Origin of the sequence: Acidicapsa ligni, from assembly GCF_025685655.1 — a bacterium.
In the GTDB taxonomy this organism is placed as follows: domain Bacteria; phylum Acidobacteriota; class Terriglobia; order Terriglobales; family Acidobacteriaceae; genus Acidicapsa; species Acidicapsa ligni.
The window spans coordinates 115151-166592 of the sequence record NZ_JAGSYG010000008.1 but is presented as its reverse complement, the minus strand read 5'-3'; the positions used below and the strand labels follow the sequence as shown (position 1 = coordinate 166592).

At 54.7% G+C, this 51442-nt stretch carries 37 protein-coding genes (1 of these 37 only partly in view); 15 read left to right on the top strand and 22 right to left on the bottom strand.

The features are described 5' to 3' along the window. Window positions 1-159: 159 nt before the first annotated feature. Both OHL19_RS21510 and OHL19_RS21505 read right to left on the bottom strand, forming a co-directional pair. Window positions 160-1122: a rhodanese-like domain-containing protein gene (locus OHL19_RS21510; protein ID WP_263359899.1), complete on the bottom strand. Its 963-nt coding sequence runs from the start codon at window positions 1120-1122 to the stop codon at window positions 160-162. Between the two features lie 372 nt (window positions 1123-1494). After that, the gene (locus tag OHL19_RS21505; protein ID WP_263359898.1) at window positions 1495-1800 is read right to left on the bottom strand and encodes a hypothetical protein; all 306 of its coding nucleotides are present in this window, start codon (window positions 1798-1800) and stop codon (window positions 1495-1497) included. Window positions 1801-2569: 769 nt separating this feature from the next. Here OHL19_RS21505 and OHL19_RS21500 point away from each other — a divergent pair. After that, complete coding sequence (locus OHL19_RS21500) at window positions 2570-10072, top strand: FG-GAP-like repeat-containing protein (protein WP_263359897.1); 7503 nt, start codon at window positions 2570-2572, stop codon at window positions 10070-10072. A gap of 138 nt (window positions 10073-10210) precedes the next feature. Here the strand turns inward: OHL19_RS21500 and OHL19_RS21495 are convergent, their stop codons facing one another. Then, window positions 10211-10654, bottom strand: a complete 444-nt coding sequence (locus tag OHL19_RS21495; protein WP_263359896.1) for a CHRD domain-containing protein — start codon at window positions 10652-10654, stop codon at window positions 10211-10213. A gap of 498 nt (window positions 10655-11152) precedes the next feature. On the opposite strand from OHL19_RS21495, the gene OHL19_RS21490 reads away from it, so the two are divergent. Beyond that, window positions 11153-11329 carry a hypothetical protein gene (locus OHL19_RS21490; RefSeq protein ID WP_263359895.1) on the top strand — a complete coding sequence of 59 codons (177 nt, stop codon included), beginning with the start codon at window positions 11153-11155 and terminating at the stop codon, window positions 11327-11329. Next, window positions 11326-11784, top strand: coding sequence for a M67 family metallopeptidase (locus OHL19_RS21485; protein WP_317890603.1), 459 nt, complete (start codon window positions 11326-11328; stop codon window positions 11782-11784). The genes OHL19_RS21490 and OHL19_RS21485 overlap by 4 nt, the downstream gene beginning before the upstream one ends. A gap of 128 nt (window positions 11785-11912) precedes the next feature. On the opposite strand, the gene OHL19_RS21480 is transcribed toward OHL19_RS21485, so the two are convergent. The 3 genes from OHL19_RS21480 to OHL19_RS21470 all read right to left on the bottom strand — a co-directional run bounded on the left by OHL19_RS21480 (window position 11913) and on the right by OHL19_RS21470 (window position 15467). Beyond that, entirely contained in the window at window positions 11913-14081 is a 2169-nt protein-coding gene (locus OHL19_RS21480) for a family 2A encapsulin nanocompartment cargo protein cysteine desulfurase (RefSeq protein WP_263359894.1), read from the bottom strand. After that, entirely contained in the window at window positions 14068-14988 is a 921-nt protein-coding gene (locus OHL19_RS21475; protein ID WP_263359893.1) for a family 2A encapsulin nanocompartment shell protein, read from the bottom strand. The genes OHL19_RS21480 and OHL19_RS21475 overlap by 14 nt, the downstream gene beginning before the upstream one ends. 158 nt (window positions 14989-15146) lie before the next feature. Continuing rightward, window positions 15147-15467 carry a rhodanese-like domain-containing protein gene (locus tag OHL19_RS21470; protein ID WP_263359892.1) on the bottom strand — a complete coding sequence of 107 codons (321 nt, stop codon included), beginning with the start codon at window positions 15465-15467 and terminating at the stop codon, window positions 15147-15149. A gap of 474 nt (window positions 15468-15941) precedes the next feature. On the opposite strand from OHL19_RS21470, the gene OHL19_RS21465 reads away from it, so the two are divergent. Next, complete coding sequence (locus OHL19_RS21465; RefSeq protein WP_263359891.1) at window positions 15942-17564, top strand: Na+/H+ antiporter; 1623 nt, start codon at window positions 15942-15944, stop codon at window positions 17562-17564. A gap of 194 nt (window positions 17565-17758) precedes the next feature. On the opposite strand, the gene OHL19_RS21460 is transcribed toward OHL19_RS21465, so the two are convergent. From OHL19_RS21460 to OHL19_RS21450, 3 genes are read right to left on the bottom strand one after another with little or no spacing between them, the layout of a single operon-like run. After that, on the bottom strand, window positions 17759-18094 hold the full coding sequence (locus OHL19_RS21460) for a hypothetical protein (protein ID WP_263359890.1): 336 nt from the start codon (window positions 18092-18094) through the stop codon (window positions 17759-17761). A gap of 36 nt (window positions 18095-18130) precedes the next feature. Then, window positions 18131-19222 (bottom strand): amino acid permease, encoded by a 1092-nt coding sequence (locus OHL19_RS21455; protein WP_263359903.1) that lies wholly within the window; start codon window positions 19220-19222, stop codon window positions 18131-18133. Window positions 19223-19258: 36 nt separating this feature from the next. Beyond that, on the bottom strand, window positions 19259-19792 hold the full coding sequence (locus tag OHL19_RS21450; RefSeq protein ID WP_263359889.1) for a hypothetical protein: 534 nt from the start codon (window positions 19790-19792) through the stop codon (window positions 19259-19261). A 469-nt stretch (window positions 19793-20261) separates the two neighbouring features. Between OHL19_RS21450 and OHL19_RS21445 the strand changes: the two genes are divergently transcribed. Next, the gene (locus OHL19_RS21445; protein WP_263359888.1) at window positions 20262-20519 is read left to right on the top strand and encodes a Rossmann-fold NAD(P)-binding domain-containing protein; all 258 of its coding nucleotides are present in this window, start codon (window positions 20262-20264) and stop codon (window positions 20517-20519) included. 98 nt (window positions 20520-20617) lie between these two features. Here the strand turns inward: OHL19_RS21445 and OHL19_RS21440 are convergent, their stop codons facing one another. From OHL19_RS21440 to OHL19_RS21430, 3 genes are all read right to left on the bottom strand, one after another. Next, window positions 20618-20929: a putative quinol monooxygenase gene (locus OHL19_RS21440; RefSeq protein WP_263359887.1), complete on the bottom strand. Its 312-nt coding sequence runs from the start codon at window positions 20927-20929 to the stop codon at window positions 20618-20620. 1055 nt (window positions 20930-21984) lie between these two features. Beyond that, window positions 21985-24306, bottom strand: coding sequence for a kelch repeat-containing protein (locus OHL19_RS21435; RefSeq protein WP_263359886.1), 2322 nt, complete (start codon window positions 24304-24306; stop codon window positions 21985-21987). 125 nt (window positions 24307-24431) lie between these two features. Next, window positions 24432-28784, bottom strand: a complete 4353-nt coding sequence (locus OHL19_RS21430) for a protease pro-enzyme activation domain-containing protein (RefSeq protein WP_263359885.1) — start codon at window positions 28782-28784, stop codon at window positions 24432-24434. 413 nt (window positions 28785-29197) lie between these two features. On the opposite strand from OHL19_RS21430, the gene OHL19_RS21425 reads away from it, so the two are divergent. The 3 genes from OHL19_RS21425 to OHL19_RS21415 all read left to right on the top strand — a co-directional run bounded on the left by OHL19_RS21425 (window position 29198) and on the right by OHL19_RS21415 (window position 32234). After that, window positions 29198-31516 (top strand): winged helix-turn-helix domain-containing protein, encoded by a 2319-nt coding sequence (locus OHL19_RS21425; protein ID WP_263359884.1) that lies wholly within the window; start codon window positions 29198-29200, stop codon window positions 31514-31516. 149 nt (window positions 31517-31665) lie between these two features. After that, complete coding sequence (locus OHL19_RS21420; RefSeq protein WP_263359883.1) at window positions 31666-31881, top strand: hypothetical protein; 216 nt, start codon at window positions 31666-31668, stop codon at window positions 31879-31881. A 191-nt stretch (window positions 31882-32072) separates the two neighbouring features. After that, window positions 32073-32234 carry a DUF3309 family protein gene (locus OHL19_RS21415; protein ID WP_263359882.1) on the top strand — a complete coding sequence of 54 codons (162 nt, stop codon included), beginning with the start codon at window positions 32073-32075 and terminating at the stop codon, window positions 32232-32234. Between the two features lie 146 nt (window positions 32235-32380). On the opposite strand, the gene OHL19_RS21410 is transcribed toward OHL19_RS21415, so the two are convergent. From OHL19_RS21410 to OHL19_RS21375, 8 genes are all read right to left on the bottom strand, one after another. After that, window positions 32381-33940 carry a DHA2 family efflux MFS transporter permease subunit gene (locus tag OHL19_RS21410; RefSeq protein WP_263359881.1) on the bottom strand — a complete coding sequence of 520 codons (1560 nt, stop codon included), beginning with the start codon at window positions 33938-33940 and terminating at the stop codon, window positions 32381-32383. Between the two features lie 28 nt (window positions 33941-33968). Further along, entirely contained in the window at window positions 33969-35429 is a 1461-nt protein-coding gene (locus tag OHL19_RS21405; RefSeq protein WP_263359880.1) for an HlyD family secretion protein, read from the bottom strand. Next, window positions 35429-36805 (bottom strand): TolC family protein, encoded by a 1377-nt coding sequence (locus OHL19_RS21400; RefSeq protein ID WP_263359879.1) that lies wholly within the window; start codon window positions 36803-36805, stop codon window positions 35429-35431. Before OHL19_RS21400 ends, OHL19_RS21405 begins: the two co-directional genes overlap by 1 nt. 708 nt (window positions 36806-37513) lie before the next feature. Continuing rightward, window positions 37514-39013, bottom strand: coding sequence for an FAD-dependent oxidoreductase (locus tag OHL19_RS21395; RefSeq protein ID WP_263359878.1), 1500 nt, complete (start codon window positions 39011-39013; stop codon window positions 37514-37516). 38 nt (window positions 39014-39051) lie between these two features. Beyond that, window positions 39052-39210: a hypothetical protein gene (locus OHL19_RS21390; protein ID WP_263359877.1), complete on the bottom strand. Its 159-nt coding sequence runs from the start codon at window positions 39208-39210 to the stop codon at window positions 39052-39054. A gap of 160 nt (window positions 39211-39370) precedes the next feature. Next, a complete protein-coding gene (locus tag OHL19_RS21385) occupies window positions 39371-40423 on the bottom strand; it encodes an inorganic phosphate transporter (protein WP_263359876.1) in 1053 nt (350 codons plus the stop codon). 11 nt (window positions 40424-40434) lie between these two features. Next, complete coding sequence (locus OHL19_RS21380) at window positions 40435-41058, bottom strand: DUF47 domain-containing protein (RefSeq protein ID WP_263359875.1); 624 nt, start codon at window positions 41056-41058, stop codon at window positions 40435-40437. A gap of 145 nt (window positions 41059-41203) precedes the next feature. Continuing rightward, window positions 41204-42403 (bottom strand): acetate/propionate family kinase, encoded by a 1200-nt coding sequence (locus OHL19_RS21375; RefSeq protein WP_263359874.1) that lies wholly within the window; start codon window positions 42401-42403, stop codon window positions 41204-41206. Window positions 42404-42707: 304 nt separating this feature from the next. On the opposite strand from OHL19_RS21375, the gene OHL19_RS21370 reads away from it, so the two are divergent. The 7 genes from OHL19_RS21370 to OHL19_RS21340 all read left to right on the top strand — a co-directional run bounded on the left by OHL19_RS21370 (window position 42708) and on the right by OHL19_RS21340 (window position 49512). Continuing rightward, the gene (locus OHL19_RS21370) at window positions 42708-43586 is read left to right on the top strand and encodes an STAS domain-containing protein (protein WP_263359873.1); all 879 of its coding nucleotides are present in this window, start codon (window positions 42708-42710) and stop codon (window positions 43584-43586) included. Between the two features lie 6 nt (window positions 43587-43592). After that, window positions 43593-43991 (top strand): STAS domain-containing protein, encoded by a 399-nt coding sequence (locus OHL19_RS21365; RefSeq protein WP_263359872.1) that lies wholly within the window; start codon window positions 43593-43595, stop codon window positions 43989-43991. After that, entirely contained in the window at window positions 43969-44376 is a 408-nt protein-coding gene (locus OHL19_RS21360; RefSeq protein ID WP_263359871.1) for an anti-sigma regulatory factor, read from the top strand. The genes OHL19_RS21365 and OHL19_RS21360 overlap by 23 nt, the downstream gene beginning before the upstream one ends. Beyond that, entirely contained in the window at window positions 44367-45431 is a 1065-nt protein-coding gene (locus OHL19_RS21355; protein ID WP_263359870.1) for an ATP-binding SpoIIE family protein phosphatase, read from the top strand. Before OHL19_RS21360 ends, OHL19_RS21355 begins: the two co-directional genes overlap by 10 nt. Before the next feature lie 5 nt (window positions 45432-45436). After that, the gene (locus tag OHL19_RS21350; RefSeq protein ID WP_263359869.1) at window positions 45437-47560 is read left to right on the top strand and encodes an ATP-binding protein; all 2124 of its coding nucleotides are present in this window, start codon (window positions 45437-45439) and stop codon (window positions 47558-47560) included. Next, complete coding sequence (locus OHL19_RS21345) at window positions 47557-48996, top strand: ATP-binding response regulator (protein ID WP_263359868.1); 1440 nt, start codon at window positions 47557-47559, stop codon at window positions 48994-48996. The genes OHL19_RS21350 and OHL19_RS21345 overlap by 4 nt, the downstream gene beginning before the upstream one ends. A 141-nt stretch (window positions 48997-49137) precedes the next feature. Further along, window positions 49138-49512: a response regulator gene (locus OHL19_RS21340; protein WP_263359867.1), complete on the top strand. Its 375-nt coding sequence runs from the start codon at window positions 49138-49140 to the stop codon at window positions 49510-49512. 75 nt (window positions 49513-49587) lie between these two features. On the opposite strand, the gene OHL19_RS21335 is transcribed toward OHL19_RS21340, so the two are convergent. After that, window positions 49588-50358: a LytR/AlgR family response regulator transcription factor gene (locus OHL19_RS21335; RefSeq protein ID WP_263359866.1), complete on the bottom strand. Its 771-nt coding sequence runs from the start codon at window positions 50356-50358 to the stop codon at window positions 49588-49590. Next, window positions 50355-51442 carry the 3' portion of a sensor histidine kinase gene (locus tag OHL19_RS21330; RefSeq protein WP_263359865.1) on the bottom strand. Its footprint extends 76 nt past the window's final position, so the window shows 1088 of its 1164 coding nt (coding positions 77-1164); the start codon falls outside the window, past its right edge; its stop codon occupies window positions 50355-50357. Before OHL19_RS21330 ends, OHL19_RS21335 begins: the two co-directional genes overlap by 4 nt.

Genomic DNA, 51442 nt, shown 5'->3' with positions numbered 1-51442 from the left:
GCAGATCGCCCCTTCAACGGCTAACCAGATTCACCGCCGGAGCTAAAATGCCCGGCCTACCAAACGATGCCACCGTGAGTGTCCAAGTCAGGACTCTTGATCAGGACTCTCACGGTGTACGGTTTCTGCTGATCCATAATCCTTGAGATAAAACTCAGCTTATCGAATACCGTTTGGTGGCCCAATTGGCAGACCCGTTGCGTGCCATGCTTGAAAACCACCAACCACGTCCGTCGCACACCAGAGCCCGAGATCCTGCAAAGATGCGGCTGCAAGGCTTGATGTATAGCCTTCAGAACAGAACACAATCACTTGGAGATCATGATCGGTCGCCACTGGCAGCCGCGCGCTGGATGCCGGATCAAAGCGCCATTCGAGCACATTACGTTCGACAATCAACGCACCCGGAATAGTGCCTTCAATCGCGCGCTGAGCTTCGGGGCGAATATCGACAAGGATTGCCCCTGTTTTAGCCACTGCCTCATGGGCATCCTCCGGAGATAGACGTCGCAGACGGCCGCGCGCAGCTGAAAGCACTTGCTCTATGGTCGAAGCGACTATCCGATTTGCGAACGCCGGTCTTTGCGCTCCCCACTCCCGATCGAGTGTATCCGCTCGCTCAGACGCATGTTCACGCGGAACCAGTTCACTGCCATCCAGTTCATACTCGTTCATCTCGCTGAGCGGAGGCGAATAGGCGTGAATGCTAACGGCCGGGCCGAGGGATTCGTTACGAACATCATGCGCGTAATCGGGACCGAATGAACGCGGCTTGCCCGCAGGGATCACAAGGGTCTGCTCACCTGGACGATGCTCCTCAAGAACACCAGTCGCCACGAAGAAAGCTCCCGACGACTCTCCGTGATCGTGGAAGCCGGTGGATTGCCCGGGCATCCAACTGATCGCCCAAATGTCATAGTCCGCACCGTGATGCAGCCGCTCATACCAGCGATGTTCTTTACGCAGCCGAACCCGATTTAACCATCCATCCGAAGACGCGAACCACGAAACGATGTTTGCGAGTTCTTCAGGAGTTCTCGAGACCACGCCGGACTGGCTGTTCGTTGCTATGAGCGTATTGCTGACGTCACGTGCCAGTACTTCCTCAGTTACAAGCTGCATAGGATCTCTCCAAAACCGTTACGAACAAACACGGGCACAGATACCGGCTCGTTGACGGAAGCTACAAATAAACAATGGAGGATGCGGATGAGCTTTGGAGAAGGCGTTTCAGAAATCTCTGAGAATGTCGCAGCTCACCCAACGAGGAGTTGGGCGCAGCGACAACAAGTAAGAAGAACAAACGTCATATTCTGACGCTAACATGGCCTGAAGAATCAGGTCAATGTTTGAGCATCGGCCAGGCCAGTACGCCTATGGACACATTCTCCACTGAAAGATCGCTGTCCGTCTCTGCTTGCCGGATTCGCACGCCCGCGCTCTCTCAGTGCCCCGAAGCCCGGTTACTCCGAAATTATGTTGCTTCAAAGCTTGTCATTGATTTGCGTTCGTGACCGTTGGAGCGGAAGAAGACTGCAGTTGCTTTTTGAGCCACCACTCCTGCGCCGTCCACGCCTGAACCTGCGTTCTCATGTCCTCATATTGCACGACCAAGCTCAGGGAGGGAGCGCTTGCCGCGATCTTTGCCTGTACATCCTTGGGCGTCATCGGCTCACCCGCCACCTGTTCGATGCGGATTCTGCCCGGACTGAAGTGCGGAAAATATTTCACCAGATCCAGCATGGGCACCCTCTGAAGGAACTCAGGCTCGAGATACTCCGCCCGCTCTTTTTCAGGCACCACGTCACCCGCCGCTTACCTGGTGGCTCCCCCGGCACCAACACCGACATTCGCCCTCATATTGCCTTTGCTGGCCACCACGAAGCCGCCATCGTTTGTTCTTTCAACCACATGAGGATCTAAGACGGGAGTGCCGCGGAGACACATCAATGCTCTCATCGCCGTAACTCAATCGCCTTTATAATTATGTCTGTCAAATTTACTTATCGGCATACTGTTTGAGTTAGAAACTAACTACAGCATAGACAGCATGTACTAGCCTGCTGAAAACGTCTTGTTATCTAACTTTTCATATAAAATATGTAGAGTGTGAAATAAGGGACAAGAAGCGGCGTCCTTCTTTCAGTTCACTCCACCTATAGACATAGCCGTCGTGCAATTCGGCGAAGTAAATCGAACAATCATATTCAGTTGAATTATCAGATCGTGCTCAGTGGCTCGTGATGTTCCCACGCACACCGAGGGACAAGCTTCCGCGCAGCTAGAATCCCGTCACTTGAAAGCCTGTCGAATTCAGACAAATTGAGATCGTGATAATTCCTCAAATTTACCTTTATTTCACTGCGGTTAATAAAACTCGCAAGTTTCCGCGCGTGTTACCCATTCCCGCATCTCGTGCTTGAAATGAAGTGATAGACTTTAGCCACTTCTACACAAAACGGTTCGGTTTCACGAGAGGGAGCGGTCACCTAGGTTGCGCCCTGAATCTTTGTCTCGTACGACGGAACAAGAGCGATTTCTTTCCACATAACTTTGGAGTTCGTCTGCTGTGATTATTGCTGCCCTGCCTGTTCTCTCTGCGATTCCTAATTGGATATTTCAACGCACTCTAGCCTGCATGCCCAGACTGCGTAAATTGGCCGTGGCGTTTCTTGCCGCCGCTGTAACCGTCTGCGGCGCGGCCCAGGTCAAGGCGGCGGCAACAGCTACGACCCTGACTGTCACCTCCACTGGCAGCGCGGTGACGACGATAACCTCGGGCAGCGTGGTAACTCTTACGGCGACGGTGAAGTCCGGAACCGCGGCGCTGACCACCGGGCAGGTGAACTTCTGCGACGCTTCGGCGACATATTGCACCGACGTTCACCTGCTAGGAGCGGCCCAGCTGACCAGTGCGGGAAGCGCGATCGTAAAGTTGCGCCCGGGAATCGGAACGCATAGCTACCGGGCCATGTTTGTGGGAACGAATACCGAATCCGCGAGTTCGTCGGGCGACTCACCGCTCACGGTGACCGGGGCTCACGTTTCCTATCCGTCGACGACAACCATCGCGGAGGCCGGGAGCTGGGGTCACTACACGCTGACTGCCTCGGTAACAGAAATGGGGGGGAAGCCTGCGCCCACTGGAACAGCCAGCTTTCTCGATACCGGCAACGGAAATGCGGTCCTCGCAACCGCGAACTTTGGAGCCGGTACGCCAGGATTAAACTGGCTCAATCTGCTGACGCCAATAGTAGGCTCCGAACCGGAGGCGGTAGCGGTGGGCGACTTCAACGGCGATGGCATTCCCGACTTGGCTACCTGCGATTTCGGCGGCACAACGGTAACCATCCTTCTGGGCAAAGGAGACGGGACATTTTCCGTTACGGCGAACCGACTGACGGTTCCCTCTCCTGGGTATATTGTGGCGGCCGATTTCAATGGGGACGGAAAGCTCGACCTGGCAGTCACAAGTTATTCGAACGCCACGACCCTGTCGATTTTTCTGGGCAACGGAGACAGCACGTTTAAGGCCGTCGCAACCGGTCCAGCAGTGGTACCTTATGCCGCCGCAGTAACCGTGGCCGATTTCAATGGAGATGGAATCCCGGATATGGCTGTGTCGACTCCCCTTTCCGGAATTATCTCGATCTTGCTAGGCAAAGGGGATGGAACCTTTTCCTCCACGCAGATCACCCTTTCAAGTATGGGCTGTTTCCCGGGCATCGCGAGCGGAGACTTCAATGGGGACAACAAAGCGGATCTTGTTCTTACCAATGACTGCGAATACAACAATGGCGATCCGATACGCATTCTTCTGGGCAACGGAGACGGCACCTTCCTGGCGGGGCCGACACCGCAGACCGGGATCGCGGCCAGCTCAGTGGTGGTCGCAGACTTCAATGGAGATGGCAGGCTGGACCTGGCCATTGCGAATTCCGACGGCAACGCGCTCTCCATCTTCCTGAACAACGGGAGCGCCGCTTTTACGGAAACCGACTTTGATCCATCCTTCCCTGAGCAGGTGTCCTCACTTGCCTTCGGGGACTTCAACGGCGATGGCATAGCCGACCTGGCGCTGCCCAATGCGTACAACAACACCGTAACGATCTATCAGGGCAATGGAGACGGCACATTTACTCCATCTGCAGTGACGCCGGCGACCGGCAACATACCAGTGGGAATTACTGTCGAGGACTTCAACGGGGACGGCGAAGCTGACATCGTGGTGGTAAATAGTTTCGACGACACCGTGTCGGTATTATTGTCGCAGCCGACGGAAACCGCGACGGCGACGGCCACGGGCGTTGTGATCGCGACAACAGGCGAGCATTTGGTTGACGCAAGCTATCCCGGCGATGAAAACTACAACCCCAGCGTGTCGGGTACAACGCCTCTCTGGGGAGAGCAACCCGCGACGGCGATCACGCTTGCACTCACCTCCGGTAGCTCTCCGGTCATCACGGTTTCATCCGGAAGCATCGTTACGCTTACCGCGGAAGTGAAGTCGGGCTCGAACCCCGTGACGGCCGGTCAGGTCAACTTCTGCGATGCATCGGCCGGCAATTGCACCGACATTCACCTGCTGGGAAGTGCCCAGCTCACCAGCAACGGATCGGCGGAGTTCAAGTTTGTTCCCGGACCTGGAGCGCATAGTTACAAAGCCGTATTCCTCGAAAACGGCTTCGGGCAGCCCAGCGCATCCGGAGTCTTGGCGCTTACGGTCACTCCTCCCGCTGGTGTAATTTATCCGAGCACCACCACGATTGCGCAGAGTGGCACAATCGGACATTACAGCCTGACCGCAACCGTAATGGAAACGGGAGGAACACCATCGCCTACCGGAACCGTGTCCTTTCTAGACACCAGCTATTCCAACGCGGTGCTGAGTACGGCCACTCTAGGAGTCGCAACACCAGGCTGGTCCTGGCTGAACTCCCAGACACCTGCGACAGGCAGCGGACCGATTATCACAGTTGTGGGAGATTTTAACCTGGACGGTAAGGCCGATCTTGCCGTGTTGAACCAATCCAGCAGCACCGTCACAATTCTTCTTGGCAATGGGGATGGCACGTTCACGCCCTCTGCCAAGAGCCCGGCGGTCGGCTCTGAAGCGCTTGCGATAGCAGTCGGCGACTTCAACGGCGACGGTAAACCTGATCTGGCCGTGGCCAGCGAAGGCGTGACAGGTTCGCTGACCATCCTGCTCGGCAAAGGCGACGGAACCTTTACACCGACGGCAACCAGCCCGGCCGTGGGCCAGTCACCCACAGCGATCGTGGTTGCTGACTTCAACGGCGATGGCATTCTAGATCTGGCCGTTTCGATCTACAACCAAAGCAACCTCACAATTCTGCTGGGCAAAGGCGATGGCACCTTTACCCTGACGACCTCCGGCCCGATTCCAAACGAATTCGCCCAGGCGCTAGCCGCGGCGGATCTAAACGGGGACGGCATTCTGGATCTGGTCGCGCAGCATGGAACCGGAACGATCGAAGTCTTGCTCGGTAATGGAGATGGAACATTCCGAACCGGGGAGATGTTCTCCTCTGTCACCAATACGGCCTCAATCGCAATCGGGGATTTGAATGGCGATGGCAAGCTCGACCTCGTGGTGTCCAACAACTACCAGGAAGCAATAACCGCTTTCCTGGGCAACGGGGATGGGACCTTTGCCCAGACGGGAATTGTCACCACCACGACTCAAGCGGAGCCGCAAAACCTGGTAGTCGCGGATTTCAACGAAGACGGCGTACCTGACGTGGCCGCTTCAACTGGAAACGACGAAGTACTGTTATTGCTTGGCAATGGGGATGGAACCTTCACAGCAGTTACACCGCCTCCCGCAACTGCAGGCATTTACACCGACGCCAACTATGTCGTCGCAGCGGATTTCAACGGGGATGGAAGACCAGATCTGGCCGGTGTGGAAACCGTCAACAACGCGCTAACGATCCTGCTGACTCAACCCACGCAAACGGCGACTGCGACGGCTAACAGTATTTCTCCTACCGGTCCCGCTCCGCATCTGGTGGATGCAAGCTATCCCGGAGACAGTAACTACACTGCGAGCGTCTCGGGCACCACTTCCTTGTTGGTTCAGGCCGCAACGCCGGTGATATCCCCGGGCATGGGAACCTACACTTCCATTCAGTCGGTGACAATCACCGATGCAACACCTGGAACAACGATCTACTACACCACCGACGGCAGTTCGCCGACCCTCACTTCCAACCAGTACACGGGCCCGATCACCGTATCGGCTCAGGTCGAAGTTGTCTCGGCGGTTGCCGTTGCCACCGGCTATGAGTCCAGCACTATTAGCTCGACGCTCTTCATCTTGAGCCTGCCTGCTCCCGCGTCTCCGGTGATTTCGCTGCCTGCAGGTGTATATTCCGGCGCGCAGTCGGTGACGATTTCTACGTCTACGCCGCAAACCTCTATTTACTACACTACCAACGGCGCCTACCCGACGACGAGTTCCACGCTCTATACCGGCCCCATCCAGGTAACCGCATCGGAGACGCTGGTGGCCGTCGCGGCTTACGGATATTCGACGAGCGTGCCGGTGAGCGCGCAGTACATCCTCAACGGATCTTCGGCGGCCTTTATCTACACAGTTGCCGGGGACGGAATCGCCGGTTACAGCGGCGATGGTGGGATGGCGACGGAATCCGATTTAAACTACCCGACGGCAACGGCGCGGGACGTGGCTGGCAATCTCTATATTGCCGACTCGGGCAATAACGTGGTGCGCAAAGTTACGGCATCCACGGGAGCAATCTCAACCCTAGCCGGAAATGGAATTGCTGGCTACAGCGGCGATGGCGGCGCGGCCACCAGCGCACAGCTTTCAGCCCCGCGCAGTGTGGCGATCGATTCCGCCGGCAATGTGTATATCTCGGATTACAGCAACAACGTCATTCGCAAGATTGCGGCGTCTACGGGAAAAATCTCAACCTATGCCGGCAATGGGGTACAGATCTATAGCGGCGACAACGGGCCCGCCACCAGTGCAGGTCTGGGATCTCCGGATGGAATCGCATTGGACGCGCAGGGCAATCTCTACATTGCCGAATACGGTTACCTGCGGGTTCGCAAGGTGACCGCGAGTACTGGAATGATCACTACCGTAGCTGGCTCCGGGCAATACGGGTACGCGGGGGATGGCGGCCCGGCGATCAACGCCTCATTTGTGTCTCCCAGCGGAGTGGCAGTGGATTCATCCGGGAATCTCTATATTGCCGACACTTTCAGCAATGTCGTCCGCCTCGTGAACGCGAGCAGCGGAGTGATTACCACGGTTGCGGGCAAAGCGAGTCTCGAGAACTATACGGGCGGCTATACCGGGGACGGGGGTCCGGCAACCAGCGCCGAACTCAACTCACCAGAAGCAGTCGCGGTGGATAACAGCGGAAACCTCTATATCGCCGACACGAACAATTACGTCATTCGCAAGGTGACGGCCAGTAACGGGGTCATCACGACGGCGGTTGGAGACGGAACCGGCTCGCCCTGCTATTCCTTCGGAGGCGACGGCGGTCCGGCGTCGAGTGTAGCGCTCTGCTCTCCGGAAGGCGTTGCCGTCGACGGCGGAGGCAATCTTTATATCGCAGATAGTAATGAGAGCCGCATCCGCAAAGTCACCGTCGCCAATCTTCCACCCACCGCGCAAACGGCCGCTCCGGTGTTGAGCGTGACGGCAGGCACTTACGCCTCTCCGCAAACGGTAACCATCACGGATGCCACGCCGGGGGCTGAGATTTATTTGACCCTGAACGGGACTGCTCCCAGCACCAGTACCAACGCACCAGCTTACAATGGTCCCATCGATGTCACCGGGAGCGTCAAGATTGGGGCGATTGCGGTTGCTCCAGGCTATCTGGCCAGCGCTCCGGTGACAGCCGCCTATACCATCCTTGCACCAACTGCCGCGACAATCTCCACCTTTGCCGGCAGCGGCGCATACGGATATAGCGGAGCCGGTGGACCGGCTACCAGCGCACAAATCAACGCCCCGGAAGGCATGGCAGTAGATCGATCGGGGAACGTATACTTCGCCGATGCATATAGCTTCGTGATTTGGATGGTTTCGGCGAAGACGGGCGATATCTCTGTATACGCTGGTACCGGCATATACGGATACAGCGGAGACGGTGGCCCTGCCACAGCCGCCACGCTCAGCGATCCAATGGGAATTGCGTTCGATAGCGCTGGCGATCTCTATATCGCCGATTCTTACAATAATGTGGTCCGCAAAGTGGCAGCTGGCACAGGATTGATCAGCACAGTTGCCGGGAACGGGCAACCCGGCTCGGTCTTCAATTCCAATAACGGAAACGGCGGCCTAGCGACCGCCGCAGCACTGAACAACCCCTCCAGCGTTGCGCTGGATGCCGCCGGCAACTTGTACATCGCGGAGACCGGCTCCAATGACGTCCGAATGGTGTCCGGCAGCACGGGCATCATTACCACGGTCGCCGGAAACGGAGAGGTCGGGTTCAGCGGCGATGGCGGTGCAGCTACCAGCGCCACGGTCACCGAACCGAACTGGCTAGCGTTCGACAGCGCTGGAAACCTGTATATTGCAACTTCGGCTGTAGGGCGAATCCGCAAGGTAGCGGCGGGCACCGGAGTGATCACCACAGTCGCAGGTGATGGAGACGTGAACGGCGATAGTGGTGATGGAGGTCCGGCAACCGAGGCCGAGGTTACTGCGACGTCTCTCACGACGGATTCGGCCGGCAACCTGTATCTCTCCAACCCGTCGGCATCGATCCGCAAAATCGCGGCAGGGACAGGCATAATCACCAGGGTAGCCGGTATTGCAAATCCGGGTTTCGCCGGCGACGGCGGACCGGCAACCCTCGCCGAGATTTCGTCCCCGCAAGGCATTACGTTCGATGCCGCCGGCGATCTCTACATTGCCGACGAAGGAAACTTTCGAGTCCGGAAGGTGACATTCGCCTCCTCGACCAGCACAGCAGCCCCCCCCGTATTCAGCGTCCCGGCCGGTACCTATACGAACACGCAAACGGTAAGCATTACCGATGCCACAACTGGCGCCGCCATCTACTACACCACGGATGGCACGACGCCAACCATAAGCTCGACCAAGTATGGCGGTTCCATCACCGTCTCCAGAACCGAAACGCTGGAGGCAATTGCGGTGGCACCGGGATATACGTCGAGCGCAGTGGCTTCGGCCATGTATACGATCCAGGGGGTGGCCGTAGGCACAGCTGCGGCGACGGTGACCGTGACGCCCTCCGCATCCACCATCACGGATCAGCAGGCTGTAAGCATGACTGTTTCCGTAGCGGGCGGAAGTGGACAACCCACGCCCACCGGCACGATAACTCTTGCCGGCGCCTCCTATAATTCGACACAGACGCTAAGCAGTGGAGCGGCGACTTTCAAGATACCCGCAGGGACGCTGGCATCCGGAGCCAATACCATTTCGGCGAGTTACTCCGGAGATGCTACATACGACTTTGCAAGTGGTAGCGCCACTGTCACCGTCTCTCAAATTACAATCACCCTGCCGACCCCGCCGGCTATCTCGCCCGGCGGCAGCACTACCAGCACAGCGACTCTTTCGGCAGGCAGCACCTACTCCGGCACCCTGAATCTGGCCTGTTCCCTGACCGCATCTGCAGCCGGGGCGCAGAATCTGCCGACCTGCAGTCTAGCTCCGGCCAGCGTCACCATTGCTTCCGGCAGCACTGGAAGCTCCGTCCTCACGGTGCAAACGACGGCGGCCAGTAACGCAGCGCTGCTCCAACAGCCCCAGCCTGGACAAAGAATGCGCTGGTCTGGCGGCATCGCAGCGTTAGCGGTGGTCCTCATCTTTGGCGTACCGGCCAGACGTCGACGATGGATTGCAGGATTGGGCCTGGTTTTGATCCTCATCGCCACAGCAGCTACGGGCTGCGGAGGTGGCAGTAACAGCACCCCGCCACCCTCCACTCCGGGCACAACGGCTGGAAACTACACCTTTACAGTGACAGGAACAGATGCTTCCAACACCAAGATCACGGCATCGGCTACTGTTGTGGTTACTGTTCAGTAAGGGGCGAGTTCTGCTTCGTTGAACGGTCTTTTCGTCATGAGCTTTCGAGCGATCGGTACTGAGCTCGTTTGCTGCGGCACTATCGTAATCATCGTCGCGAGGTGAGAGAGCAAGCTCTCTCACCTCGCTTTTATGCAGCTACTCAGCCTTCACAACCTGACCGCGAACTTCTCCGCCTGGATTCGCAGCGGTATGCAGGTTGAAATACCACTTACCGTCGACCAGGTCTTTCGCCTGCTCTGGTGTAAGCTTTGCCTTGCCTTCGATTGGGCTCGCAATCGGACTGCCCTTGATAGGGACCTGCGGCTTTGCATTCACTCCCTCGGCAGCTGGTCCGTGAAAATGCGCTGCGACAACTGGGCCAGTCAGCCCACTGAACTCAACGTGATACTTGAATTCATTGGTCTCCGTATCGAGTGTTCCAGTTAGGGTACCCGTGCCTGCACTGTCCTTGGGCGGAACCTCGGACGACGCCTTCAACTCCGTTTTGAAATGGATCGTTGCAGCCTGAGCACTGATTGAAACAACCGCTAAAGCGGCCGCTGCGACGAGTGCTCGAAAGAGACTTTTTGTGGTTTTCAATTTAGTTCTCCTTGGGTATGCGGTTAACGTAAGTTTGTCGATTAGTTTTGGATAGAGATGTCAATCGGCGTGGTGGAAGGAGGGTCTGATCGTTGAGGTCAAGGATCAGTACCACAACCTCGGTGGCATGCAAAGACAATAAGTGTCGGCAGATTCCTTACTCCCATTCGTCGAAGCGAGAAGCCTGGGCAAAAATGCTGAGACTTCCGCGAAGCTGTCTAAGTGAACGCTATAAAGCGAGCACTACGGAGTATAAGCAAAATGGGGTATCAGTCCGGGCAGAGACAACAGGTAAGTCGCGTTGGATTTTTCATCAACATCGCGTCATCCTGACAATAGCGTAATTCCCTTCACCGCGCAAACGTGCGTCAACATAAATAACAGATCACCAGATGCGATAGACTCCGAGTCAGTGAGCGAAAGCGTGAGTAAAATCAGGAAGAACCATTCATTTTGGAATGATGAAATCTGGAGATTGAAACCGAAGCAGCTTATGCGATGGCCAAGTACCTGGTGCGCGAAGAAGGCTTGTTAGTCGGTATTTCGGCAGCCGCTGTCACCAGCGAACAAATCGCACGGGAAGAAGTACCTGCAGGCCGACATGCAACGATCGTGACCATCATGCCGGATTCAGCCGACAAGTACCTAAGTGAGCGTTTCTGGGAGGATGCGTGAGCATATTGTTCGTAACCCAGGCTGTATATGATTCCATCCGCTCTCATGGAGAGGAGACCTATCCTCACGAGTGCTGCGGAGCGCTCCTCGGCAAGTCCACGCCCGAGGGCATGCGCGTAGTCGCAGAAGTGCGCGCGAACAATACGAGGACCGACTCAGCGCACAATCGCTACAACATTGCGCCACTGGAGTTAGTAAAGATTGAGCGCAAAGCTACACAACAAGGGTTGGAGATTGCAGGCTTCTACCACTCGCATCCCGACCACCCGGCGCAGTGGTCGAAAACGGATTTTGAGGAAGCACATTGGCTCGGTTGCACTTACGTAATTACATCTGTAACGCAGGGTAAGGCAGATATAACCAACGCTTTTCTTCTGAGCGGTTCGAAAGAAGAAGAAAAGCGATTCGACAATCAGACCATTCAGATTTGCGAACTTTTGCAAATCTCCACCTGAATGATGAGGACATGCACTATCTACCAGAGAAGAACAAACAACCATTAAGACCACAGGCACGCTATCAATCATTCCCTCGATAGCTGCAGGCAGCACCAGACCTCTATAAGTTTGAGGCAATATCGTTGTCAGACGATCGAGGTTTGTCCAAGCCTGAGATTCCAGAGCGCCCTGACCAGCGCATCAATGTCCTCGAACGTGTTGTACAAGGCCAGCGAAGCGCGCACTGTGCTTTCCAATCCAAATCTACGCAATATCGGTTGCGCGCAATGGTGCCCAGATCGAACCGCAATCCCATTACGATTCAGATAATTGCCAACCTCTTCCGTGCGAAAACCTTCCATCACAAAAGAGAGAACTCCAGCCTTTTCTTTCGACGTACCGATCATGCGCAAGCCTGGCATCTGCTGCAGTGCTTCCGTCGCGTAAACAAGAAGCCCATGTTCATGGCGCGTAATGTTTTCCATCCCCGCGCGATCGAGGTAATCTATCGCCGCGCCCAGTCCGACAGCGTCTGCGATGTTGCCGGTACCAGCCTCGAATCGCTGCGGTGCAGCCTGATAGATGGTCTTTTCAAAGGTGACATCCTGAATCATGTTGCCGCCGCCCTGCCAGGGCGGCATATACTCAAGAACATCGGGCTTGCCGTAGACAACTCCTATGCCTGTCGGGGCAAACACCTTGTGCCCAGAGAAGACAAAGAAATCGCAGTCAAGCGATTGCACATCAACTCGCATGTGAGAGACCGACTGTGCACCATCGAGCAGCACTTTGGCTCCATAACGATGCGCCGCATCAATGATTTCGCGGGCGGGAGTTACTACGCCCAATGCATTGGATACGTGTGTGAATGAGACCAGTCGCGTCCTTGATCCGAGTAACTTTTCGTATTCGTCCAGCAGTATCTGGCCGGTTGAATCGACCGGTGCGACGCGTAGCCGAGCGCCCTTCTCTGAGCAAAGCATCTGCCAGGGAACGATATTTGCATGGTGCTCAAGCCACGTGATGACGATCTCATCGTCTTTTTGAATGTTCTGCCAACCCCAGGATTGCGCGATGAGATTGATACCTTCAGTCGCGCCGCGGACGAAGATGATCTCTCGCGAGGACGACGCGTTAAGGAATCGTCTTACTTTCTCTCGCGCCGACTCGTAAGCGTCGGTCGCGCGGGCCGCCAGCTCGTGGGCCGCGCGATGTACGTTGGAGTTCTCGTGCTCATAAAAGTACTTGAGCCGGTCAATCACACTTTGAGGTTTCTGCGTTGTAGCAGCGTTATCGAGCCAGACAAGCGGACGCCCGTTCACACGCTCGCGCAGAATAGGAAAGTCACGTTTGAGCGCCTCAGCGTCGAAGGAATACGAAGAGAGATTCAAGTCCCTTGGAACATCCGGTTCGTTCCCGACAGGTTCGTGCGTGGACACAGCCTCAGTCGGTGCGATCGCGCGTACCTCGCTGAGAAAGCTGAAGGGTGACTTAGGAATCGAGTATAGATCAGCGCCAGCATTGTAAAGATTGGGTGTTTGCGGAGCGGCCGGAACTTTCTGCGTCGGCAATTCTTTTTCGGGCAAAGCGGGCACCGGCCCCGGAATGGAAGGCGGATAAGAAAACAAAGGCCTCGCCTCTTCGAGAAATGAAAAGGCTGGAAACGCCGATGAATCCGCAAAGCCAAAAGAACCTGGTGCGCTGGGCGAAGGCGGTTGGGCGACGTCGAACCCTCGCGGCAAAACAGACTTTTCTTCAAGTGAAAACGGGTCGCCAAACGCTGCCGACTCTGGGCGATCAAACTCCGTAATCGGTCTGGCCTGAGGATAGGCAGGCGTCGGGACTACCTCGCGATCGGCGACGATTGGCCGTGTGTCCTGAAGAAACGAGAACGCCCCAAAACTTGCGGACGGCTGAGACGGCACGGATGATCCCAACGCGCCCGGAATCGCCGGTGGAGTCGCCTGAACCGGCGCAGTCACCGGGGTGACAGACGCAGGTCCAGCGCTTGCTGGAATACCAGGAAAATGCGGATCACTCGGCAGCGAAACCTCAGGCCGTGCAGCCGGAACCGAAGAAGGTGTCGATGCGGATATCGGAGAGAAGGATGTTGGATCGACTGGGGCATCCGCCGGCACGAACTGTGACGGCGAAGAGACTCCCTCAGGCGCTGCCGAGAAGAACTCATTCGCCATGCGCGCCAGTGTTGATGGATCGAAGGGACTCGCGGCTCGGAAATCCGCTATGGGCGACGAACCAGCCTGCCGATCTAGCCCCGGCCCAAATCCACCAAGCTCAGACTCACTTGTACTCATGGTAGCGTCCAACCTCGACATCATCGAGCACGGCGATCGCATCATCGGCCAATACCGATGCCGAGCAATAGAGCGAAATCAGATAAGACGCAAGCGCGCGATCGTTGATTCCCATGAAGCGTACCGAGAGCCCGGGGCTCTGCTCACCGGTCAAGCCGGGTTGAAAGAGACCAATCACGCCCTGCTTGCGCTCTCCTACACGAATGAGGAGAATCTTCGATTTGGGTACCTTCCCGGAAACGTGAACCTTATCTGTGGGGATAAGTGGAACTCCGCGCCAGGTAAGGAACGGATTGCCAAAGAGATTGACTGTCGGCGGTGGTACGCCACGCCGGGTGCATTCCCGGCCAAACGCCGCGATCGTACGCGGATGGGCGACAAAGAAGGAGGGTTCCTTCCAGACCTTTGTCAGCAGTTCGTCCAGATCATCAGGGGTGGGCGCACCGTTCCGCGTCGAGATCCGCTGAGAGTCCGGCACGTTGTGCAGCAGGCCATAGTCAGCGTTGTTGAGCAACTCATTTTCCTGCCGCTCTTTTACACTCTCAATCGTCACCCGCAACTGCTCGCGAACCTGGTCGTAAGGATTGCTAAATAGATCTCCAATCCGCGTATCGACATTCAGTAGCGCATTGATACTGCTCAAACGATATTCGCGGGGAGTCTCTTCGTATTCGGCATAAGTGCCAGGAATCACAGACTCATCCACATGCCCGCAGAGAACTTCGATTGCCTTTGCATCCACCACGCGATTACGGCGGAAGATGCCAGCTTCCAACGGTTTCCAGTCCAGCAATCTCACAAGCCAGCGAGGGGTGGTAGCGCCATAAATCGGTGCAGTCTTGGTGACATTTGCAAGCTGAGATGCCGCCTGTTCGCCTAAGGAAACGCGCGTGGTTGTTTCAGGCACCGGGAACTCCTTTTAGATAACAATCTTCACTGACGGACTGATTGTATACGAGCACGGCAAGCTGCGGCATAAGGAGTGCAGCCTCTCCGACAGTCGTTGTGAATCAGCCCAATGCCTGGCTGGAGCGCGACCAGCCCAGGCGCCAGTCAGTCTTCGACTCAATACTTGCGAACGCTATGATCCACCCGGTCAGACCACGCGTGAATCCCACCACGCAGATTGCTGACATTCATAAACCCCTTCTTTTGCAGGAGTTCCACAGCCTTCACTCCCCGCGGCCCCATCTTGCAGACAGCCACGATCTCTTGGCGAACGTTCAGCTCATTCAATCGCCTGGGCAGTTCGGGCAGAGGAATCAGATGCCCCCCTATATTGGATATCTCGTACTCATACTCATCGCGAACATCGAGCAGGAAAAGATTGTCGCCATGATCGAGCCGGCTCTTAAGATCTTCAGCTTGGATTTCGGGAACACTCACTCTGGTTTCTCTCCTTGTTGGGCCCAAAACAGAAAACCCACCTGCCAGATCAACTTCTGGCGGTGGGTCGTTGAGAAGGATACGAATGAAATCAGCCTATTGGCTTAGCATTCTCCTCATGCCAGAAGACAAGCGTGCGCAGCGGCACATACATGCCGTACAACAAACCGCGGTCTTCTGGGAGCAAAACTTCATGCATTCAGCATAGCAGCCCCGCAAAGGGACGGCAAGAAAGCTCAATCTCCGTAGTGGATGATGCGCGACTTAGATTGCGCAGTTGCATGTCTTAATGGCGGTATGTACATAGCCGTTCAGAACCTCGCTATCATCTGTAGTTTCTGGTGTTCACAACCACCCGTAATTGAAGATCGAATATCGAGGAAGTTCTTCATGGACGCGAGATAATATGGAGATGCTTTCTTCGACCAAATGCCTCAAGGATGTTCAGACTCTCATGTTATTGGGAGCGGCTGCATGACGGCCAGCGGCAGCGGAGTGCAATCGGTCGAAGCATTGTTTCTTTTGCTCCTCTTATTCGTTGCCCTCTTCGCGGGCTTGGCGCGCCGACTTCGGGTTCCTTATCCCATTCTGCTGGTCATCGCCGGCTTAATTCTGAGTTTTCTGCCCGGAATGCCGCGCGTCGATCTGAACCCGGATGTCGTTTTTCTTGTATTTCTTCCTCCCCTGCTTTACGCAGCGGCATGGGCTCTCTCATGGAGAGAATTTCAGCGAAACTTTTCGCGTATCGCCATGCTTGCGGTCGGCTTGGTGCTCTTCACGATTGTTGGTTTAGCGATTGTAGCTGGAAAACTGCTCCCCGGATTCGACTGGAAATCCGCCGTTCTGCTCGGCGCGGTTGTGGCTGCAACAGACGCGATCGCGGCCACATCCATAGCTCGGCGGGTCGGGCTTCCTCAACAGATTGTCGACATTCTTGAAGCCGAAAGCCTCGTAAATGATGGCACAGGGCTTGTGGCTCTGCAGTTTGGTCTCTTGATACTGGTGACAGGAAGAACACCATCCGCTGTTGAGAGCATAGGACGGTTAGTGTATTTGACCGCAGGCGGTGTAATGATAGGCCTCGCGGTCGGAGCGCTTGTGGCATGGTTTGAACGGTGGGTCGACGATAGTGGCATCGAGATCGTCATCAGCATTCTCGTCCCCTATGCCACCTATCTTCTCGGCGCACGTATGAGGGTTTCGGGAGTCATGGCCGTGATCGCCTGCGGCATGTACATGAGTCGCAAAAGCACCACCTACATGTCACCCAGAGTACGCCTTCAGGCTACGGCAGTGTGGGATGCGCTTACCTTCGTGCTGAACGGGATCGTATTCGTTCTGATGGGCCTGCAACTACCCTATGTCATGACACAGATCACTGGTATGAGCCATTCCGTGCTCCTGAAATATGGCATCGGATTCAGCATTGCCATGATAGCTGTGCGCATGGCCTGGGTTTATGGAGAAACCTACCTTTCCTATGCATTGCGCCGGTGGGTGCAAAAGATAGAAACAGATCCGCCACGGCCCGCAACCATCTTCATCATCGGATGGGGAGGAATGCGTGGCGTGCTCTCTCTCGCCGCTGCAATCTCGTTGCCCTTCACAGGTTTCGGAGGAAGGCCGTTTCCGCAAAGAAACATGATTATCTATCTGGCATTCTGCCTGATGTTTGCCACGCTTGTTCTACAAGGTCTCACGATGCCATGGTTGATTCGAGTCTTGGGGCTGTGCCAGACCGATTCAAATGACCATGAAGAACATGAGGCAAGACGCGTCCTGTTGAGAGAAGCGATCACCCATTTAAGCCGTAAGCGATCAAAGAACCGAAGCCATTCAAAAATGCTCAGCGAGTTGATTGCCGGATATCAAAGAAGATTGGATGCACTTCCAGCGGAGCAGGAAGTAGAACCGCAAGAATTGATCGATCGCCCCGTGCGGAAGGAGGCCCTGTTGTCGGTACTTCAGGTAGAACGGGAAGCCCTGATTCGTCTTCGCGACGAGGAGCAGATTAACGACGACGTGTTACGAACTCTACAACATGAACTGGACCTTGCCGAGAGCCGCGTACACACTGGATCGATACTGGAGTACTAGCCCGGTAATTTCTCGTTTGACTATTCTCGTTTGACTGATTGTTCTCAATAAAACAGAAGGCAAGAACACAGGTTTCACGGCTTATAAGATAAACCACTATCTCTGCCATCTGCGGTTTGGCAACAGCCGTCCAAGAGTTGATAGCCATCGAATCAGTAGTACCGCACGGTTGTCAGCGGCTCACCGAACTCCCGCTAGACTTTGCCAAGCGAGATGACCACTCCACCAGCCAGGATCAGGACACCGCCGACAATGACCGAGAGAGATGGAACCTGCTTGAACAGGATCCAGGAGAGCAGTTGCGCGAAGAGGAAGAAAAACACTACATACAAGCCTAAGAGCTTTCCAAAGTCCCAGGGTGGTACATTCACACTCCAGCCATACGCAAACAAAATCAAGGCCGCAAGCAGGAATAGTACGATTCGATGAGATATGGAATGCGTATGAAGACCCATACGGATAATGGCATCGCCAGTCGCCTCCAGGGCCGCAGCGAGGATGAGAATCGAAATGGCAACGGTACGGCTCATGAGGTTCCTGAGAAGATATTGCGTGAACGACGGGCGTTACAGATACCAGGGAATATTGATGACAATGATGCGCTGGTTGCCACGTAGAAGCAACAAGAGCTTGAAGAGTTGAGCCCGTTGGTTGTGCAGCGGCGTCTGCCACCAGCGCCGCACAACGAGCTCTGGAATTAGCACGGCGATTTGGCGGTTCGGGTGCGTGCGTTCCGCTTCGAGGATGTGCTCCACCAACGGCATTAGAACGAATCGGTATGGAGACTGTAGCAGAACAAGCTCCGGCGGAACAAGGCCGGCTGCATGAACCGGAACAACAACATTCTGCTGAAACATGGCTCGAACTTCTGCCGAGCATTCCTCAGCATCGCCGTGAACCGCCTCTATGTGAGTGCTGATCTTCAACGCAAAGCGAAGACCCTTTTCCGTGATGCGGGTCCAACGGTCGAGTGGCACAATGACCAACGGCTCTTCAAGATTGGCAACGTTGATCGGAGTGGCAACGGAGATCGTACGAGCGACTCCCTTATAGTGACGCTTTACCGCCGACATAAGCAGAATGAGAAGTGGAACCAGAATGACGGTGATCCACGCGCCATCACTAAACTTCGCAACCAGAACGACAATCAGCGTAACGCCTGTTGCAAATGCGCCGAAGCCGTTGATGATCATGCGATGCAAACGCCCGGACTCATTGGACCGCTTCCAATGAATAACCATTCCAGCCTGCGAGAGCGTAAAGGACAGGAATGCTCCGATCGCGAAGAGCGGGATAGGGCGATCCGTGACCCCACCAAAACCAACCAGCAGGATTGCAGTAAAGCCGACAAGCGCGTAAATGCCATGAGAGTAGAGAAACCTGCGACCACGGATCTTGAAGATGTGGGATAAGTGATCGCTCTCGGCTATGGCCCGAGTAAGACGAGGGAAATCTGCAAACGAAGTGTTAGCTGAAAGTGCAAGCACTGACAGGATAGAGGCGATGGCGACATCGCAAAACCATCCACGACCCATGACAGCGGAGATAAGCTGGGAAAGAATACTTTGGTATCCAGCTCCAGTAGGATCGGTAGCCCCAATGTTATAGGCCCGACAGGGGAGCGCGATGCCTCCGAGAAAAGTCATAAGCAGCCCGATAATGATCGTAAGCGTGCGCTTGGCATTGACTTGCGTTCATACCCGCAGGAGCGAAAGAAGACTGCAGTTGCTTTTGAGCCACCACTCCTGCGCCGTCCACGCCTGAACCTGCGTTCGCATGTCCTCATATTGCACTACTAAGCTCAGGGAGGGAGCGCTTGCCGCGATCTTTGCCTGCACATCCTTGGGCGTTATCGGCTCACCCGCCACCTGTTCGATGCGGATTCTGCCCGAACTGAAGTGCGGAAGATATTTCACCAGATCCAGCATGGGCACCCTCTGAAGGAACTCAGGCTTGAGATACTCCGCCCGCTCTTTTTCAGGCACCACACCGGACTCTTTGAGCCAATCCGGGCAATCTCCCGAGGGGTTGATGGCATCAACGAACGCGATTCTCGAATCGGCATCTGCGGCAAGAATCGCGATTACTCCTCCGGACCCCTCGCCCAGCACTCCAACCTTCGTGGTGTCGACATCTCCGTGGCTGGCAAGATAATCGATGATCATCTGTACATCGTGCGTCGATGTTCCGAGAGACTCCTGCAATTCGCTGACAAACCACTCTCGCATAGGCCTCGTGGGATACCTCTGGCCGGGTTAGAGCGCCGACTAAGCCTACAGCTGCAAACCCATTTCTTGTGACGAATTGGCACCACGCCTTTTGAGCGAAGCGGTCGCTGTCGGCGAGGAAGCTATAAAGATAAAGAATGACTGGCGGCTTCGCGATGCCATGAGGCCGGACGATGTGGAGCTCAATCGAAGTCATTTCGTCTCCATTGCACACGAATCAGTTCCTCCGTGTATTCGGGGAAATCCGACTTGCCCAACGGAGCCCAGGCAAAAGGCCTTGGATGAAGCCCACTTTTCATTGCATTCAGTTCGCCCCAGTTTTCGCCTGTCTGCGCTGTCTCTTCATGAGAAGACGAGGCGGAGTCCTCATCAGCACTGACTCACTTCACGCGCCGGATGTGCATGTGAAGCAACACCGGGCTGCCATACACGCTGCAACGAGCGCTGGCGTGGAGCACATCCTCTATACATGATCCCCGATGCCCACCCAACCGTTGGAAACTCGATCACGGATGATCATTTCTGGACCGAAGCCGCAATCTTTGAGAGCGGACTCGACTGGACGATCCTGCGGAACAACCTCTACGCGGAAGTCATCCTCAGGTTTGCGCAGTTTGCTTTCAAGACCGGCAAACAGGTTTCCGCGCGCAGTCGCAGGGCCGGTCGTATGTGTCTCGCGAAGACTACGCGAGAACGGCCGCAGGAATGCTGCTCAACACCAGGGTAAGGCAATTTACGATGTCACCGGTCTGGCTCGGTCACACACGAAGAGATCGCGAGAAGCACGGCAAAATCGTCAACTGGCTAGGGCGTGTCAGCGATCGCTCAAAAGAGATCAGGCCACAATGGATTCAATTTCGTCATAACGGGTGCACTGGCTAACTTGCCCTCAAGAGCAGAAAACATGCGTTTCGTATAGTCCTGCTCAAGGTGAATCCGATGTGCTTCCGGAGAAGAAAACACCTCGAAGAAAACAAACTTATATGGATCACCGTCGCGCGAGGTCTCGAACAGAGCTTCGCAACCAGGCTCCTGAAGCGCCGGGCCGATGGCTTCTCTGAATATTGCCTTGACCTCGTCTAAAAAGCTGGGCAGAATCGCCAACTCTGCCAGGAGATAAACCTTCTGATTGTCCATTTTTATTTTCCCCTCTTTGCTACGCCTTGCTGTCGAACCCCACGATACTGGCCAAATACTGAATCAATATAATGCTGAGAACTCTTCCGTTACTTCTGTGATTTTAGCGTACCTGCTCGACAAATCGATGTCCGCCGTCAAGTGCCTGATCATGGACACACATCCAGGCTATAAGGTTAGCGCTATCGCGTCCATTCAGTTGCGGCATCGTTGCCGCTATGAATGGACTATGCGGCGAAAGACCCCAAGGAGAACTCGGGTTGCTCTAGCCTCCATGTCGGTAGTGAGGCGAGCACACGTGAAAAATACCTACAATAAACGCAGCTTTAGGCAGACTGAGTGAGACGTCAGGAGACGCGATTACGTCTTGCGCCGCACTTAATCCGTTGTTCTTTAAGATGCGGTGAGTTTTTAGAAGACTTGCAGAGACGCCGGAGGGGAAATAATTCTGTCTCCTAATGTAGGGCTCGAACCTGCAACCCGTCGGTTAGCACCTGGAGTTTTGCTCCGCTCAATATTACTCATGATTGTGATGTGTTGTCCATATTATGACCGTTACAGCATTTCCCCGCTCTTCGACTGTTGCAGGTATTGCCCACAATTACCCACTGTTTTTAATGAGTGCGCTCACAAAAATCTCTACATTCTTATTGCATGATTTAAAGGTAATCGTTTGATCAGGCTAATGCGATGAGGCCCGGCGTGTTTGATTGATACCGGCGGTTGTCGGTGGATTTTGCCGCTATCCATCGGAATACCGTCCGTTCGCTGATTCGAGCCAAACCTTCTACGCCATTGACACAAAAAACTAAGCTACTTTGAAATTGAGAATTTCCGCTTGTGCTAGTCCTCTCACGATGAGACGAGAACCTGGATATGGGCACCCGATGCCGCATACGCTTTTGACGCGCGATCAGCTCATGATAGTCGCGGATTGAATAGAGCTTCTATCGATAAAAAATAGCTGACAGAAAGCTGAAGCGACAGTTGCAACGCGAAAGTTCTGCGTTACAACTGTCGCCTCGTTCATGCCTGCACCCTTACTGTTGGTATATCTACGGTTGGTACATCCAGGAGTCGTTGAGGTAGCCTTGGGAGCCAGCTCCGTCGTAGCCCTGGCCACCGAACAGCCAGAGATTGCCGGAGGAATCGACCCATGGCATTGCGCCGATGCGAGCGCCCGGAGTGTTGGTTGCGGCAGGCGTACCGAGTGTGCCGTAGACTCCCGGCTCACCACTCTCAACGCCCTGGGCTGGATTGGGAGGAATGACATTGCTGCCACCCATCCAGGTCCAGCGACCGCCGTTCTTCGCGCTTGGTGTGTACTCCCAGAGGTCGTTGAGGAAGCCCGATGCCCCGGTCCAGTCATAGCCCTGGCCACCGAACAGCCAGAAACTACCAGAGACATCAATCCAGGTTGCGGAACTAAAGCGCGCTCCGGGGGTGTTAGCAGCATCAGCGACACCAAGAACGCCATAGACGCCGGGCTGGCCGCCATTTATCCCGATAGTGTTACTGCCACTCATCCACGTCCATTCGCCGGCAGTTCCTTCGGCCCCTGGCGTGTACTTCCACAGGTCGTTCAGATAGCCAGTGGTATCGACCGAGTCTGCGCCGAGGCCGCCGAGAAGCCAGAGATTGCCTGACGCATCGGTCCAGGTAACGCCGGCAGATCTTCCTCCGGGAATGTTGGCGGTGTCCTGGCTTCCGAGCGTGCCGTAGACTCCGGGCGCTGCACTTTGACTGAAGGGAGAGGGGCTAATAGGAGCGACAGCGAGGCCCCCTATCCATGTCCACTTGCCCGCGGCTCCGTTCGCACCGGGGGTGTACTTCCACAGATCGTTTAGATAAGCATTGGTTCCGACCGAGTCAAAGCCATTGCCACCGAAAAGCCAGAAGTTTCCAGACGGATCGGTCCAGGCGTATCCGCCATAACGGCCGCCGGGAATGTTATTGGCCGATGGTGTGCCGAGCGTGCCGTAGACACCGGAGTTACCTTCCTGCTCGGGAACGGTGGTGCTGCCGCCCATCCAGGCCCATTCGCCATTGGAGCCTAGATTGGGATTGAACTCCCAGAGATCGTTAAGGTATCCATACAGACCAGCGGAGTCGATGCCGATGCCGCCAAAGAGCCAGAGGTTTCCTGCCGAGTCAATCCATGTCACCATCTGCTCTCTGCCGCCGGGCGCGTTGCCAGGCGCAGGCTTCCCGAGCGTACCGTAGACACCAGGTTCGCCGTTTGGAGCTACCTCGGGGATACCGAGTGGCGCGACACTGTTGCCGCTGACCCAGGTCCACTCGCCGCTGGCGCTCTTCGAGGGATCGAACTTCCAGAGGTCGTTTAGCAGACCCGTTGTGCCAGTTGTGTCTTCCCCGTATCCGCCCATGAGCCAGATGTTTCCGGAGGCATCTTTCCAGGTACCGGATTGTTCGCGTCCTCCTGGAAGATTGGCCGGAGCGGAAGCTCCTAGGGTGCCGTATACGCCTGAGACTCCACCGTTCAAGCCGACGGAACTGCTGCCGTTCATCCACGACCACTCGCCGACACAGACGATGTTCACGTTGGCGATATCTGTGGAGACGGTGCCGCTGCCGTTGGAGACGATGCAGCTCTCGCTGGCTGGCTGCGAGAGCACGGTAACGCTGTATGCGCTGCCGCCAGGCAGGGGCGTGGTGAAGTTAAAGCTGGTGGCTTCTGCTGCGACGGTCAGGTTATTGCCGCCATTGTCCTCCAGAACCAGGCCTGTGCCGTGAAGGCCATTGATGGTGCCACCGACGGCATAGAGCTGGGTGCATACAACAGTTGCATTCGTCACATTGGCGCTGGCTGTCCCAGCTCCATTGGCCACCACGCAGTTTTCACCGACTGGTTGCATGAGTATTGAGATACTGTACGCGCTGCCGCCCGCAACTGGAGTGGCAAAGGTAAAGCTGGTCTCATTCGCGCTCACAGCCAGATTGTCTCCGCCATTATTCTGCAGAATCAGGCCAGGCCCTGTGAGCCTCTTGACGATGCCGCCAATGGTGAACTGCGGTGAGCACGTGACGCTGACGTTGGTTACGTTGGCCATAGCCTGGCCATCGCCCTTGCTCACTGTGCAGTTTGCGCCTGCAGGCTGCGAAAGCACCGTGACGCTGTAGACACCGCCGCCGGAGACAGGAGTGGTGAAGCTGAAACTGGTGGCATTGGCACTCACCGTTAAATCGTTGCCACCGTTATTCTGCAGGACCAGGCCTGCGCCAGTGGCCCCTGCAACTGTACCTTTGATGGTATAGGTGGTGGGCGCGGGCAGAGTGGATTTGCCCGACCCGCCGCAACCGATCACTGGTATCCATGCCATGAGCAACAAGATGGAGAGACCTAACCTACTTTTCATCTCGCTTGAACCTTTCCCAAATAAAGTCGATTTTTCGGCCGTGATCGTAGAAAGCATTGCGCCTTTGTCTTCCATACAGTGCAAGAGCATCCACACGCGGCAGTTGCATACCTGCCGCTGCATCTTTACTGAACTGAGACATTGACCTGCGTCGTTGCGCTGATAGAGCCGCTGGAAGCTGTGACCTTAACCATGTAGCTGCCAGTTGGAGTTCCGGGGGAGCCACCAGTTCCAGGGTTGCTATGTCCATTGCCGCCGCAGGCTGTTACGGCCATGGCACATGCCGCCACAAGCAGCACTCCCAGAGCAGTCCATTTCCTTCGCTTTGGAGCGATGAAAATCAGCAGGCAGCCAAACACTACCCCGCCGATTTTCCCAGCAGCCATGCGCGTATCGTTTGCCACGTTGGTTGTAGGAGCAGCGGTGTTCACAGTGAGCATCGCGTTCACCACTGCTGTGCCGGTCACAGAAGCAGTAGCAGGCACGGTGCAGGTGGGGGCTGCGGAAGAGGATGAGCCTCCGGAGACCGCGCAGCTCAACTGCACAGCTCCCGTAAAGCCGCCTGCGGGACGAATCGACAGCATGTCGGTTACAGATTGCCCGGCGAGAGCAATCGATACGGTGCCGCTGGCCGCGGACATGTCGAAGCCTGGGGTCACGGCCAATTGCTGCAGAACAAGCGGAAGAGCCAGCGTCTGTTGCACTCCGCCCGAGACTGCTGTGACAGCGACCGTGTAGGAGCCTGGAAGCGTGGTGCTGTCACTGGCTATCTGTAGAGTGACAGACGTGGGACTGGAGCCCAGGTTGATGCTGTCCGGGAGAGCGCAGGTAGGGGCCTTGCCGGAGGTTGGCGTTGGCGCAACGATGCAGTTGAGCGTTACGGTTCCGGTGAAGCCCTCAATCGGTGTGATGGAGAGCGCCTCGCTCGCCGACTTACCCGGTGAACTAAGGGAAATCGAACGATCCGCGAAGGAGAGTGTGAACCCGGGGCCTTTGGTCACCCGCAGCGGAATCTGCACGGATTGGCTAAGCTGACCACTGACGCCGGTGACGGTGATGGTGTAGTTGCCTATCGGCGTATCAGCATACGTGGCTACTGAAACAATCGAGCTTGCTCCGAAGCTGCCGTAAACAGTGGCTGTAGCTGCCTGACAGATAGGCGTGTGTCCTGACGGAGCGGCGCTCACCGCGCAACTCAACTCCACCTGTCCGGTAAAACCATTCAAAGATGCCACAGATATAGTGGTTGAGCTCTGCTGGGATGCTTCGACCACCAATGGCTGACTCGGGCCGCTCAGCGTAAAGCTGCCCGTATTGCCAGTAGAGGTCACGCTGAAGCTGCCGCTCGTGGACTGATAGTTAGTGTCACCCCCATAGCTGACGCTAACCAGGTTAGAACCTGGCATCAGGTCAGAAGTGGGGATTGTAAAGGTAAAAAGATTGGCGACTGCCCCATTCGAGCTTCCCTGCAAAGAAGAGGTGGGAGGATAGGTATGGCCATTCGCCTGCGCCGAAACGCTTCCTGTGGGATAGAGTGCGATGCTGTCTGTCTGCAGAATCGCAGTGACAGTCACCTGCCCAACCGGGCTCACAGCGGTAGCGCTGGGCTGCAGTTGAAACGAGGTCGTCCCTTTGGTGACGGTCAGCGTCTGCGAGGTGCTGGCGCTCGTCGCAAAGCTTGAGTCACCTGGATAGCTCGCCTTGTAGGTATATGTTCCGGGAGCGAGTGAGCTGATGGAAAGCTGCGCGAAACCGAGGCTATTGATCGCAGCCGATTGCGTTACGCCATTGCTGGATGTGAAGTTGACGCTACCCGTGGCGATACCGTCCGGGAGCAGCGTACCTGTGTAGTCCACAGTGGAGCTGTTTCCAAACGGCTGCGCATTAGCGTAGGTACCCATGCCGTAGGCAACAGAACTTACTCCTTCTTTTATGGCATAGGTGATTGGATCGTTGGTCCCAAAAGAAAGAGTGGTTGTGCTCGATTCCGCGCTGATGGTCACGTTGATGCCGCTGGAAGACTGGCTGCCGGTATGGCTCGTATCGCCAGCATAGTAGGCATAGACGGTGTATGTTCCGCCGGGAAGATCATTGGTGGTCAGATTCCCGGTACCGGTTCCATCAAGCGCACCAAAGTCGGAGTAGCTGGCGGCATTCATGCTGTTCGTCGAAACGATGCTGAACTGTCCGGTCGCAGTGGCAGGCGTTACCAGGGTTGAAAAATTGATCGGTGTGCCGTGCACCACGCTGATTGGCGCGCTGGACAACGGGTCGCTCGAAATACCCGCGGTGAGAGTGTTGGTGGTGCTGGTAAAGTTAGTCGCGGTCCATAGATTGACCAGCTGCGAAAGATCGATGCTGCCGAGGCCAGAAGCCATGTCGTAGCTGGGTGTAGCGTTATACCCTTCCAGAAAATTATTCGTGCCGCAGTTCAGCGAACCGCTCGCGCAATAGACTGAATTATTGCCCATGACTACGTCATGGAAGGCCCGCTGGTACTTGCCTGGGCTGCTGGTCGAGGGGTTATAGTCCTGCGCCAGGTTGTAGAGAACAGTATCGGCTTGTCCCAGGCGTGCGCCGCCCTGCGACTGCGAAATCATCGCCAGCATTCCGGCAAAAGCCGGGGCCGCTGCCGAGGTTCCGCCGATCAATCCGATTGGAGTGTCATTGAGGAGATGCCCACTCGCATCGGACTGGCAGTCGGTATAAACTCCGCCTTGCTCATCTATCGTCGAGTCGGAACAGAAGACCCAGGCCGCACCGTAAAAACCATTGGCAGCCAGCAGAGAGACATCTGGAACGGATCGAACCAGATTTACCTGCTGGAAACCAGTCTGGTAAGGAGGCTGGGTATAACCCGACAAGGTCTGTGAGCAGCTACCGTCCGAGGTCAAATAACCCAAGCAGACTGCCTGGCTGCTCAGGCCGCCGCCGGCGGCAATGATATTGGTATCCCCAACCCCATCGTACGTGGGCATATTCAAGGTAAAGCTGTTCCCCACTACCGATGAGGAGTCGTTCCACGGATTCTCCGGGATATAGCCGAGTGCTGTTGCGTAATACGGATAGTTTCCCGAGCTCGCAGTGTTTACGTAGTTGCTGAAGTTGTTGACAAGCGAGTAGTAATCGGTCCCGCCCACGGCGATGTTGTAGGGCGTGGAGGAAAGGCCGCTTACCGAAAGCCCATGCGAAGCCAGGAGTGGCGCCACCGACGTGTCGCAGGAAGCCGAGCCGGAGTCGCCTGTAGACACCGTGACCGAAATGCCCTGGGCTGCTGCTTGCTGCCAGAGCTCCGACCATTCAAGATTGCCGCCAAGTCCGAGATCGGATTCGCACTCCCCATAGCTCGCGCTCAAAATATTAACCTTGTTATCTTCAAGCGCGCGGAGTCCGGCCAGGACGAGACCATCTGACAGATCTGTGGAATCTGCGTAGTAGTAATCGATCGTTGCGCCTGGTGCAAGTCCGCCAGCGATTTCGACATCCAACAAGCCTTCGGAAGCGGTATCTCCGTCCAAGACACCCGGGTCTATACCGCCGTCGAGGATCTGCGTCGGAAGATTGCTGGCTGCGCTTGCAGGCAAAAAGGCTGTGCGATAGTTCTGCACATCGGCCATTGCCAGCGCTGAGTAGCCAACGATACCGATCGTAACGCCAGATCCATCGAGCGTCTGCGTCGCCGCAGCATTGAAGTTCTTGTTCGGCGTGTCGTAGATGATGGAGGCGTCAGCCGGCGTGACGTAAAGAGCATAGTCCCCGTTGGAACCGCCGGTCAGGGCCGGTTGCATCCGGTGTGAGGCAGCATCGTAACGAGCTGGGCTTCGAAGCACGTGTAGAGGCTTGGCGCGAAAATCGTTCATAGGCGAGATGCCAGCGATGACCGGAGCGAGCGCCGTTGGAACCTCAGGATCGTTTGCGTTGGCCAAATGTCTCTGCTGGCCAATCGTGTACCTGTGAATGCTGGTATGAAACGCATGCGTCAGATCTCCAGCCGTACCGGAGAAGAGAATGGCATTACGCCCCTCTGCAATCTTTTCCACCTTGAGCCCGCTGGCTTTCAACCACTGTTCCACCGCCGCCAGGTCGTTGTCCGAGACGCCGTAAGCGGCACCATAACTTGCCGGGGTCAGCCAATGGCGATAATTCGCCGATTTAGGATCCTGCACCTGGCTGAAAAATTGACCTAGGTGAGCCTGCTGATCGGCACTTCGGCGGAGCCACAGCACCATTCTCCCCGTCGAGAGGGATGGCGATACCTCACCCAGATCCACGGCCGCGTGATCCATTCGACGCGTCTGCCCCGTAAGAACAGTGCGCTGCTCATCCTTCACCGGGCCGCGAACCCGATCCTGCTGTGCTGCCGGAGGCCGAACAGTCTGGGAGTCAGGAGCGTTGGATTGCGCTAGCGCGGTAGTTGCAACAAACACCGTCCCCAGGCATAGACGAAGGAACAGCGCACGGAATGGAATAGGTTTCACGTTGTTCATCCTTGGCAGAAAGTTAAGAAGTCAGCGGTGTAAAGAGAAACAGCGGGCGTTTGGAGCGACCGGATCGAAGCTCTTGCAAAGCAATCTCTGGACGCGGAACCCAAAAGCCGTGTGTCATCAAAAGCTGAATCCAGAAAAACGCTTTGTTGCAATTGAGTCAACAAAACTTATACTTAAGGCATTCTTAAGCAATAAATCCTTTTGTTTCTTCATGTGCACAATTTCGTCAATCCGAAAAATGCTCAACGGTCTTTCTCCGACAGGAAAGAAGTGAACTTTTGGAGCTTTGGTATCCTAAAAACATTATTTCTTCCGAGACGCCCCAATCCGTATGTGATGGCTATCGGTTCGGCCAATTCGAGGTTTGGCCTCGAAAAGGTCTTTTGCTGCGCGGCGAAAAACGCGTGCGAATCGAAGAGCTTCCATTCCAGCTACTACTCGTATTGCTGGAGTCGCCAGGCGAGGCGGTCACCAAGGAGACGTTGCACAGCCGTCTGTGGAGTGACCGGATCTTCGGCGAACTCGACAATGGCCTGCACGTGGCTGCAGCGAAGCTGCGCGAGGCTCTGGGAGAAAAAGCTGGCGCGACACAATATATAGAGACGATCCGGCGACGCGGCTACAGATTCAATGGCGAGGTTGAGCCATTCTTCAACTCTCCAGCCGAGACCCCTGCTGTGCCCGGCTCCGTTGAGCTCGCTCCTGACTTAACTCTCGCCTCCGCATCGGCTGCATCCGCTCTACCCTCTCCGGCGGCTCTCGCGCTCACCGATACGCCAGCACCGAAGACTGCTGAGACACAAATCCGGCAGCGCTATTTCCGTATTGGCCTGACTTCCCTTTTAGTTCTCTTCGCCATTGCCGTGGGTGCCTTATTCTTTTACCGGCGCCCGAGCATCTCGCAGATTAGCCGTTCGGACCAGGTTGTGCTCGGCGGCTTCACCAATCTCTCCGGTGATAATTCCTACGATGGTCTGGAGCATGCTTTCCGAGTCAAGCTGGAGGAATCACCGTATCTGAACCTGGTTCCCGATCAAAACCTCCTGAGGCTGGTTTCCGAGCCGGCTTCGGCGTCGCTTCCGCAATTGCAGAAGGGCTGCCTGTCCCTCGGCGGCAAGGTCTTGATCACAGGGTCAATCGCATCCCGAAGCTCAGGCTACGAAGTTACGACTGCCGCGCATAGTTGCGCAACCGGCCACCTCCTGGTGAGCCAGACAGTCAAGGCGGGGAGCCGAGACACCGTGATCACCGCCCTCGACCAGGCAACGGATCAACTGCGGAAGAACCTCGGCGAACCTGCGGCCTCGCTCCAGAGATTCAACGTGCCGCTGGCTCAGGCCACAACCTCGTCCCTGGCGGCGCTCAGGGCTTTCACGCTTGGCGAGGAGAAGCGCAACATCGGCCAGGAGTTCGATGCTATTCGCGATTACAAGCTTGCCGTCGATCTGGACCCTAACTTCGCAATGGCCTATGCCCGTCTCGGCACCATCTACTCCAATGCGGCAGAGTTGACTCAAAGTGCCGTGTACTACCAAAAAGCATTTGACCTGAGAGAACACACCGCGGATCGCGAACGGCTCTATATCGCGGCGCACTACTACTCGATCTCAGGACAGACACAGCGCACGATCGAAGCGTACGAGCTATGGCGCTCGCTCTACCCTCGGGACTCATCTCCGTATGAGAATCTCGCTATCGAATATCTGGAACTGGGCCAACCGGAGAAAGCCAAGAGTATCGCGCTCACTGCCGTGCAGTTGGATGCGGCGTCCTCACTCTCCAAGGCCATACTTGCGCGGGTGTATCTCGAAACAGGCGAACAAAACGCCCTGCGAACCCTTTGCATCAGCGAACCAGCCCCAAAAAGCAACAGCGCCATGCTGCATGCGGCTTGTTACCTGCTCGCCTTTCAACAGAATGATGAAGGTGCGATGGAAGAGCAGATTCGATCGGCACACGGAAATACTGCGGAAAGCGAACTGCTGGATGATGTAGCCTGGGTCGCCATGTATCAGGGAAAACTCAGCCTGGGAAGAAAGTTCTTCGCGCAAGCGCGTCAGGCTGCCTTGGCGCAGGGATTTTCCGAATTGGCTGCAACTGTGGATGTGGACGAAGCGGATCTGGAGGCTGAGTTTGGATATCCGCGCCAGGCGCGCACACTTGCTCTCGACGCATTGCGGCTTGCTCCGGACGATATGAGTATCGAAGCCTTAGCCGCCTTAGCGCTGGCTCGCAGCGGAGAGACCGCACTTGCAGAGTCAAAGGCGGTAAAGGCCTCTGGCCAGGCTCCGCTCGACACCATTCTCAATGATGCCGAACTGCCCTCGATACGTGCCGCGATCCAGTTGCAAAAGCACAACCCGCTGGCAGCGATTCAATCGCTCGAAGCTGTCCGCCCTTACGACGGATGCAGCGCTCTCGCTTTAGCCCCCGCCTATTATCGTGGCCTAGCGTATGAAGATGCTGGACATCCAGAGCAGGCTGTAAGCGAATTTCGTAAAGTTCTGGAGCATCGTGCGCTGGTACCGGACTCCCCTTATGTCCCTCTGGCCGCATTACAACTGAGCAGGGCTCTGCACCGAATAGGCGATTCGAAGGGCGCAGCCGAAGCTGAACGACAGGTTCAACTAGCCTGGCGGCATGCAGACCCTGATTTTCTGCCCCTTCGCTTATATAGAAGTGAGCAAGCCAAAGTCTCCCGCGACACTCAGAGTCGCAGATGAAGATTGGCTTTTCATAGGGGCTCGCATCGCATCACTCTCATGCTTCGGCACAGATCTCGCGGCATGAAACCCGATCGCTCCCTACGGCATGAATGAGCCAACGAGGAATTTGTCGGATCTCCGACGGCCGCTGTCAGATCGATGCGGCGTTGCAGAGCACCATTGATCGAAGCGACGCGCAGATAAGTGCGGACGGCGGTCTACATAAGGACATGGGCTGGAGTGCGGGATCTCTCCTCAATGGTCGCGGCAACAATACATGGCCAGCCACAGCCGGTGGTGCGATCGTCTTCGGCAGCACGCGCAACGCAGTACGGCTGCAGAGAGACATAACACAGCAGATTTATCTCATCGCTGTCCAATAGCGATTCGACGTTTATTCCCTGGATAGGAGATTTTTAGATAATGAAATTTTTCGCGCGTTGGATGATCCCTGAGACATCCTCTTTGAATCAGTTTTCATCTATCTCTTCAGTTCTATATTGATGCGCAATATTGTCATCAACTTCCACTTTACGTGGGACTGTGGAATTGGTCCCAGCAAGGGCGGCTGTCCATGCAATTGATTCTTCTTCTGATAATTCTCCTATTGCTCGCAGGCGGAGGCGGCTACTACATGGGTCCCGGCATAGGTTATTACGGTGGCGGCGGACTTAGTTTGCTTCTGTTGATCCTCATCCTCTTCCTGCTCTTCGGCAGAGGGCGTAGCAGGCTCTGATCAAAGCAAACCGCTTATCTCTACCGCCGAATGCGATCTGTTCTGGCCACCGCGATAGCCAGAACAGATCGCATTTACGAGCGCTTCTCAATGCCAGCCTCAAAGAGCGTCGATTCAAATTGCCGCCAACCCTCGTTTAGTCACCGTCACGCCTCGCCTTTAGCACCCGCTTTAGGCCTCTTCAGTAAAAAAGCAAACGGTATACAGATGGCGCAAGTCAGCGCAAAATAACGCAGCACATCAACGTATGCCCAAAGCTGGGCCTGACTATTCAGTGTTGAGTTCGTTATAGAGAGGGCGCGCAAAGTTGAGCGGCCAGGGCCAGCATGCTTTTGCATTAGTTCAGTGAGAGTATTGAGTTGGCGACGCAGCATCCAGCTTGCGCCCGTATACCAGTGAACATTGTCATTGCGATGAGCTTGAAGATGACGCTGAGCGATCGTATTCGCAGCGGAGATTCCAACGCTTCCCCCGATATTACGGAGAAAATTGAAAATGCCGCTGGCGTTCCCCGTTTCCCCTTTGCCCAACGTGCCAAGGGCGACCTTAGACAAAGGTACGAATATCATCGCCAACCCCAAGCCGCTGATCGTTGTTGGCCAGAAGAGCGTCGTAGGAGAGATGTCGAGAGTTAAAAAGCTGAGCCAAAGTCCAGACCCACCCAGGACTGCGAATCCCGCAGCAACGATGAGACGGGGATCCATCTTTGATACGAGTATTCCGACCGCGACAGAAGAGGCGATTGAACCAAGACCGCGTGGACTGACTGCAAAGCCTGACGCCGTTGCGCTGTAACCCAGCAATGTCTGATAGAAGATTGGCAGTACCGTCGTCAGGCCATAGAGAACGCCGCCTAATGCAAAGACCAACGCACAACCTATGGCGAGATTTCGATTGGTGAGAGCTCGTAAATTTACAAGTGGCTTCTCGTGCGTGAATTCACGAACCAGGAAAGCAACAAAACCAAGGACTGTGACGACGGCAGCAACGGTGACCAACGTATCGCCAAACCAGTCCAACTCCTGACCCTTATCGAGAATGAATTGCAGGCAACCAATCCAAAGCCCCAGGAGTCCCAGACCAACTCCATCGAACTTTCCTGGCTTTGCATTCTGATACTCCGGGGGGTCTTCCAGAAACTTGCTCTGCAGCACCAGAGCCAGAATACCCACGGGAATATTGATGTAGAAGGCCCATCGCCAGGACACAGCGTCCGTCAGATACCCACCAAATGCCGGTCCAATGACAGGCGCAAGAACTACGCCGAGCGCATACAGTCCGAGCGCCTGCCCTTGCTTCTCTGGAGGAAAGCTCTCGATGAGGATTGCCTGCGACAGCGGTTGCAATGCCCCACCGCCTGCACCCTGAATAGCACGAGCTAACAAGATGAATCCGAGCGTGGGCGCGATGCCGCAAAGAAACGATGCAACGGTGAAAACCATTATCGAAAACATCAGAAATCGCTTGCGGCCAAAACGAAGCGAAAACCAATTACTCGCCGGCAGGAAAACAGCATTAGCCACAAGATAAACAGTCAACACCCATTCCGCCTGATTGGTCGTGGAGGCTGTGCTGCCTGCGATGTAAGGCACGGCAACACTGGCGATGCTCGTATCCATGACCTCCATGAATGTCGCGATCATTACGGCGACCGCAATCAGCCAGGGACTATGCTTGGGCTTCCATTGCGTAGCTCCTCCTGGCATCAGATATCTCCCCTAGCTTTGACACGGATCATCGCAGCCAAACCTTAGGTTCGACAGACATGCCCGGCGCGAGCCGTTCTGCTCCAGGCTGGTTGGGCTTGATGCGGATGCGAATTGGCAGACGCTGAACGACTTTGACGTAATTCCCCGTAGCGTTTTCTGGAGGCAGCAGACTGTAGACAGCACCGCTGGCTCCGGGAAGCGCTTCTATATAACCGTCAAAATCGAGGTCTATAGCATCTACATGAACGGTGACCGATTGCCCAGCATGCATGCGCTCTATCTGCGTCTCTTTGAAGTTGGCAGTTACCCAGATGTCGTTGGTCTGCGTGAGCGCAAAGAGTTCCTGGCCAGGAGCGACCTGCTCTCCTATCTGCACCTCCTTATCTCCAATCACACCGTCTTCTGGAGCGTAGATGCGGGTGTATTCAAGATTCAGTTGAGACTGATCGACTTGCGCTTTAGCGGCTTTTTCATTCGCCACGCGCTGCTGCAGCGTTTCTCGCTGTACAGCGACTTGCTGAGGAAGATTCCGCTTGGCCTGCTCGCTTCTTTGCTTCGCTGTACCGAGTTGTGCTTCCGCTTGTTTCACGGATTTCTCTGCGGCCTCTGCCATCTCTTTGCGCGAAGCAACAACTTGAGCTTGTGCGCGAGCCTCAGTCGCGCGCTGATCATATACCTCGCGCGACACCTCTTCCTTATCCACGAGAAGCTTGTAGCGCTGCTCTTCACGATCGGCGTTTGCACGGTTAACTTCTGCTTGACTCAGATCCGCAAGTGCAGAGCGATGCCGCTCTTCGGCTGCCGCAACACTGGCCTCCGCATTGATGACGTCGTAGTCGGAGTTGATCACCTGCGTCGATTCGTTGGTGCTGGTAATCGGAACATTCGGCTCCTGAGCTCGTACACTCGCCTGCGCCTGCGCATAGTTGGCGCTGGCTTGCTCCTTCGCAACCGAATTATCTCGATCGTCCAGCTGCGCGAGTAACTGCCCCTTCTTCACGTGATATGTATTTTCAACATAGACCGCAGCTACGAAACCGTTGATGCGCGCACTGATCGGATCCGTGCGGCCATCGATAAAGGCGTCGTCTGTATTCGTATAGCTATCAAGATAATTCCAAAGCAGTATGCAGGCAATGACCAACACAACAAAGCCTATGACGATCAACACGCTTGCAGTCGGATGCTGTTTTATCCAACTGCGGGCCCGATCTTTCAGCGGAGGTTTTTTATCTTTTTCTTTATCATCCTCTTCACCATTTTCTTTTTTGTCGTTTCCTCCTTCCTTATCATCTTTTTTGTCATTGCCGTCCTGTGTATTTCCCTCTTTCGACCGCTGTTCCTGCTGTTGCCGCATACGATCAAGCTCGGCACGTAACCGATTCTGCTCGTCATACAGCATACGCATGGCGAGGTTGCGATCTGCTTCGCCCGCCTGCATAGGATTAGCCTGTTGGAATGAGCTTCCTGGTTGCTCTTCGGGCATTATTGTTTCCTCAAAAGTTGTGGCAATGTTTGTTCAGCGTCGCCCATGGCTCGTGCCAACGACACCTTGGCCAGGTTGTGCTCATAGACCGCAGTGATAAAATCCTCATCGGCTTGGGCGACGGATTGCTGGGCCTGTACGAGCTCTACGGTGTCAGTAACTCCGGCGACGAACCTATCACGAGACTGTTCGAGAGTTTCATGAGCAAGCTCGACGTTGCTCTTTGCAACCTCAACCTGATCGGCAGCAGAGTTCATATCGATGAATGCTTGACGCACATCCTGGTCGATCTGCCCGCGAAGATCTTCATATTCTGACTTGCGCTGGCGAAGCACCGACGACGACTGCTCGATGTCACCATGAATCCTGCCGCCCTCAAAGATGGGAATTGAAAGTGTGCCCGCAACACTGTAAACGCCGGTTGATTCGTGAGTTGGAGTCACTCCCGCGGCGCCAAAGTCCGCATTGACATTCAGGCTCGGCAATCGTTCAGCGTGCGCCGCCTTGATTGAAAATTCCGCAGCCTTGACTCCCGAATTAGCAGCCTGCAGATCAGACCTCCGCTCAAATGCCTGATGAAGCGCCGTCTCCAAAGTGAAGTCAACCTGCGATTCAAAACGATATTCATTCACAGCCTTGTATTTTTGGCCCAGTGGGAGCCCGATGATGCGCGCCAGGTTTAGCTTCTGTGTCTCCAGGTCCGCCTGAAGCTGACGAAGCCGCTGCTCTTCGGTTTGCAACTGCACCTGCGAGCGTGTAACGTCCACGCGAGGAACCAGACCAGCCGCAAGACGGTCTACAGCTTGTTTGTAAATAGCGCGAGAAACCTCTACCTGCGCAGCCGTTGCCTCGATCCTGGCCATGGTTGATACCTGCTGAAGGTACGATCCACTTACAGCGAGAACAATGAGATCCCGGGCATTTCGAGATGCTTTTATATTTGCCTTTAGGCTCTCGCTTGCTCCGCGCAGATTGCGGATCTTCACCAAATCGAAGACGCTCTGATTGAGTTTTGTTCGTGCATCGTAAAAATTGAACTTCACTGATTCAGGAAAGGTATTGACCTCTACGCCCTGCGTCCTCAAGTTCAGTCGCTCAAACTCTTCCGACACGGCCACATTAAGCTGGGGCATCAATTCGCTTCTAGCGACTTGGCGTTGACCTGTGGCCTGTTGAATCGCGGATGATTCAGTGATGGCTCCCAGGTTTTGGCGCAGCCCCATCTTCAATGCATCTTCCAGCGTGAGATTCAAAACACCATCTTTCAGCACACCCATTGGTACGCTGCCGTTATACGGCTGCTGCGTCGAGATAGAGCTGTCAATCACATTGACAGAGTTGCCAGCTGCTGCGGCTGTAGTTACCTGCATGGACATGACTGAGCCCGGTGCCCGGCCTGACGGCGGTAGTTGAGTTGCACGTGACGATGTAGCACTCGCCTGCGAAGGTCCTTGTGCCTGACTAGGCAGGCCCCCGAAAATGAAGGTAATGAAGGCCACGCACACTACCAACCTTGAACGCGTCAGGACTCGCTTGGTCGCTTGCACTGCGCAACCGCACAAAAATAATAAGTTTTTCAGCAAACCTTCTTCATCATTGTTTGTCTTCATGACATTTCATAATCAGTGAGCAAAAGCGTGCAACTTAATCGACAGCGCGACTGCGATAGTTGCAGCTCAACAAGCGCAATTCGTCTTATAAGACCTAAACCCACTTTTGCAGTGAGATGCAGATTCTGTCGAAGAAGTTGATTCCATGAATGGATTCAGTGAAACTCGCTCAAGGATGATGTTGCCCACTCCAGGGAAACACTAGTTCAGCAACCCGGTATTCGGATTGGTACGATCCGTTCACCCGCGCAGATGAATGCGCTGACGGTTGACACGAGAAAGGAAAGAGGAAGCCTTCATCGCAAGACGAAGCGATTGCAATGCTCGAAGCAGCAGTTCTGCATAGCTTGTCGGAGTCAGATGTTCTGCTAACCGAAATGATCGACGTACAGCCGAGCCAGCCCTCGAGAATCTCCCACAAGATTTAAGTCTCTAAGCTCTCATCCATACAGTTCTCGCTACTTACACAGAGCACTAGCCTCGGCTGGCAATAGAGCGAATCGCTCGGTTCGCAGTGCTCAGCGATAATGGTTTACGCATTAACTCAGCGAGCAATGCCGTCTCGGTTTCTTTAGCACAACTCACAACAGCTTTGACCTTACCCCGCGTAGTCATGAAGGCAATGAAATCTAATCTATCGACATCACCAACTATCGAAATGTCTTCCCACTCAGTAGCATGACCGAGATAATTGATTTTCTTCTCGAAATGATAGGTCCAGAAAAACGGAACGGATTCGACATCCGCCCGCTGACCGAGCATTTGTTTCGCAGCGGCCATTCCATGTTGTTGCGCAACTCTCCAGTGTTCAATACGCCGGCCTCCTACGTTAGCAATGTCACCCGCAACCCAGACGTGCCCATCGGCACGTAGCGATTTGTCCGTAAGCACGGAACCATCAGCGGCAAGAGGAAGGTCGTGTTCAAAATCAAGTTTAGGTACCACTCCCACACCGAGAACGACGAGATCAGCATCGATAGGCACGACCTTGTCACCTTTTTGTAAAAGCACTCGATTATTAGTCAGTTGAATAATTTTGACACCCAGGACAAACTTCACACCTTTCCGCTTGTGTAAAGAAAGCAGAGCACTGGAGATCTCGCATCCAAACTGCTTCTCAAATGGAAGCTCCTCTTCTCCGATTACTGTGACTTTGAGTCCACGCTGGGTAAGAGCGGACGCTGCTTCCATCCCGATGAAGCTGGTACCAATGATGACCGCGTGGCTTTTAGGGAGAGCCGCTCGTCGCAGACTTTTGAGATCCTCCGTATGACGAATGACATGTATTTTATCTGTCACCTTCGTTGGCAATTGCTTCGGCTTACCGCCTGTGGCGATGAGTGCAGCATCATACTTAAATCTGGACCCATCGCTAAGAGTAACCATCTTCCGATCAGATTGAAGCCTGACCAACGATGCAGTGATTCGAGTAAGATTCAGGTCATTCAGTTCTTTGAGTTTTGGAACAGGCTCTTTTCCGCTAAGCGACATCTTCGTCAGCATCGTCCGATCAATCGGCTCCTCGCTATGCGGATCAACCATAAGAATCTTCCCTGAAAAATGCTCATCCCTCAGCGTTTTAGCAGCCATAGCGCCCGCAGCGCCGCAACCGACGATTAGAAACTTTCGCTTGTCTGTCGCGTGCATTGATACGGGCTTTTTAGCATCAGGTACAGAGACGAATACACCTTCCCTTCCCTCCCGGATCGAATATGTATCAAGCGATTGCATAGCGGGAGGCTCAATCAATTTTCCATCCGGCAGATTGAAGGTCCCCATGTGCCACGGACAAACAATTCGACCATTGCAGATCGCGCCTTCCTCAAGTGGACCACCCGCGTGGGGGCACTTGCTCTGTATTGCTATGAGTTTGTGATGGTGCCTGAGAACGAGCATCTCGGTCTTGCCAACATTGAAAATCTGTCGCTGACCATCCTTCAGTTTGGCAGCTTCGTAGAGCTCAAACTCACGCATCCCTTTCTCCCTGAACGACTCCTCTAGGTATCACCTGCTCACTTGTGATTGTGCGGTCTTTCAATTTCCGAGCTCTTGGTGATTTCGCTCTCGGTGGTTTGCTCGATTTCATCTTCAAGCACGCCCTTTTTGATTGCTTTCTTAACAGCTTTCTTGACCGCCTTGATTGCTTTAGCCCTTGCTTTCTTTTTGGCCATGCGCGACTACCTCTCATTCGTAAGTGCTATCACAGCGAACGTAAATCTTATCCAACTCACCCCACAAACGAAGTTCCCTTTTGACCATGCTGTCGCGATGAATCGAGAACACATTTGCGCATAAGCGTTGTCTCATGCTTATAAGAAGCAGGTCTCCCAGTTATTGGATGAAAGGTTGAATTGCGAAGTGAGCCAAAGCATACCCTCCAGCTCCAATCAGGGCCGCTGCGGGGAACGTAACGACCCACGCAATCACAATCTTTTCTCCCCATATCCATCGAACGGCATGCCAGCCCCGTGTCGCTCCCACCCCAGACACAGCCCCTCCAATTGCATGCGTAGTAGAGATAGGAACACTGGCCAGTGTGGCAAGGCCAATCGTGGTGGCAGCGGCCAATTCAGCGGAGAAGCCTCCAACCGGACGCAGATGCGGAGTGATGCGTGAGCCTATCGTTTTGACGATCCGCCACCCACCGGCCATCGTGCCCAGTGCCATCGCCGCGTGGCAGCTAAGAATAATCCACCACGCAATCTCATGTTTTCCGGCTAGCCCCTGAAATCCGGAATGGCTCGCTTTACCCCATTGCTCGTGGCCTGCCGCAGCGAGCAGAGCTACGATGATGCCCATCGTTTTTTGAGCATCATTCGTGCCGTGGCCAAGCGAGTAGAGCCCCGCAGAGAGAAGCTGTAAATGGCGAAAGCGCTTCTCCGCCTTATAGCGCTCCGTCTTCCGCATCATCCAACCAACCATAGTCATAATGAGCCAGCCCAGGATCATCCCGATGACTGGCGAGATGATCAGAAACACAATCACCGGTACCCATCCTTTAAGCAGGATGACACTGAATCCTGCCTTAGCGATTGCAGCGCCCGCGTATCCACTGATGATGGCATGGGAAGAACTCGTCGGCAGCGCCATCAGCCACGTAATAATGTCCCAGGCGATGGCACCTATCAGACCACCACAAATGACATAGACATCGACCGCCTTTGGATCGATCAGCTTATTGCTGATGGTCTGAGCCACACCAGTTCCGAAAAGAAAGGCCGCAACGAAATTAAAAAATGCAGCCCAAAGGACCGCCTGTACCGGTGAAAGTACACGAGTGGTCACAACGGTTGCCACGGAGTTGGCCGCATCGTGAAAGCCATTGAAGAAATCAAAAATCAATGCGACGGCAACCAGGACAATGACAAAATAGAGGATCGGCATAATAGTTCCTCTCAGCCATTCTTGAGTAACACGCGAGCCAGCGTTTCTGTCGCGTCTTCGCAGCGTTCAATCGCTTCTTCCAGGAGATCATGCAATTCTTTTTTCTTGATCACTTCGAGAGGGTCAGGATTTCCCTGAAAAAGATCTCCTAAGAAGGTCTCTCGATCGCGCTTGACCAATTCCATGGCATCCGAAACAGCGTCTAAATCCGGCTTGAAATCCTTCAGCTTCTTTTGCTTGCGCAAGCCGTGGATAATGCCATTGAGTACGCTGGCAATAGTCGAAAGATTCTTCGCCTGACCGGTGAGGGTCGGATGCAAGTCTTTCAACCTGTAGAGACGAAATCGTTGCGATAGTTCTGAAGATCTATCGACGACGCCATACATTTCGTTGATGAGACCTAGAATGTCTTCGCGATCGAGCGGAGTGATAAAAGCCTGGTCGAGCCTAAGCAGAGATTCACCAAAAATCTTACGAGCCGCAATTCGATCCTGTTCAATGTTGTACAGTTGGCCATCAAAACTTGGGAAGCTCGAGACTATGCCTTCCAACTGCTTCGCAGTGCTGACAACACGATCAGCCAACTGCTCAAGCTCATCATAAAACTTGTCATCTTTGGGGAGAAGGTTGAACATGTCAGACTCCTTGCAAGCTAAGATGCCTCCTTAGATTACGGTTGTGTGAATTGCCAAATTTATCCGTCAATCCATTTTGCAAATCGCACAACCTTGCGAACGGCAGATTCGTTTCTCGATCCCCCATCGAGATGCCGATCGAGAATCAGGTAGTCCCGCTGAAAATACGTGAGCATTCGTGGGCAAGTTGAAGTCCCTCGTCCGAATGAAGAACCCACACAGCGGTTTTTGAATTGGGAGACGACAGCAATGTATCCCCTGTCATCACGTCTTCGTTACGATGAGCATCGACCTCTACGCCCAACCCGTGAAGCCCTTCGAGAACATATCGCCTGATTTCAGGAGTGTTTTCCCCTATGCCTCCTGCAAAAACGATGGCCTTGGCGTCACCCAGAATAGCGAGGTATGCGCCAATATTTGCTCGCACGCGATACGCATACATCTCAAGTGCAAGTTGGGAGCGAGCGTCTGTGTTCTTGCGCAGGACGCGCGTATCAAGCGACTGGCCAGAGATACCCAACAAACCGGATTTTGACTCGAGTAGATGAATCGCCTCATCCGCCGATAGCCTTTCGTGTTTCATTAGGAATGGCACGATAAAAGGATCGACGGAGCCAGAGCGGGTACCCATCATCAATCCCTCAAGCGGCGTAAACCCCATCGATGTTTCAACCGATTTACCGTTGCGGATGGCGCAGACCGAGCTACCGCTTTCAAGATGTGTAGTGATGAGGCTGGCTTCTTCGATTGGAGTTCCAGTTAGGTAACAGAACTGGTCCAACTGATATCGGTGCGAGATGCCGTGAAAACCAAACTTGCGGATGTTGTGCCGATCCGCTATTTCCAGGTCGAGAGGGTAACGCCAGGCGACTTCTGGAACCGAGTGATGGAACGCAGTGTCGAAGGCTGCAGCGATCGGAAGATTCATTCGATGTTGCTGGATCGCGCGGATCACTCTTGCTGCATTGGGATTATGGAGCGGCGCCAACTCTGCGCGTACTTCGATTTTTTGCAGGACATCCTCATCGACCTCAACAGCTTGCTGAAAGCTATCTCCGCCATGAACAACTCGCACAGCCGCGAGTTCTGGTTTGGATAGATCCTGATGATCGAGCGCTTCGAGAACGGCTTTCATCGCAGCGTTAAAGTCTCCACCACTTAGCTTTTTGTTGAGTATCTGTTCGTCTCCGCGCTTTATTACAAGCGAAGTATCTTTGCCGATATCGTCGATAACTCCCGTGAGGATGCGATGCCCCTCGCCAGCGCGTGATTGAGAAGACTGCGTCTGAACGAGATCAAATTTCAGCGAGTTGCTACCAGGATTAACGCAGAGGATTGTCGGCACAAGCGAAGCTCCTATATAGCCGGTTTGGATTCCAGCTAGGTTTGCCGGGATGCCCTGGAGCCTGATCACTATTGATCTAATTACTGTTGATCTAATTTTAGGATGGTAAAAACTAAGCGAATCCAGAGCAGCAAGGCCCAAAACCACTAGGATTCGAAAAACAATGTGTTTCGGCTAATTTAGCGAGCGGCATGTTCAGTTGCAAGCTGTGAAAAGGGCGCCGATGTTGATAGACTGATCCTCGTTCCAAGCCATTGTTCTAAATTCCCTGCCGCAGGGTAATGGCAAGCATTGAAGGAGAGTCATGAGTGACCTATTCCAAGCGATTCAGAAGAATCGCGAATCAATCCTCAAGGAATGGCTGGAAAGCATCCGCGTGGCCAGCCGCCGCCGCAACATTATCGATGACCGCGAATTAGAGAGTCAGACCGCTGAGGTTCTGTCGGCAATCGTCGATGCGCCCTCCGGAACCAAACTGGCTGACGTGAACGCGCCAGGTTGGCAGCCCCTCAAAGATCTTTTGAATAGCCTCTCGATGTCCCGTGCCACCCTTGGTTTTACTCCCTCGGAAACCGCGCTCTTTGTGCTGTCGCTGAAGCCGTCCCTCTTCTCGATCGTTCGCTCCATCTCTGGAGATAACGCAGACCAGCTATTTCTGCAGATCACAGAAGTGAATGACTTCGTAGACCGGCTTGCCCTCTACACGACAGACAGTTTTATCGCCGGCCGAAACCAGGTCATCATGAGACAGCAGGAGGAAATGCTCGAGCTCTCGACACCTGTCGTCACCCTCTGGGACGGAATCGTTGCCCTGCCGCTGATCGGCACCCTGGACAGTGCGCGAACACAAGTGGTCATGGAGTCGCTCCTGCAGGCTATCGTTCAGACCAACTCACGGTTCGCCATCATCGACATCACCGGCGTGCCGACAGTCGATACGCTGGTCGCTCAGCACCTGCTCAAAACCATCACCGCAGCCCGCCTGATGGGCGCCGAGTGCATCCTGAGCGGAATCCGGCCTCAGATCGCTCAAACCATCGTGCACCTGGGAATCAACCTGACCGATGTGATCACCAAGGCAAGACTGGCCGACGCATTCAAGCTGGCGCTCACCCGAAGCGGGCGCACGGTTGTTCGCACCGATAAGCCTGCAGCCGTTACAGCCGCTACCCGGGAGAACTGAGATCCGATGGAACGAATACCAATCCTTCGCATGGGCAACTTCCTCCTGGTCACCATCCAGGTCGACATGCATGACAAACTGGCCCTGACACTGCAGGATGATCTGACCAACCGCATCGCCGAGGTTGGAGCAAAAGGCGTGCTGATCGATATCTCGTCGCTTGAGATCGTCGACTCCTTTATTGGCCGAACCCTTGCTAATATTGCCTCTATGGCGCGCGTTCTTGACGCTCTAACCGTGGTTGTAGGCATGCAGCCCGCCGTCGCAATCACCCTGGTGGAGCTTGGAATGTCTCTGCCCGGAATCCACACCGCTCTCAATGTTGAGTCTGGCATTGAGTTCCTGAGACAAAACGTGTCGGAATATGACGATAAGGATGACGATGGGGACAATACAGAAGTCTGAGACGGTCCCGATCAAGAACGGTTCAGACGTAGTATCGGTAAGGCAGCGTGTCCGCTCCTTGGCGATCGAGATGAAGTTCGGCCTGGTCGATCAGACCAAGATCGTCACGGCAGCTAGCGAACTGGCGCGCAATACCCTCGATTACGGCAATGGCGGCCAAGTGGAGCTGAGCGCAATTCAGGACGGCATCCGCACCGGCTTAAAGCTCTATTTTTCGGACAACGGCCCAGGCATCCCCGATGTCAAACTAGCCTTATCCGACGGCTACACCAGCGGCAACGGCATGGGATTGGGACTCGGCGGCAGCAAGCGTCTCATGAATGAATTTGAAATTGATACGGCACCCGGTCTCGGGACAAGGATAACTTGCATCCGATGGAAGTAGTGAGTTTAACCAGTCTCGCCATTCCAATCAATTCGAACGACTCCAGCCAGATCGGACACGCCCGTCGGCTGGCCAGCTCTCTCGCTACGTCGATGGGCTTTGGAGAACTGCGGATCGCGGAGCTCGGCATCATTGTGACCGAGGCCGCCCGCAATATCGCCAATCACGCTGGCCAGGGCACCATTCTGCTCTCGCCCCAGCCCGCAGGTCGGCCTGACGACGAAGTAAGAATCGATATCTACGCGCTCGACTCGGGGCCAGGAATCCTGAACATCCCGCGAGCCCAGGTTGATGGATTCTCGACCGCCGGTACTCCCGGTCAGGGCCTCGGCGCAATCTCCCGGCTGGCCAGCGATACGCACATTTACTCCGCCCCCCAGAAGGGAACCATTCTCTTCGCCAGCGTGAGTCGTAATTCTGAATCTGGAATACAAACCTCCGAGTTGCTAACCTCCCGCGAATTGAATGATCAAGACAGGCCCCCCAGTTGCGCTGCGATCTGCATTCCCATTCACGGAGAAACCGTCTGCGGCGACGCATGGGCCTGGCATCACACGCGGGACCGGCAGATCTACATCCTTGCCGACGGCCTCGGCCATGGCCCCAATGCTGCAGAAGCCTCCCAGGAGGCATTGCGGGTTTTTGAAACGAGCTGGGCCCAGCCTCCGGAGCGCATTCTCAAAGAAATTCACGGCGCTCTTGCCAAGACACGCGGTGCCGCGGTTTCGATTGCAGAAGTGCTTCCCGACGCTGGTGTCGTCAATTTCGCGGGTGCCGGCAACGTCGTTGGTGCCGTTCACTCCGGCGGTAAGACCCGCAATATGGTTTCGATGAACGGGACAATCGGGCATTCAGTCGCCCGGCTCCAGCAATTTTCTTACCCCTGGGAACGAAACTCCATCCTGATCATGCATTCAGATGGACTTACAACGCGTTGGAATGTAGAACAATATTCTGGACTTTCATCGGGTCATCCCGCCCTTCTGGCTGGCGCACTCTTTCGCGATTTTCAGCGCGGACGGGATGACGCGACGGTTCTTGTCTCCCGGAGATAGAGTGAGTGAGCGAATCAGCTAGATTCTCCATATCGACTGTAAAGCTGCGCCAGGATCGCCACGTCGTCCATGCCCGGCAGCGCGCAAGAGATGTCGCAGCTCTCCTTGGATTTGATCACCAGGAGCAGATTCGACTCGCAACCGCTGCCTCGGAACTGGCCCGGAATGCATTCCGCTACGCGTCCGGAGGCGCCGTCGAGTTTCTCGTAGTGGATGACGTTCCTCAGACTTTCATCATTTACGTCACAGACTCTGGCCCTGGAATTTCCAATCTGGATACGATCCTGAATGGTCAGTACGTCTCCAAAACCGGCATGGGCCAGGGCATCATCGGCACCAAGCGCCTCCTGGAGATTTTCAAGATCCGCTCCTCGCCATCAGGCACACAGGTTGAGGCCGGCAAGCCGCTTCCGCCGACAGCGCTCAGGTTCGACGCCAATCGGATCAAGCAATTGATCGCGAAACTGGCACAAACCAGCCCGTCGGATCCCTTCGACGAGGTCGAACGCCAAAATCAGGAATTGTTGAAAACTCTGGCGGAGCTTCGCGAGAGTCAGGAAGCGCTCGCTCAACTGAACAGCGAACTGGAAGATACCAACCGTGGCGTAGTCGCACTCTATGCAGAACTCGATCAGAGAGCCGTCGATCTGACTCGCGTCTCTGACCTCAAGACCCGTTTTTTATCGAACCTTTCGCACGAGTTTCGCACCCCTCTAAACTCCATCTCATCCCTGAGCCGTCTACTCCTCGACCGGTCCGACGGCGAACTCACCCCCGAGCAGGAAAAGCAGATCAACTATATCCAGCGATCTGCCGGAGAACTCTCCGAGCTGGTCAATGATCTGCTCGATCTTTCCAAGGTCGAGGCAGGCAAGATCGATGTCAAGCCTCGACACTTCGAAGTTCAGGAACTCTTCGGCTCACTGCGCGGAATGCTGAAACCACTGCTCGGCGGCAATAGCCTCGATCTCATCTTCGAGGCCAATCCCGACATTCCACCGCTCTACACCGACGAAGGCAAAATTTCCCAGATCCTGCGGAATCTCATCTCAAACGCCTTGAAGTTCACCCGCCGCGGACACATCCGGGTCACCGCGGAAGCTGACGCCACAACCATCATCTTCCGCGTCGCCGACACCGGCATCGGAATCGCACGAGAGGATCAGGAGCGCATCTTCGAGGAGTTCGTTCAGATCGATGGCGAACTGCAGAGCAAAGTCAGAGGAACAGGTCTGGGTCTTCCTCTCTCCAAACGGCTCGCGGAACTTCTGGAAGGCAGTCTCGAAGTGGAAAGCGAAGTCGGCGTTGGATCGACCTTCATCGCCAGGATGCCCATGCGTCTCGATGGCTTTCCAACCCCCTTCGACCCATCTGGATCGCCCAACGGAACGGGCGCAACCATTCTCTTTATCGAAGACAATCGCGAGACCATGTTCGTCAACGAATCATCGCTTAAAAATCAGAACTATCATCTCGTATTCACCTCAAGTATCCCCGAGGCCCGCGCTGCAATTCGCCGTTTCCCGCCTGCCTTGATCGTTCTCGATCGCATCCTCGATCAAAAGGATTGCCTGCATTTCATCCTCGAGAGCAGGGAGATCGGCTACACAGGTCCTGTCCTTGTCGTCAGCGTAGTCGATGATGCCAGGGAACCAATTGAAGCGGGAGCCACAGCGTTTCTCCCCAAGCCCATTGCCCCACTTACCCTGGTCAATACCATCCGGGAAATCGTAGATGGAAAGAAATCCAAAACCATCCTGCTTGCAGAGGATGATGAGGTCACTCGCTACGTATTAGGAGACAGGCTCGCAAAGCTGGGCCTGCGTATCCTTGAGGCCCGTAACGGAAGAGATGCGATCCGCATGGCAACGGACTATTTGCCCGATGCCATGTTCCTCGACATCATCATGCCCGACCTGAATGGATTTGAAGTGCTGCGGGAACTGCGCAGCAACCCAATTACGGATGAGATTCCAGTCGTCGTCCATTCATCGAAAAGTCTCTCAAACAAGGAGATTGAGACACTTACCAGCGGAGGAGCGATCATCTATCCCAAGGAAGCATTCAACGATCAACAGAGCACCGATCGATTGCACCGCGTACTTGGCTCCGTGGGGATCGAACTGTGACATCCAGCCCCGCCAGGGTTCTCATCGTAGATGACCGGCCGGCCAATCGCTATCTGGTCACCCACACGCTCCGCCGATTGGGATTTGATGTCCTCGAAGCATCCACCGGGAAAGAGGCATTGGAGCTCGCAAACCAGCACCCCAAGGTCGTTATACTGGATGTAAAGCTCCCCGACATTCTCGGTTACGAAGTTTGCCGACGCCTCAAGGCGAATCCGCTCACCGCGCACATTCCCGTGCTGCAACTATCCGCCGCGTTCCTCAGTAGCGAGAGCAAGGTACACGCACTTGAGAGCGGCGCCGATGCCTTTCTCGCTCAACCGGTCGATTCAAACCTGCTTATTGCAACCGTCAAATCGCTGATCCGTCTGCACGATGCCGAGGCGAGCACCAGGCTTCTCGGTCAACAATGGCAGGCCACCTTCGACGCTCTCAGTGAAGGCGTTGCCCTGATTGATATGTCAGGAGCGGTGCAACGCAGCAATCGAGCGATGACCGGTTTTCTAGGTCGCTCCTACAGCCAGATTGAAGCAGTCTCATTCCAGGAGTTGATGCATCACAGCTTCGGAATCGAAATCGGAGCGACTGACTTTACGCCAGCTAGAGAGGTCGAGCGCGATTCACGTTATTTCCGCTTTTCCCTGGCCCCCGTAATATCTCAGGAAACTCTGAGCGGAAGCATCTTGGTTCTGTCCGAGATCACCGATCAAAAACGTGCCCAGGCAGCCATCGTCGTGAACGAAAGATTTGTCGCAACTGGACGAATGGCCAATACCATCGCACACGAGATCAACAACCCTCTCGAAGCCATCACCAACCTGCTCTACCTGCTAAATACTTCTCTCTCCGATCAGGAAACCTCGAAAAAATATCTAACCTCCGCTCAGGAGGAGCTAGATAGAGTCTCGCGTATCGCAAGGCAAATTCTCTCCTTCAACAGAGAGTCCCTGGTTCCTGTTTCCATCCTGCTACCGGAACTCCTGAACGATGTTCTAGCCTTCAGCAACCGGGACATCCTCAAGAAAAACCTCAAAATTCGTAAGGAATGGCCAACCAACCTGCGAATCGATGGCTATCCGGCACAGCTTCGTCAGGTATTTTTGAACTTGCTGCGCAATGCTGTCGAAGCGTCTTTCGAAAACGGACAAATCCGAATCAGAGTATCCCAAATCAGCAAATGGGGCCCGAATCTCGAGCCGGTAGTCCGAGTATCCATCGCGGATAACGGAGTTGGCATTTCATCGGCGGTTTTGCCCAGAATTTACGAAGCGTTTTACTCCACCAAAGAGCTGAAAGGCTCCGGCATCGGCTTGTGGCTCAGCGCAAATATAGTCCAGGAACACCGAGGAAGAATCACAGTCAGAAGTTGTCATGCCAGTTTGAACTCGGGTACCTGTTTTACCGTGGTGCTTCCTTGCATACAGGATAGGACGTAAACCGCTTTGCCCGTTTTGGCCTTTGAATACGACTATGCCTGAATTTCAAAGGCTGATACTTCGGAAGTACTAAATCGCATGCGAAATCGCAGTCGTGTACAACCCCAATCGATATCCAACCCTCTAATGCAAGAGGGTCATGTGACTGACAATAAATCCAAATATATCTTCGTCGTCGATGACGAAAAGATTATCGCGCAAACCGTAGCGGCCATATTGCGGCAGGTTGGCTTTCGAACCGCTGCCTTCGAAAATGCGCAGGAAGCAATCGATGCCGCATCCGTTGAAGCGCCCGACCTGATGATCACAGACGTAGTCATGCCCGGTTTGTCTGGAATCGAACTGGCAATTCTTTTCCAAAGCCGATGGCCTCAGTGCAAGACGCTGCTATTCTCCGGGCAAGCCATCACCGCCGATTTACTTGAGGACGCCAGGAAATCAGGCCATCAGTTCGACGTTCTATCAAAGCCAATACATCCATCCGATTTGCTGGCAAAATTGAACGAGCTGGCATAAGTCTTACCACGGTGCGTAACACGAATTGAAGGCGATATAACCCTATAGCTGGAAGCCCCTTTTCACCCCGTTCGACTACTCAGTCAAACGTCCCAGAAGTTGCTTCGCACTCTCACTCTGGTAGCGACTCATTCGCAGTTCCCTGCCGTCGATCAGAATCACTTTATGATGGCCGTGGAACCAAGGATGGATCTCCTTTACCCGGGAAACATTCACCAGCGTCGACCGGTGTATGCGAACAAATTGCTTCGGGTTCAGTTGAGATTCCAGGCTCGAAAGCGTCGTGCGCATCTCATACACAAGCTTTCCCGCATGAACCAATACGCAGTTCCGATCCGCTTCGACCCAATCGATATTCTTGGCGTCGAGAAGCAGGATCCTGCCTTGGACCGGTACTGCGATCCGATCCAGATATTGCTGCTGTTTCTGCATGGCCGTCAAAGCTTGCAGAAGCTGCGTTGCGTAGTTCCCATCCAACGGGCTGGTCAGGCGCGCTTTAGCTCGGGCAACTGCGCGCTCAATCCGTTCGCTGCCAAAGGGCTTCAGAATGTAATCCACTGCATTTCGGTCGAAGGCTTCAATCGCATAGTCTCTGTGCGCCGTAACAAAGATCGTAATCAGCGGCTGAACTTCATCCAACCGAGTAAGAACCTCAAGCCCGCTGAATCCGGGCATATGAACGTCAAGAAACAACAAATCAGGCTGGATGCTCTGGATTGCATCAATCGCAGCAATACCGTCTCCGCACTCGCATACCACTTCGATGTCCTTGTCGTGCCGCAACGCCCTCACGATGCTGCTTCGCACCAATGGCTCGTCATCCACAATGATGGTTCGGATGGTCATAACGGGAGCAATTCCTCTTCTGGAGTATTCGAAGAGAGCGCTAATCGGAAAGGCATAGAAATTTCGCAGATGACTCCACGCGGCGAACCCGCCCGGAGCGATAGTTGAGCGGAGCCGTTGTAGGTCTGCCTGAGTCTTTGCATGGTGTTCGTCAACCCGACACCCCAATTCACTTCATCGGCGGTCATATTACCAGGTAAGGAACTGTTGCTGTTGCTGATCCTGATCTCAAGCCTTCCCGACCGCGTTGAACTGCTTATCTCTACTTCATCGCTGCCAGGGTTCTTCGCAATACCGTGGACAATTGCGTTCTCTACCAATGGTTGAAGGATCAAGCTCGGTATGGCGCAATTCAGAGTCTCTGAATCGATCGCCAGACGCACAGTTAACCGATCCTTGAACCGAATTCTCTGAATACTCAAGTAAAGATCGACAAGGTGTAACTCTCTCCGCAACGAGATTTGCTGTGACGATTCTTCCTCAAGAAAGACGCGCAGCAAAGCGCTCAAATTTAGCAGCATTTGCTCCGCCGACTCGGGATCCTCATGAATCAGCGTCCCAATGGCATGAAGCGTATTGAAAAGAAAATGCGGGTGCAACTGCATCTCCAAAACCTGCAGTTGAGCCTGTGCCAACTGACCTTCGAGTTGAGATTCTCGCAGTTGCCGATTACTGCTTTCCCTGTAGAAATGCAGAGTCTGGGCCAATCCCGTAAGAGCCCAATAGGCGACGATTCCCATCGCAACATCTTTGCTTAATAACAGGGCCACGTTAGCGCGAATGCCAAGCAAGAACGCGGAGAATTGGCTGAGAGGCGGAGCATCCGGTTCGAGGAAAACTACGAGCAGCGATTGAACCGAGACAGCCAGAAGTGCGAAGAGCACGCTCGCCAACAGATGGAGAGGAAGGAAACGTAACGGATGCTGCGGGTCGATCGGTCGTTTTGCAGCCAGACGCAGCACCAGCGGAGAGATCAGCAGCCACGCATACCACTGCTCAAGATTCCAGCGAAGGTATACGACAAAAGGACCCGAGTGTCCGTGCAGCGAGTCATAGCTATACCACTGGAGCGCAAACATAAAAG

Coding starts and splice junctions, on each gene's coding strand:
- OHL19_RS21510 (WP_263359899.1), bottom strand. CDS start 1,122: ATGCAGCTTGTAACTGAGGAAGTACTGGCACGTGACGTCAGCAATACG.
- OHL19_RS21490 (WP_263359895.1), top strand. CDS start 11,153: ATGGCCAAGTACCTGGTGCGCGAAGAAGGCTTGTTAGTCGGTATTTCG.
- OHL19_RS21480 (WP_263359894.1), bottom strand. CDS start 14,081: ATGAGTACAAGTGAGTCTGAGCTTGGTGGATTTGGGCCGGGGCTAGAT.
- OHL19_RS21465 (WP_263359891.1), top strand. CDS start 15,942: ATGACGGCCAGCGGCAGCGGAGTGCAATCGGTCGAAGCATTGTTTCTT.
- OHL19_RS21460 (WP_263359890.1), bottom strand. CDS start 18,094: ATGAGCCGTACCGTTGCCATTTCGATTCTCATCCTCGCTGCGGCCCTG.
- OHL19_RS21450 (WP_263359889.1), bottom strand. CDS start 19,792: ATGCGAGAGTGGTTTGTCAGCGAATTGCAGGAGTCTCTCGGAACATCG.
- OHL19_RS21445 (WP_263359888.1), top strand. CDS start 20,262: ATGATCCCCGATGCCCACCCAACCGTTGGAAACTCGATCACGGATGAT.
- OHL19_RS21440 (WP_263359887.1), bottom strand. CDS start 20,929: ATGGACAATCAGAAGGTTTATCTCCTGGCAGAGTTGGCGATTCTGCCC.
- OHL19_RS21435 (WP_263359886.1), bottom strand. CDS start 24,306: ATGAAAAGTAGGTTAGGTCTCTCCATCTTGTTGCTCATGGCATGGATA.
- OHL19_RS21415 (WP_263359882.1), top strand. CDS start 32,073: ATGCAATTGATTCTTCTTCTGATAATTCTCCTATTGCTCGCAGGCGGA.
- OHL19_RS21410 (WP_263359881.1), bottom strand. CDS start 33,940: ATGCCAGGAGGAGCTACGCAATGGAAGCCCAAGCATAGTCCCTGGCTG.
- OHL19_RS21405 (WP_263359880.1), bottom strand. CDS start 35,429: ATGCCCGAAGAGCAACCAGGAAGCTCATTCCAACAGGCTAATCCTATG.
- OHL19_RS21400 (WP_263359879.1), bottom strand. CDS start 36,805: ATGTCCATGCAGGTAACTACAGCCGCAGCAGCTGGCAACTCTGTCAAT.
- OHL19_RS21395 (WP_263359878.1), bottom strand. CDS start 39,013: ATGCGTGAGTTTGAGCTCTACGAAGCTGCCAAACTGAAGGATGGTCAG.
- OHL19_RS21390 (WP_263359877.1), bottom strand. CDS start 39,210: ATGGCCAAAAAGAAAGCAAGGGCTAAAGCAATCAAGGCGGTCAAGAAA.
- OHL19_RS21385 (WP_263359876.1), bottom strand. CDS start 40,423: ATGCCGATCCTCTATTTTGTCATTGTCCTGGTTGCCGTCGCATTGATT.
- OHL19_RS21380 (WP_263359875.1), bottom strand. CDS start 41,058: ATGTTCAACCTTCTCCCCAAAGATGACAAGTTTTATGATGAGCTTGAG.
- OHL19_RS21370 (WP_263359873.1), top strand. CDS start 42,708: ATGAGTGACCTATTCCAAGCGATTCAGAAGAATCGCGAATCAATCCTC.
- OHL19_RS21365 (WP_263359872.1), top strand. CDS start 43,593: ATGGAACGAATACCAATCCTTCGCATGGGCAACTTCCTCCTGGTCACC.
- OHL19_RS21360 (WP_263359871.1), top strand. CDS start 43,969: ATGGGGACAATACAGAAGTCTGAGACGGTCCCGATCAAGAACGGTTCA.
- OHL19_RS21355 (WP_263359870.1), top strand. CDS start 44,367: ATGGAAGTAGTGAGTTTAACCAGTCTCGCCATTCCAATCAATTCGAAC.
- OHL19_RS21335 (WP_263359866.1), bottom strand. CDS start 50,358: ATGACCATCCGAACCATCATTGTGGATGACGAGCCATTGGTGCGAAGC.